The sequence below is a fragment of the Shewanella sp. S1-49-MNA-CIBAN-0167 genome (assembly GCF_040310145.1).
GTDB lineage: Bacteria > Pseudomonadota > Gammaproteobacteria > Enterobacterales > Shewanellaceae > Shewanella > Shewanella psychromarinicola.
In genome coordinates, this window is the sequence record NZ_JBEOPO010000020.1 from 1 (window position 1) to 57671 (window position 57671).

At 41.0% G+C, this 57671-nt stretch carries 47 protein-coding genes and 3 tRNA genes; 23 read left to right on the forward strand and 27 right to left on the reverse strand.

Annotation, left to right across the window (positions count from 1 at the left end):
• From AAEZ00_RS10955 to pspA, 6 genes are all read right to left on the reverse strand, one after another.
• On the reverse strand, nucleotides 1-791 hold a 791-nt coding region (locus AAEZ00_RS10955), incomplete at its 3' end, for a tyrosine-type recombinase/integrase (RefSeq protein WP_351088633.1).
• A 298-nt stretch (nucleotides 792-1089) separates the two neighbouring features.
• Complete coding sequence (locus AAEZ00_RS10960) at nucleotides 1090-2181, reverse strand: TIGR01620 family protein (RefSeq protein ID WP_124013367.1); 1092 nt, start codon at nucleotides 2179-2181, stop codon at nucleotides 1090-1092.
• Nucleotides 2182-2216: 35 nt separating this feature from the next.
• Complete coding sequence (locus tag AAEZ00_RS10965; protein ID WP_101030338.1) at nucleotides 2217-3659, reverse strand: YcjX family GTP-binding protein; 1443 nt, start codon at nucleotides 3657-3659, stop codon at nucleotides 2217-2219.
• 52 nt (nucleotides 3660-3711) lie between these two features.
• Nucleotides 3712-4107, reverse strand: a complete 396-nt coding sequence (gene pspC / locus AAEZ00_RS10970) for an envelope stress response membrane protein PspC (protein ID WP_101030337.1) — start codon at nucleotides 4105-4107, stop codon at nucleotides 3712-3714.
• On the reverse strand, nucleotides 4094-4333 hold the full coding sequence (pspB, locus tag AAEZ00_RS10975) for an envelope stress response membrane protein PspB (protein ID WP_101030336.1): 240 nt from the start codon (nucleotides 4331-4333) through the stop codon (nucleotides 4094-4096). Before pspB ends, pspC begins: the two co-directional genes overlap by 14 nt.
• A gap of 19 nt (nucleotides 4334-4352) precedes the next feature.
• On the reverse strand, nucleotides 4353-5036 hold the full coding sequence (pspA, locus tag AAEZ00_RS10980; protein WP_101030335.1) for a phage shock protein PspA: 684 nt from the start codon (nucleotides 5034-5036) through the stop codon (nucleotides 4353-4355).
• A 191-nt stretch (nucleotides 5037-5227) separates the two neighbouring features.
• On the opposite strand from pspA, the gene pspF reads away from it, so the two are divergent.
• The 7 genes from pspF (at nucleotide 5228) to fabV (ending at nucleotide 13010) form a co-directional block, all read left to right on the forward strand.
• Nucleotides 5228-6307: a phage shock protein operon transcriptional activator gene (gene pspF / locus AAEZ00_RS10985; protein ID WP_101030334.1), complete on the forward strand. Its 1080-nt coding sequence runs from the start codon at nucleotides 5228-5230 to the stop codon at nucleotides 6305-6307.
• An 83-nt stretch (nucleotides 6308-6390) separates the two neighbouring features.
• Entirely contained in the window at nucleotides 6391-8016 is a 1626-nt protein-coding gene (locus AAEZ00_RS10990; RefSeq protein ID WP_124013369.1) for an ABC transporter substrate-binding protein, read from the forward strand.
• On the forward strand, nucleotides 8017-9048 hold the full coding sequence (locus AAEZ00_RS10995; protein WP_101030332.1) for an ABC transporter permease: 1032 nt from the start codon (nucleotides 8017-8019) through the stop codon (nucleotides 9046-9048).
• Nucleotides 9035-9925: an ABC transporter permease subunit gene (locus tag AAEZ00_RS11000; RefSeq protein ID WP_124013370.1), complete on the forward strand. Its 891-nt coding sequence runs from the start codon at nucleotides 9035-9037 to the stop codon at nucleotides 9923-9925. The genes AAEZ00_RS10995 and AAEZ00_RS11000 overlap by 14 nt, the downstream gene beginning before the upstream one ends.
• A gap of 3 nt (nucleotides 9926-9928) precedes the next feature.
• Nucleotides 9929-10936 carry an oligopeptide/dipeptide ABC transporter ATP-binding protein gene (locus tag AAEZ00_RS11005; protein ID WP_124013371.1) on the forward strand — a complete coding sequence of 336 codons (1008 nt, stop codon included), beginning with the start codon at nucleotides 9929-9931 and terminating at the stop codon, nucleotides 10934-10936.
• Nucleotides 10917-11702, forward strand: coding sequence for a peptide ABC transporter ATP-binding protein (locus AAEZ00_RS11010; protein WP_101030329.1), 786 nt, complete (start codon nucleotides 10917-10919; stop codon nucleotides 11700-11702). Before AAEZ00_RS11005 ends, AAEZ00_RS11010 begins: the two co-directional genes overlap by 20 nt.
• Before the next feature lie 105 nt (nucleotides 11703-11807).
• Complete coding sequence (gene fabV / locus AAEZ00_RS11015) at nucleotides 11808-13010, forward strand: enoyl-ACP reductase FabV (RefSeq protein WP_124013372.1); 1203 nt, start codon at nucleotides 11808-11810, stop codon at nucleotides 13008-13010.
• 418 nt (nucleotides 13011-13428) lie between these two features.
• On the opposite strand, the gene AAEZ00_RS11020 is transcribed toward fabV, so the two are convergent.
• The 11 genes from AAEZ00_RS11020 to AAEZ00_RS11070 all read right to left on the reverse strand — a co-directional run bounded on the left by AAEZ00_RS11020 (nucleotide 13429) and on the right by AAEZ00_RS11070 (nucleotide 24442).
• Entirely contained in the window at nucleotides 13429-14343 is a 915-nt protein-coding gene (locus AAEZ00_RS11020; protein ID WP_124013373.1) for an AraC family transcriptional regulator, read from the reverse strand.
• Nucleotides 14344-14491: 148 nt separating this feature from the next.
• A complete protein-coding gene (locus tag AAEZ00_RS11025; protein WP_351074809.1) occupies nucleotides 14492-15115 on the reverse strand; it encodes a pentapeptide repeat-containing protein in 624 nt (207 codons plus the stop codon).
• Between the two features lie 75 nt (nucleotides 15116-15190).
• Nucleotides 15191-17068: a SurA N-terminal domain-containing protein gene (locus AAEZ00_RS11030; RefSeq protein ID WP_351074811.1), complete on the reverse strand. Its 1878-nt coding sequence runs from the start codon at nucleotides 17066-17068 to the stop codon at nucleotides 15191-15193.
• Between the two features lie 220 nt (nucleotides 17069-17288).
• Nucleotides 17289-17561 (reverse strand): nucleoid-associated protein HU-beta, encoded by a 273-nt coding sequence (gene hupB, locus AAEZ00_RS11035; protein ID WP_059745462.1) that lies wholly within the window; start codon nucleotides 17559-17561, stop codon nucleotides 17289-17291.
• Nucleotides 17562-17822: 261 nt separating this feature from the next.
• A complete protein-coding gene (gene lon, locus AAEZ00_RS11040; RefSeq protein WP_351088634.1) occupies nucleotides 17823-20174 on the reverse strand; it encodes an endopeptidase La in 2352 nt (783 codons plus the stop codon).
• A gap of 131 nt (nucleotides 20175-20305) precedes the next feature.
• Complete coding sequence (clpX, locus tag AAEZ00_RS11045; RefSeq protein WP_101030323.1) at nucleotides 20306-21586, reverse strand: ATP-dependent protease ATP-binding subunit ClpX; 1281 nt, start codon at nucleotides 21584-21586, stop codon at nucleotides 20306-20308.
• Nucleotides 21587-21715: 129 nt separating this feature from the next.
• Nucleotides 21716-22327 (reverse strand): ATP-dependent Clp endopeptidase proteolytic subunit ClpP, encoded by a 612-nt coding sequence (gene clpP / locus AAEZ00_RS11050; RefSeq protein ID WP_101030322.1) that lies wholly within the window; start codon nucleotides 22325-22327, stop codon nucleotides 21716-21718.
• 90 nt (nucleotides 22328-22417) lie between these two features.
• Nucleotides 22418-23722 (reverse strand): trigger factor, encoded by a 1305-nt coding sequence (gene tig, locus AAEZ00_RS11055; protein WP_101030321.1) that lies wholly within the window; start codon nucleotides 23720-23722, stop codon nucleotides 22418-22420.
• 396 nt (nucleotides 23723-24118) lie between these two features.
• Nucleotides 24119-24194 (reverse strand) — tRNA-His (locus AAEZ00_RS11060).
• Between the two features lie 8 nt (nucleotides 24195-24202).
• A tRNA-Arg gene (locus tag AAEZ00_RS11065) sits at nucleotides 24203-24279 on the reverse strand.
• An 86-nt stretch (nucleotides 24280-24365) separates the two neighbouring features.
• A tRNA-Pro gene (locus AAEZ00_RS11070) sits at nucleotides 24366-24442 on the reverse strand.
• Nucleotides 24443-24733: 291 nt separating this feature from the next.
• On the opposite strand from AAEZ00_RS11070, the gene folD reads away from it, so the two are divergent.
• A complete protein-coding gene (gene folD, locus AAEZ00_RS11075) occupies nucleotides 24734-25588 on the forward strand; it encodes a bifunctional methylenetetrahydrofolate dehydrogenase/methenyltetrahydrofolate cyclohydrolase FolD (RefSeq protein ID WP_124013378.1) in 855 nt (284 codons plus the stop codon).
• 63 nt (nucleotides 25589-25651) lie between these two features.
• Here folD and AAEZ00_RS11080 read toward each other — a convergent pair whose 3' ends face one another.
• Nucleotides 25652-27115, reverse strand: coding sequence for a sigma-54-dependent transcriptional regulator (locus tag AAEZ00_RS11080; protein WP_124013379.1), 1464 nt, complete (start codon nucleotides 27113-27115; stop codon nucleotides 25652-25654).
• Between the two features lie 29 nt (nucleotides 27116-27144).
• On the reverse strand, nucleotides 27145-30678 hold the full coding sequence (locus AAEZ00_RS11085; protein WP_351074815.1) for a PAS domain S-box protein: 3534 nt from the start codon (nucleotides 30676-30678) through the stop codon (nucleotides 27145-27147).
• Between the two features lie 326 nt (nucleotides 30679-31004).
• Between AAEZ00_RS11085 and AAEZ00_RS11090 the strand changes: the two genes are divergently transcribed.
• The 12 genes from AAEZ00_RS11090 (at nucleotide 31005) to AAEZ00_RS11145 (ending at nucleotide 45475) form a co-directional block, all read left to right on the forward strand.
• Nucleotides 31005-32312: a SpoIIE family protein phosphatase gene (locus AAEZ00_RS11090; RefSeq protein WP_351074817.1), complete on the forward strand. Its 1308-nt coding sequence runs from the start codon at nucleotides 31005-31007 to the stop codon at nucleotides 32310-32312.
• A 10-nt stretch (nucleotides 32313-32322) separates the two neighbouring features.
• On the forward strand, nucleotides 32323-32715 hold the full coding sequence (locus tag AAEZ00_RS11095) for an ATP-binding protein (RefSeq protein ID WP_101030316.1): 393 nt from the start codon (nucleotides 32323-32325) through the stop codon (nucleotides 32713-32715).
• A gap of 344 nt (nucleotides 32716-33059) precedes the next feature.
• Nucleotides 33060-33425, forward strand: coding sequence for an STAS domain-containing protein (locus AAEZ00_RS11100; RefSeq protein WP_101030315.1), 366 nt, complete (start codon nucleotides 33060-33062; stop codon nucleotides 33423-33425).
• Between the two features lie 47 nt (nucleotides 33426-33472).
• A complete protein-coding gene (locus AAEZ00_RS11105; protein ID WP_351088635.1) occupies nucleotides 33473-34756 on the forward strand; it encodes a polysaccharide biosynthesis/export family protein in 1284 nt (427 codons plus the stop codon).
• A gap of 10 nt (nucleotides 34757-34766) precedes the next feature.
• Entirely contained in the window at nucleotides 34767-36290 is a 1524-nt protein-coding gene (locus AAEZ00_RS11110; RefSeq protein WP_232772015.1) for a GumC domain-containing protein, read from the forward strand.
• A complete protein-coding gene (locus AAEZ00_RS11115) occupies nucleotides 36230-37504 on the forward strand; it encodes an O-antigen ligase family protein (RefSeq protein WP_101030313.1) in 1275 nt (424 codons plus the stop codon). Before AAEZ00_RS11110 ends, AAEZ00_RS11115 begins: the two co-directional genes overlap by 61 nt.
• A gap of 314 nt (nucleotides 37505-37818) precedes the next feature.
• Entirely contained in the window at nucleotides 37819-39150 is a 1332-nt protein-coding gene (locus tag AAEZ00_RS11120) for an oligosaccharide flippase family protein (protein ID WP_351088636.1), read from the forward strand.
• The gene (locus tag AAEZ00_RS11125; protein WP_351088637.1) at nucleotides 39147-40187 is read left to right on the forward strand and encodes a glycosyltransferase family 2 protein; all 1041 of its coding nucleotides are present in this window, start codon (nucleotides 39147-39149) and stop codon (nucleotides 40185-40187) included. The genes AAEZ00_RS11120 and AAEZ00_RS11125 overlap by 4 nt, the downstream gene beginning before the upstream one ends.
• 199 nt (nucleotides 40188-40386) lie before the next feature.
• Complete coding sequence (locus AAEZ00_RS11130) at nucleotides 40387-42360, forward strand: WecB/TagA/CpsF family glycosyltransferase (RefSeq protein WP_351074828.1); 1974 nt, start codon at nucleotides 40387-40389, stop codon at nucleotides 42358-42360.
• Between the two features lie 10 nt (nucleotides 42361-42370).
• The gene (locus tag AAEZ00_RS11135) at nucleotides 42371-43744 is read left to right on the forward strand and encodes a nucleotidyltransferase family protein (protein ID WP_351074830.1); all 1374 of its coding nucleotides are present in this window, start codon (nucleotides 42371-42373) and stop codon (nucleotides 43742-43744) included.
• 27 nt (nucleotides 43745-43771) lie between these two features.
• Nucleotides 43772-44206 carry an FAD synthase family protein gene (locus tag AAEZ00_RS11140; protein WP_101030308.1) on the forward strand — a complete coding sequence of 145 codons (435 nt, stop codon included), beginning with the start codon at nucleotides 43772-43774 and terminating at the stop codon, nucleotides 44204-44206.
• 9 nt (nucleotides 44207-44215) lie between these two features.
• The gene (locus tag AAEZ00_RS11145) at nucleotides 44216-45475 is read left to right on the forward strand and encodes a CDP-glycerol glycerophosphotransferase family protein (protein ID WP_351074832.1); all 1260 of its coding nucleotides are present in this window, start codon (nucleotides 44216-44218) and stop codon (nucleotides 45473-45475) included.
• Nucleotides 45476-45507: 32 nt separating this feature from the next.
• On the opposite strand, the gene cysS is transcribed toward AAEZ00_RS11145, so the two are convergent.
• Nucleotides 45508-46887: a cysteine--tRNA ligase gene (gene cysS, locus AAEZ00_RS11150; protein ID WP_351074834.1), complete on the reverse strand. Its 1380-nt coding sequence runs from the start codon at nucleotides 46885-46887 to the stop codon at nucleotides 45508-45510.
• Between the two features lie 143 nt (nucleotides 46888-47030).
• Between cysS and AAEZ00_RS11155 the strand changes: the two genes are divergently transcribed.
• Together AAEZ00_RS11155 and AAEZ00_RS11160 are read left to right on the forward strand one after the other, a co-directional pair.
• On the forward strand, nucleotides 47031-47525 hold the full coding sequence (locus AAEZ00_RS11155; protein ID WP_101030305.1) for a peptidylprolyl isomerase: 495 nt from the start codon (nucleotides 47031-47033) through the stop codon (nucleotides 47523-47525).
• Nucleotides 47526-47527: 2 nt separating this feature from the next.
• Nucleotides 47528-48253, forward strand: a complete 726-nt coding sequence (locus tag AAEZ00_RS11160; protein ID WP_101030304.1) for a UDP-2,3-diacylglucosamine diphosphatase — start codon at nucleotides 47528-47530, stop codon at nucleotides 48251-48253.
• A 65-nt stretch (nucleotides 48254-48318) separates the two neighbouring features.
• Here AAEZ00_RS11160 and miaE read toward each other — a convergent pair whose 3' ends face one another.
• Complete coding sequence (gene miaE / locus AAEZ00_RS11165; protein ID WP_351074837.1) at nucleotides 48319-49086, reverse strand: tRNA isopentenyl-2-thiomethyl-A-37 hydroxylase MiaE; 768 nt, start codon at nucleotides 49084-49086, stop codon at nucleotides 48319-48321.
• A 363-nt stretch (nucleotides 49087-49449) separates the two neighbouring features.
• On the opposite strand from miaE, the gene AAEZ00_RS11170 reads away from it, so the two are divergent.
• Complete coding sequence (locus AAEZ00_RS11170) at nucleotides 49450-50046, forward strand: Yip1 family protein (RefSeq protein WP_101030302.1); 597 nt, start codon at nucleotides 49450-49452, stop codon at nucleotides 50044-50046.
• Between the two features lie 151 nt (nucleotides 50047-50197).
• Here the strand turns inward: AAEZ00_RS11170 and glnS are convergent, their stop codons facing one another.
• The 6 genes from glnS to AAEZ00_RS11200 all read right to left on the reverse strand — a co-directional run bounded on the left by glnS (nucleotide 50198) and on the right by AAEZ00_RS11200 (nucleotide 57580).
• Nucleotides 50198-51868 (reverse strand): glutamine--tRNA ligase, encoded by a 1671-nt coding sequence (gene glnS / locus AAEZ00_RS11175; RefSeq protein ID WP_351088638.1) that lies wholly within the window; start codon nucleotides 51866-51868, stop codon nucleotides 50198-50200.
• 159 nt (nucleotides 51869-52027) lie between these two features.
• Nucleotides 52028-54340, reverse strand: coding sequence for a Fe(2+) transporter permease subunit FeoB (gene feoB, locus AAEZ00_RS11180; RefSeq protein WP_351088639.1), 2313 nt, complete (start codon nucleotides 54338-54340; stop codon nucleotides 52028-52030).
• Nucleotides 54333-54572: a FeoA family protein gene (locus AAEZ00_RS11185; RefSeq protein WP_011638067.1), complete on the reverse strand. Its 240-nt coding sequence runs from the start codon at nucleotides 54570-54572 to the stop codon at nucleotides 54333-54335. The genes feoB and AAEZ00_RS11185 overlap by 8 nt, the downstream gene beginning before the upstream one ends.
• Before the next feature lie 198 nt (nucleotides 54573-54770).
• Nucleotides 54771-55307: a GNAT family N-acetyltransferase gene (locus AAEZ00_RS11190; protein ID WP_101030299.1), complete on the reverse strand. Its 537-nt coding sequence runs from the start codon at nucleotides 55305-55307 to the stop codon at nucleotides 54771-54773.
• A 71-nt stretch (nucleotides 55308-55378) separates the two neighbouring features.
• Nucleotides 55379-55657: a peptidylprolyl isomerase gene (locus AAEZ00_RS11195; protein WP_101030298.1), complete on the reverse strand. Its 279-nt coding sequence runs from the start codon at nucleotides 55655-55657 to the stop codon at nucleotides 55379-55381.
• Between the two features lie 93 nt (nucleotides 55658-55750).
• Entirely contained in the window at nucleotides 55751-57580 is a 1830-nt protein-coding gene (locus AAEZ00_RS11200; RefSeq protein WP_351088640.1) for a DUF885 domain-containing protein, read from the reverse strand.
• Nucleotides 57581-57671 lie beyond the last annotated feature (91 nt).

The following is a 57671-nucleotide window of genomic DNA, read 5'->3' on the forward strand; positions in this document are numbered from 1 at the left end:
GCGGTAGTGTTAAGGCTGTTGTGGCCGAGTAAGTGCTGTACTGAGCGTAAATCTAACCCTTGTTCGAGCAGATGAGTGGCATAGCTGTGGCGTAAATTATGTGGGCTAATGGATTTGTGAATGTTGCAGTCGCTAATCACTTTTTTCATCGCCTTTTGAATGCCACCACGGTCCATTAGTGAGTCAGGTTTACCGTCTTTACCAGGAAATAAAAGCTGAGGATGACGATGAGTTTGCCAGTAATATCGCAGCGCTAACAATGTGCGCTGTGGTAAGGGTATTAGCCTATCCTTGCCACCTTTGGCATCACGGATATGCACCTGCATCAGAGCTGAATCAATATCGCCAACCTGTAATGAAATCGCTTCACCGAGGCGCAATCCCATACTGTACAAGGTTAAAAAGCACACTTGATATCGCAGCTTATGGGTGAGGCTAATGACGATGGATACTTCGGCAGGGGTCAATATATCGGGTAAACGTTTAACCTGCGGAGGCTTCACAATACTCAGCCACTCCCAGTGCTGGTTAAGAACATATCGATAGAAAAACTGTAATCCATTACGGTCGAGTTTTACGGTGCTCCAGGAGTGAGAGGCAATTAAATCAGCGAAGTAGCGTTTTAAATCATCGGTTGAAAGGTTATCAGGGCAACAGTCAAAATAAGCACTAATACGCCTGACAGCGCGGCTATAAGCGTCGATGGTAGCAGGCCGCTTGCCTTGCAGCGTTAAATTGGTAAGATGTTGTTCATAAAGACAATCAAAGCGTTGTTGTTCGTGAGCGTTCATAGTAATACTCCTAGATAGCTGCCAAGGTAGGCAGGGTCTAGTAAGTATTTATGATGGGGCTAAAGATGTGTTTTTATCTTTTCTGCCGCAGAGCGGCTTCGTTCAACAAACAGCATAAACCCATAAATATTGCAGTTAATGTCAATGGTGATTTCATTAGATTCTCCTTTCTGTCCTTAATTTGCTGGTATGCGTCCTTCTCCATTACCAAGCTCGAACGATTCGGAACGCGTAGGGTTTCCGGATCGGAGGCTAACTGTAGTCAATAAACTCACATTGTACAAAAAAAACACATATTTTATTCGTTCTTATCAACAGGCTGAGTTTGTTTCGATTTGTTTTTGGACATCATTGACGAGGTAAACTGCTTTAATTCACCCAATAAATGCTGATGAACGTGGGATAATTTAGGCTTATTGTGTTTATTAAATGCAATAGGGCGACACAAACTCATAGCTTGATAACCGAGTCTTGCGGTAAGTAAACCGCCACCGAGCCCCTGTGCAATTCGGGCAGATAACTTGCCGGTCATTTCCACCGATAATAATTGGGTCCCTAAATCGGTAATCACCTCTGTGCTCCCCGCGTAAATAAGATTAACCACAATGCTACGAATAAGTTTTATCCGACTCCAATAACCTAACTCAATCGCATAAATAGCAGCGACTTCATTGATCATTTTTTGATTACGCCACAAAATAATAGCCATATCCAGCGCGGCGAGCGGACTGGCCGCTAATAATAATGCCGACTCTGCAGCAAAACGATTAACTCGCTTTTTAGCAAGTAGATCACGTTCAGACAACACAATATCTTCAAATAATACAACGATTTCAGCATCATTATGTTCATGGCTACAGGCTTGTAGATATTGTTGCTTTGCCTCGTTATTTGGGTATTTGGCTAATATTGGTGCCAGAAATTGTTTAGCTTCACCCATTTGCATGCTTTGCGACAACCGTTCAGCTTTCGCTTGATGGTCACTCACCTTTTTAAGATTAACTAATTTACGCCATTCTTTAAGGGTCAACACCATCGCCCATACACTAACAATGGATAACACTGTTGCATAAAAACCAAATAACCACGGACTTTGCTGAAGAGAGTCAATTAACCCCATCACGGTTTGAACTATGACGAAGAACACCAAACCAATAATCGATAATCTTGCCAATAGTGACCAACGCTTGGGTGTTGCAGGTTTAATGCTGTCTTCCATTGAGGCTGGTAATTCTATTAAGGATTTCTCACAAATAAAGTCAATGTCTTCAAACGGTTTAGCGGGCTTAATAGGATCCGCTTTGGAATGCGCCTCTTGAGTCACGATTAAGTCTGACTCCGTAAATATTTGCGATTTCTTTATCGGCGAACTATGTGTAGATTCATTCATAACTAAGGCCCAAATTATTGCTCAAAATAAATCCATTAAGACAATTTATCGCCTAATAGGAACTCTAAAAGGTGATCGAGACGAATGTGTTCAAATTGCGGATTGTGATCATGAATATGACTTAAATTAGGCGGCAGAAAAGCACTAAAACTAAATCCTTGTTGTTGCCAAAATTCTGCATCAGGTAATGATGCCGGAACATCGCCAGGATATAAGGTCACTTTCTTACCATCAAGCCCAGTCCCTTTTACCACTTCTTGTTGAACACCATCAATATTGACCATCCCATGTTGAGTGGCCTTAATCGCACTTATCGCCATGGTTTCAACTTCACTGCCTTCAAAATTGGCATAATGCTGGCTTTGTTGTAGCATTGCGGTTAACAAACTGAGCACATGACTCTGTTGATCACGAGTCACTCTGTCTACTTGGCTAGCAGCAAATAAAACTTTATCAATCCGCGGTGAAAACAGACGTTTTATTAAACTCGACTGACCAAATTGAAAGCTCTCCATAATGCTGTTAAGTGCACGGCCCATGTCATTAAATTGCGCCTGACCATGATTAAGCGCATTTAAACAATCAACTAATACCAATTGGCGATCAAATCGAGAAAAGTAGTCACGATAAAAGGGCTTAACGACTTGTGATACGTACTGTTCATAACGCCGTTTAAGTACGTGATAATTTGAATCACTTGAGCTTGCAGATAATTCCGAATGCTGAATTGGACTCAAGGTAATCAATGGAAAGAATGTCAGTAACGGGGTATTTTCATATTCACCCGGTAATAACATACGCCCTGGTTGGGCGTGATAAAACCCCTGTTGCCGAACCAAATCAACCAATAAGGTTTGATACAAATCAGCAATGTGCTTAAGTTGTTGTTCATCCGCTAATAGGCTTAAGTCTAACTGCTCTACTGCCTGATTAAATGCCGCAAATAAAGGTGAATGGCTTAAACATGTCACGGTGGCCTGTTGCGACAAACACCAATGGGTAAAGTCTTGTTTAAGCATAGGTAAATCAAGTAACCACTCACCAGGATAATCAACAATATCGACATACAAGGTTGCGGTATCCGTCAACTTTGCTAACAAGCCTTGTTGTGGCTGATACTTAATCGCCAAGCGTAATTCAGTAATATTTTTGGTTGAAGCGGGCCAATAGGGAGGCGACGAGCTTAATGCATTTATTGCACCTTGATAATCAAAACTGGCAATATCTAAATCAGGTTGCATGGCACGGTTGACGGCAATTAATCGACCTTCGCGCGCCACTTGCCATAATGGTAAAGGATTGTGCTTGGCCCCTTTCCCGGCATGCAATAATTGGTTAACTAATCCGCTGATAAAAGCCGTTTTACCTGCACCTGATAATCCAGTCACAGCTAACCTAACATGACGGTCGGTACTACGATGAACCAAAGATTGCGCGGTTTGAGTGACGTGAAACAAGGAACGATCTAAAAATCTCATGATGGCTGATGGCTCCCCAAAAACACGGGCGGAAAACCGCCCATTAGTAGGATTAAAGACTATTTATTTGGCGTTTAAGATCAAAGTTGTCTGAAGTGACATGTTCTTCGAGTCGTCGTAAACGGACTTCTAATCCATTAAATTGACGATTAACATCAAACAACGCTTGCTTTGCAGGTTCACCCGCTTGCCAAACTTTCTTTTTAACTTCAATATCTTTGTGCTGATCTCTGTGTTGTAAGTTCTGTGGCTTAATATCTAATATCATCCATAAGGCAATATAAATAACAAACACAAACCCTGAGCCACCGAGTAAGAATATCGACACAGCGATGACACGTACTAGCCATGTTTCAAAGTTAAAATAATCAGCGATACCTGAACACACCCCAGCCACTTTACCACTTTTGGGGTTGCGGTATAAAGTACGACCATTAGCTGAGCTCATGTTTTGCTCTCCATTCTGGTGATTCAGTATCTAAAATCGCTTCTAATGTTTCGATGCGACTACTCATTTTCTCAGCTTTAGCAATTAAACCATTAAGCTGATTAAATTCTTCCTCAGTGAGTCCCTGGCTCACTTGTCGCTTACTGCGATAATGAAGAACCAACCAGATAGGTGCCACAATCACCATAAAGATGATAATTGGTGCAATAAGAAGATCCATATCCATAACTCACCTCTGAATAAATTTATGCTTTAGATTTAGGTTGTGCTTTTGCACTCATTTTTGCTTTTAATGCTGCTAATTCGTCATTGACAGAGTCTTCTGCTTCTAATGCTGCAAACTCGTCAGCGAGAACGTTCTTTTTACCTAAATCATATGATTCTACCTGTGCTTCAATCCCTTCAACTCGACGCTCATATTGTTCAAACTTCATCATCGCATCATCGATTTTGCTTGAATCAAGCTGCTTTTTTACTTCTAAACGTGAAGTGGCAGTTTGCTTACGCATAATGATGGTTTTTTGACGAGCACGGGCATCATTCAATTTTTCTTGAAGTTGAGCGATTTCATCTTTTAAACGAGCAACATGTTCTTCAACAACTTGCAGTTCCATTTCAAGAGCTTGCAGTAAACCAACTGTTTTTTGTTTTTCACTCAAAGCAGCTTTGGCTAAGTCTTCACGATCTTTGGATAACGCTAACTCAGCTTTATTCTGCCAATCTTGAACCTGCTCTTGAACACGAGCAATCCGACGAAGTAATTCTTTTTTCTCAGCCAATACTTTCGCTGAGGTTGAACGTACTTCAACAATAGTGTCTTCCATTTCTTGAATGATAAGACGGACCATTTTTTCTGGATCTTCGGCTTTATCAAGTATTGAGCTGATATTTGAATTAACGATATCAGCGAAGCGAGAGAAAATTCCCATAATGTGTTCCTCAAAATTAACGTGGATGTCGCAGTTAGTAATACACATTACGTGCCAATATTTACAAGTTAAATAATATCATACACTTAAACAAATATTTAACTTTTGCTTTCTTTTAACACTCAAGCCATTTATTATGATTTTCACCAATTATTAGTCTAAATCACTAACAATTTTGCGAGTAGCTAACTGTGAGTAAACAATTTCAGCAAAATAATCTCATCGGCCAATCTAATGCATTACTTGAAGTATTAGAACATGTGTCTAAAGTCGCGCCATTATCCAAGCCTGTGCTCATTATTGGTGAGCGCGGCACTGGCAAAGAATTAATTGCAGAACGACTACACTACTTATCTCCTCGTTGGGATCAAAGCTTTATTAAACTTAATTGTTCTTCACTAAGTGAAAATTTACTCGAAACTGAGCTTTTTGGCCATGAGTCTGGTGCATTTACTGGCGCAAAAGGTCGGCACGAAGGTCGTTTTGAACGCGCTGATGGTGGAACACTCTTTTTAGATGAACTCGCAAACACCTCGGGATTAATCCAAGAAAAGTTATTACGTGTCATCGAATATGGTGAATTTGAACGAGTGGGTGGCAGTAAAACAGTTCAATCTGATGTTCGGCTTATTTGTGCCGCCAATGAAGATTTACCGACCTTGGCAGAAAATGGTGAATTTAGAGCTGATTTACTCGACCGTTTAGCCTTTGATGTAATCACCTTACCTCCATTAAGACATAGAACCGAAGATATCATGACATTAGCAGAATATTTTGCTATTGGCATGGCAAGACAATTATCACTGGAATATTTTGGCGGTTTTAGTCCGCTGGCGATAGAACAATTAATGATGCACAGCTGGCCAGGGAACATCCGTGAATTAAAAAATGTCGTCGAGCGAAGTGTTTATCGCGAAGGGACTGATGGCCAAGAAATTGATCATATTATTTTAGACCCTTTTGCATCACCCTACCGTCCAGTAAATAGAGTCAAAACCCGAGAACGTCAAGCTATGCAGATTGAACATGCCACGGCCTCTGTTGCTGAGCCCATTGAGTCCCGTATTAACACCGACACATCAGCCGTATTGAGTAGCATCGAATTTCCAATAGATTTTAAAGAATATACCGAAAACAGTGAAATAGAATTATTGCAACGCGCATTGGCTGAAGGCCTGTATAATCAGAAAAAAACCGCCGATTTATTAGGCTTAAGCTATCATCAACTTCGTGGTATTTTGAAAAAGTACAACTTACTCGATAAGAGCTGAATGAAGCTTGGATATGCTCATTGCCCCAATGCAATGAACACTGTTAAAATAACCACTCAAAATCGATAAAATATGATCACACCATGCCTGTTATAGTAAAACGTTGGTACCAGCTGATGTCTCTATGTCTATCCAGCGTTATGTTGGCTGCATGCGGACAAGCACAATTACCTTCTGGTCTCGTATATTGTAGCGAAGGTAATCCCGAAAGTTTTAACCCCCAGCTTGTCACATCTGGCACCACTATTGATGCCACTTCACATCAGATTTACAGCAGATTGGTGAATTACAGCCAACAAAAAGCCGAGATGACTCCCGGCTTAGCAACATCATGGCAAATCTCCGATGATGGGTTACGTTATCTATTTACCTTGCGTGAGCATGTTAGCTTTCATAAGACGCGGCACTTTGCCCCTACAAGAGATTTTAATGCCGACGACGTGTTATTTTCATTTAACCGTATAATTGACCCCTTGCACCCATATCATTTAGTCAGCAGAACCGGTTATCCATTTTTTCAAAGTATAGGTTTTGCTGATTTAATCGATAAAATTGAAAAAGTAAACGATTACCAAGTTATCTTTCATTTAGTGCGTAAAGATGCTTCTTTTTTATCTAATCTCGCCACTGATTTTGCCGTAGTGTTATCGGCAGAATATGGTTATCAACTTTTAGCCCAGGGCAAGCCTGAAGATATTGATTATTACGCTGTAGGCACAGGACCTTTTCAGCTCAATCAGTATGTTAAAAATGAATATATTCGCTATAAAAAGAATCCAGTCTATTGGGGACCCACGGTTGAGATAGACCAATTGGTGTTTGATATTACCCCAAGAAGCACCGCGCGCATTGCCAAATTAATCACCGGAGACTGCAGTGTTTCAGCATTGCCCAAAGCGGGTGAGCTTGCAGTACTTAACCAACATAAGGATATTATTGTCGATACCAAACCCGGACTGAACGTGGCATTTTGGGCATTTAACACCCAAAAACCGCCATTAGATGATGTTAGGGTAAGGCGAGCGCTTGCACATGCTATCGATAAGAATAATATTTTAGACGTGGTATATAATGATACCGCCGTAGAGGCTACAGGGGTTTTGCCTCCAGCATCATGGGCTTATTCGAAAAACTTATCGCCTAATGAATATAACCCTGAAAAAGCCAAAGCTTTACTGCAACAAGCAGGCGTATCTAATTTATCCATTAATGTGTGGGCCATGCCTGTGGCGCGGATTTATAATCCTAGCGCACTGAAAACAGCGGAGCTTATTCAGGCAGATTTAGCCCGTATTGGGGTAAAACTTAATATCATTAGCTATGATTGGAGCGTGTTCACCCAGAAGTTAGCCAGTTCTAATTATGATTCGGTTCTCATTGGTTGGAATGCTGATAATAGCGACCCCGATAATTTTTTTACCCCGTTATTAAGCTGCGCAGCATTAGCCTCTAACAATAATCGCTCTCGCTGGTGCCAAAAAGACTTTGAACACTTATTAACCCAAGCCCAAAGTGTCTCAACTCAACCAGAACGTAAAGTTTTTTATCAAACCGCCGAAGCGATTATCAGCGATCAAGTTCCTATGGTGACACTTGCTCACGCTAAAAAAGTGGTCTTGAAAAAGAACAATATTACTAGCATGCAAATTAGATCTTATGGCGGCATTTCATTTGCCGGAACAACCAAAACAAAAGAGGAAAACCAATAAATGTGGCGTTACCTCTTTAGGCGCATAACGCTGTTTATGGCCACATCACTGTTAATGATAGCAGTGCTATTTATGGCATCGGGACAATTTCCTGTCAGTAAAACTTACTCGCTGTCGGGGATTCAGTACCCAACGATTGAGCAAAAACAGCAAATTGAACAAGATTATCAATTAAACGATAATCAATTATTGCAGTTTACTGCCTATTTACGCCAGCGTTTGTCGGGTAACTTAGGGATATCCAGTAACTCGCAGCAAGAGGTTTCAGAGGAACTGGCTTCAGTATTGCCTGCTTCATTTGAGCTGTCGTTATTTTCAGGATTTATTGCGGTGTTCTTTGGGGTTCCCATAGGTATTCTGGCTGCCTTAAGCAATAATAAAGCGCTTCAACATAGTATTTTAGCGGTCACTTTAACGGGTTATTCTATCCCGGTATTTTGGCTGGGGTTAACCCTATCTATGTGGTTTGGAGTCAATTTAGGCTGGTTGCCGATTTCAGGCCAAATTAATTTACTTTATGAAATTGAACCTGTCACGGGCTTCATGTTAATAGATACCTTATTATCTGATTCTGCTTATCGCATTCCGGCATTTCATGATGCTTTACTGCACTTGATATTACCCGCAGTCACTTTAGCGGTACTTCCCTTTACATTGGTGGTGAGGATCACTCGACAAGCCATTTTAAATGTAATGAATAAAACCTATATTCGAGCCGCTGAAGCGCGAGGTTTACACACAGCTAAAATACTGTTGCGCCATGCATTACCCAACGCCTTAATTCCAGTGCTAAAAAGTATTGGTTTAATGCTGGGATCGTTTGCTAGCTATGGCATCGTGGTTGAAGTTATCTTTTCGTGGCCAGGTGTAGGCAGCTGGTTAGTTTCGGGCATTTATCAGCGTGATTATACCGTCATTCAAGCAGGCATTTTATCTGTCTCATTATTAATCATTTTCTTGAGCATTTTGATTGATTTGCTTCATACCGCAATCAATCCAATGAGCAGAAAGGAATTGTATGCCTCGAATTAAAATTTACCAAGAAGATCATATTGCCTCACCGCTGTGGCGAATGTGGAAAACGTTTTCGGCTAATCCATTTGCCGTAATCGGTCTATGGGCCGTCATATTTTTATTAATATTAACTATTTTCGCCCCGATCATCGCGCCTTATTCGGCCGAGATGCAAGACCAACAAGTATTACTATTGCCGCCATCATGGGATCCTGCCGGTTCAGTAGAACACTTTCTTGGGACTGACGATCTTGGACGAGATATTTTTAGCCGCATCTTACACGGCGTACAATTAACCTTTGGTATGTCACTACTTATTGTGGCGGCTTCGCTGTTTTTTGGCTTTATTATTGGTTCGCTTTCAGGAATGATGCGCGGTATTAAGTCGAGTATTCTGGGTCACTTATTAGATGCACTCCTCTCTATTCCTTCATTATTAATGGCCATTTTAGTGGTCGCGGTTATGGGGCCAGGACTTAATAATGTGTTTTGGGGCGTGGGGATCGCGATGGTTCCACAATTTGTCCGTGTTATTCATCAAGCCGTTCATGAAGAGCTACAAAAACAATATGTCACTGCAGCAAAACTAGACGGTGCCAACTCATTGCAAGTTTTTTGGTATGTGATTATGCCCAACGTATGGGATGTGGTGATTATTCAGGTCACGATGGCAATCTCTGCGGCGATATTAGATATCGCTGCACTCGGTTTTTTAAACCTCGGAGCTCAGGCACCGAGTCCAGAGTGGGGGGCGATGGTCGCACAAGGGCTTGATAATTTACTGCTCGCACCTTGGACCGTAAGTATCCCTGGTATCGCCATTTTGTTTACCGTGTTATCGGTTAACTTAGTTGGTGATGGTTTACGTTCTGCGCTTGCACCGATAAGAAACTAACTTATGCCTTTACTCGATATTCGTAATCTCACGATTGAACTAGATACCCCCGAGGGCATTGTAAAAGTGCTCGAAAAAGTCAGTTTGACAATCAACCCAGGTGAAATTCATGGGCTGGTTGGCGAATCAGGCTCTGGGCGCAGTTTGTTAGCCAAAGCGATTTTGGGGGTGTTGGGTCCTAATTGGCATATTATTGCCGATCGTATGATGTGGGATGGAAAAAACTTATTGGAAATGAATGCCAAACAACGGCGTTGCCTAATGGGCAGCGAAATGGCGATGATTTTCCAAGATCCTTCAGGCAGTTTAGATCCGGTTAAAACCATTGGTAGTCAATTAATTGAAGCTATGGTGCCCAATAAAAATATTCCTTTTTGGCGACGCAGTCATGCGACCTATTTAAACGCGCAAAAATGGCTCCACAAAGTGGGTATAAAAAAACCCAAAATGCTAATGAAATGCTATCCATGGGAATTGTCTGAAGGCGAATGCCAAAAAGTCATGATTGCAATGGCTGTCGCCAATCATCCCAAACTACTCATTGCCGATGAGCCAACCAACTCTATGGAGCTTAATACTCAAGCGCAGATTTTTAGATTATTATCACAACTCAATCAACTGCAAAATGTGTCCATTTTATTGGTCAGCCATGAGCTCGAAACCATGGTGCATTGGTGTGACAACTTAACCATTCTGTACAGTGGTCAGGTTATGGAATCAGGACCCGTTAACGAAATGGTGGCCATGCCCTATCATCCTTACACGCGGGCATTATTAAAAAACCTACCTGATCATACTAAAAAAATGCGTCACAAAGCTAACTTACCCACACTGCAAGGGTCGGCACCGTCTCTGCAACATTTACCCGCGGGTTGTCGACTCGGCCCACGTTGCCCTGAAGCGCAGCGAACTTGTGTAAAACAGCCTAAACTTGAACATATTAAAGACCGCTATTTTGCCTGCCATTTCCCTTATAAAAGTGAGCAAGAAGATGACGACACCATTGCTTAAAGTGACTGAGTTAAGTAAGCAATACTTAACCGGTTATAAGCGTTTTAAACCTCAATATTATCAGGCATTGTCTCCAGTCTCATTTGAACTCGAGCGCGGTGAAACACTGGCAATTGTGGGAACAGTGGGATCAGGCAAAAGTACCCTTGCCCGAATTTTAGTCGGTGCAGAGCAACGTAGTGGCGGCGAAATATTTTTTGAAGGTGAAACATTAGAAACGCATAATTTAAAGCAGCGATGTCGGTTAATTAGAATGATTTTCCAAGATCCAACCACCTCGCTAAATCCACGTTTATCCATTGGTAACTTGCTTAAAGAACCGTTGCGATTTAATACACAATTAAATTCAACGGAACGTAAAGCCTTGGTCATTGAAACCTTAAGAAAAGTCGGCTTATTGCCCGAGCACGCAGACTTTTATCCGCACATGATTTCAGAAGGCCAAAAGCAGCGTGTCGCCGTTGCGCGGGCATTAATGCTTAATCCCAAAATTATTATTGCAGATGAAGCGCTGACAGCACTGGATTTATCGGTTCGATCTCAAATTATTAATCTGCTATTAAAACTCCAAAAAGAGATGGGTTTATCCTATATTTTCGTTTCACATAATCTCAATATTATCCGTCATGTAAGTGATAAAATTATGGTACTGCAAAATGGTCATATGGTTGAAAAATCCACCACTGAGGCCTTGTTTACCGCACCACAGCATGAATACACCCAGCGACTCATTAAAGAGCAAAGTCAATTTATGCAAAAGCGCTAAACTGCTCCAACCACTATGGTTTTGAGACCTTTTTAGCAAAAATCAGTGCCATTTAGTCGCCGAACTATTTATCCTAGAGCCAATGTTAAAGGAAGAAGCTTAAATATGATTATTAAACCTAAAATTCGTGGCTTTATTTGTACCACGACTCATCCTGTTGGCTGCGAAGCGAACGTAAAAGAACAAATCGAACTAATTAAAGCCAAAGGCAAAATGGCTAATGGGCCAAAAAAAGTACTGGTTGTCGGTTCTTCAAGTGGCTATGGCCTATCTTCTCGTATCGCTTCAGCATTTGGTAGCGACGCCGCCACCATCGGGGTGTTTTTCGAAAAACCAAGTTCTGAAACTAAGCCCGGTACTGCCGGTTGGTACAACACAGCGGCATTTGACAAGTTTGCCAAAGCAGAAGGCCTGTATTCAAAAAGCATTAACTGTGATGCATTCAGCCATCAAGCAAAGCAACAAGTTATTGAGCTTATCAAGCAAGATTTAGGTCAAATCGACATGGTGGTTTACTCACTGGCTTCTCCAGTTCGTAAATTGCCAGACACCGGTGAAGTTATCCGTTCATCACTTAAACCAATTGGCCAAACGTATACTGCCACGGCTGTTGATACCAACAAAAACACCATTATTGATACCTCTGTAGAGCCTGCTACTGAGCAAGAAATTGCTGACACCATCACGGTAATGGGCGGCCAAGATTGGGAATTATGGATGAGTGCGCTAAGCGAAGCTGGCGTATTAGCTGACAATTGCAAAACGGTTGCTTATAGCTACATTGGTACCGAATTGACTTGGCCTATTTATTGGCATGGCGCCTTGGGTAAAGCCAAAATGGATTTAGACCGCGCAGCTCACGCCCTTGACAGCAAATTATCAGTTACGGGTGGCTCAGCTAACGTTGCGGTGTTAAAAAGTGTGGTGACACAAGCGAGCTCAGCAATTCCCGTAATGCCACTTTACATCGCGATGGTATTTAAGAAAATGCGTCAAGAAGGCTTACATGAAGGCTGTATTGAACAAATCTACCGCTTATTCAGTGAACGCCTATACCGTGTTGATGGCCAAACACCAGCTGTTGACAGCGAAAATCGCTTACGCCTTGATGATTGGGAACTTCGCGAAGAAATTCAGCAGCATTGCCGTGATTTATGGCCGCAAGTCACCACTGAAAACTTAAGTGAATTAACTGACTACGATGAATACAAACAAGAGTTTTTAAAACTGTTCGGCTTTGGTATTGATGGTATTGATTATGAAGCCGACGTTGATCCGAGTGTCACGTTTGATGTGATTGAGCTATAGCATAAGTGAACAGGAAGCATAAGTGAACTAGAAGCTCAGTTATAGCACGTTAACGTAAAAAGCCGTAATGCCCTGCATTACGGCTTTTTTATGACTCCAGTCCCGCCCTGAAAGATGTTTACTATTTTTGAGCCGGGCACACACAAAAATGCCCAAATCTCGTCGTTGCCCTCACCTTTAATTGCCATTCACCCATATCTGTCTCTTTTTAGCTTTTTAGGCTATCGTGGCTAGATTACCCTGTCTGGGATGACATGATTCAATAACCTCATGCGGATAGTAGTGATGACTCACAAGTAATAAACGCCCTTTATACCTGCTCTTTGAGGGTTGAAGTCAGCATTAGATCCCTATATTAATAGTGAATAAGTGAATATTTATTGACCATGGTCAGCCCGTGATGGCTTATGGTTTGAGGTTAAACAATCGGTAAATAAATCAGTACTTGTTGTGAGTCTTGCTGTTGTTTTGGCTGAGGGTCACCAAACTCATTATCAGCAATCACGAGTCGCTCTAAAAATAAGGGGAAATCTCTTAGGGTAACATCATTCGCATTAACCCAATCGCGATACAGGTAGCCTATTGCCGCCGTAATACCATTATCATCACCATTGTATTTAACCCTCGCACATCGTCCCTGAGGGATCTCTTTGAGCTTAATCTGACTCGATTCTAACGCTAAAGGGTTCAACCTTGCTTGTGTCTCGGTATTTAACGATACACCAATATCAATTCGATATTGCGTTTTAGCAGATAACTCCGAGCTTGAGTAAAGCAAATTAAAGGTTCTACCGCTTGTAGGAGATAAAGCAAACTGTCGACGCCATTCAATAAATCGCGCAATAGTTTGAGGTAATAAAGCCGGATCACCATGATGTTCCATCACCGCTAATGCTTGCGTATCAAACGATACAATATCAACTGAGGGTTGCTTCTCTTGCTGACTAACATCTGCTTGAAACGATTTAAGCGGTTGTTGCTTAGCAAAAAAGTTGCCCCAATCAGGCGCTTGTTGGAATGATTGAGGGCTTTGACCAATACTGCGAGTAAACGATTCGATAAAGTGCTGTTCGTTACGATAGGCCAATTTAGCCGCGATTGTAGTCAGAGAAACTTGCTTGGCAAAACCTAATAAATGGGCGGCTTCTAGGCTTTTTAGTAATTCTACATAGGCGTCAATGGAGATATGATACAGCGCATAAAATAGCGCTTCAAAATGGCTTTGTGGTATATCGGCAATATCAGCTAACATTCCCAGGTCAAACGGCTCATGTAAATGCTGATCTAAATAAGCTAATGCTCGCTCAAATGCCTGATCAAGTCTATGGCTCATGTCGTCTCCTTTTGGGTGTAAGTCATCACATCCCGATCGCTATCAGAACCTAACTAATGTAAATTAACTTGTTGCTTGTGCGCAGGCAATAATACCTAATCTTTAGCCATTGTTTAGCCAAAGTTTAACCAAAATTGGAATAATGAAATTAATCAACTAATTGAATATCTAAGCCTTCTAACAAACTCAAGGCTTCAAATCGGCTGAATATGGCTTGTTTAACCTCATTACGGGTGATGTCAATGTGATAATTGCTTGCATCGGTAAAATTAGCACCGCTTAAATTAGTATGACTAAATTGGCTTAAAGTAAAATCTGTCCGTCGCAAATCGGCTTTGCTTAAATTGGCTTCTCTAAAATCAACATCGTGGGCACGACAATCTACCAATGTTATCTCGGGTAAATGAAGCGAGTAAAAGTTACTGCCATCGAGTAAACATTGCTCAAATTTAATGCTGGTTTGAGTCATAAATTGCGGCCACTGAGCTTTAGTCCAGTCAATACCTATCGCCTTACAGTCGCGAAAAATAACATCATCAAACTCAGTGGCGACGACAGATAACACGCTTAAATTACATTGACTAAAGACACATTCAATAAACTGGCAGTGACTGAAATCACTCTGACTCAAATCACATTGAATAAACTGACATCGCTCAAATATAACCAGCTTAATCTGCAAGACTCCCTGCTTGATAAGCTCAAACGTCTCATCGCAATAATGCGATAACTCAAATCGCTCAATATCATCTCCGCTGGTTAATGGTTTCATGCCTATATTACCTTTAAAAAAAAGACCTAGGCTAGCCTAGGTCTTTTGTTATTACTTACTATTAAAATGACTTAATTAGTCAGCAACAGGATACTCAATTTCAGCAACCGCTTTTAGTGAGGTGATCACAGCACGGTAATCAGCTTCACTGTATTGAGGCGCGATACGTTGTTTAAGCGTATTGATCAGCTTGTCATTGATGCCTTCTGCTTCATTGACTTTATCAACAACAATAACCGCATAACCAGTAGCTAATGATGCAGTGTCAATAGTGACACTGTTTTCAGCAGGAGCAGCAATCTTAAAGGCTTTGTTGGTAATGGCTTGGTCGATGTCTTGATTGAAACGACCTAATTTAGGCAAGGCGGTTAAGGTTGCACCGGTTAAGGTGTTATTACCCGCTTTTAACTGCGCCATATATTCAGCGGCTTTATCACGCGCACCGTCATTGGCTTTATCTTGCTTCAAACGTTCAACAACACCCGCTTTAACATCAACTAAGCTGATGATGCCTGCTGTTTGATGTGTTTTTATGCGAATCACCACAACATGGTTTGGCGCAAGTTCAATCACATCGCTGTTCATGCCACTGGCTAACACTTGGTCAGAAAACGCCGCTTTGATAAGCTCCGGGGTGTTAAATTTGGCGGGTACGTCGTCACGAGAAAATAACTGAGTTGTTTGTACTTTCGCATTAACAGCTTGCGCGGTTTCAGCTAAAGAATCAGGAATTTCGTAACTGGTATCAGCCAGCTTAGTTTGTAAGCTATAGTATACATCTAGCGCTTTCTTTTGTTGCAGCTGTGCTACTATTTTGGCTTTAACGTCGTCAAACGATGTCGCTTGGCTGGCTTGTAAATCAAGTAGCTTAATAATGTGATAGCCAAACTCACTTTTTACAATTGACGAGACTTGATCTTTTTGTAATCCAAAAAGTGCTTCATCAAATGCAGCATCCATTACACCTTGTTCAAACCAATCTAGCTTACCACCTTGTTGAGCGCTAAGCTGGTCATCAGAATCAGTTTTTGCCACTTCAGCAAAATCTTCACCCGCTATTAACTTGGCTTTAATGGCGTCTGCTTTGGCTTTATCTGCACTGTCGTCATCGGTTGCGGCAACAAAAATATGCGCAGCAAGACGTTTTTCAGCCGTTTTATATTGTGCTTTGTTATCGGCGTAATAAGCTTTTACTTCTTCATCAGAGGTTTCACTGTTTTTAGCCATTTCATCAGCATTCAATTCAACATACTCAAGACTGACTTTTTCAGGGCTCATATATTGCGATAAATTAGCATCGTAATAGCTTTGCACTTCTTCATCAGACACCGACACACTTGATAAAAAAGGTGTTGAGTCGACCACTAAGTAGCGGATGTCACGGGTTTGGCCTTGAACTTGTGCAAGCTGCTTAGCTTCGCCATCCAAAACAAACTCACTGCCCACTAGTGCGGTGAGTAACTGACGACGAGTCATATCAACACGCATCATGTTTCTAAAACTGGTGGTTTGATAACCTAACTGACGCAATACTGCTAGGTAGCGTTCATTGTCAAATTGACCATCAGTTTGAAATGCGGGTTCTTCGATAATCGCTTGTTTGATTTGCTCATCAGATACACGTAAGCCCAATTTATAAGCAGCTTGATCAATGAGTTTATCAGCAATTAAACGATCTAATACACCTTGTTTAATGCCGTTCATGTAAGAGTCATCAGCCGCTAATGCGGTAAACATTTCGCCAAGCTGTTCTTCAATACGAGAGCGTTCATTTTGAAAAGCTTGTTCTAGATCGTTGGCGGCGATTGCGTCACCATTAACAACTGCTGCAGGTACACCTGTGTTTGAGCCTAAATAACTGCTCACACCGGCAAAAGCAAAAGAAAGTATCACAAGGACTAGAATTGTTTTAGCAACAATCCCCTGTGATCCTTCACGAATTTTTTCTAACATCTGAATTCTCGCTTGTTGCGATTAATAAAATAAAAAGGCGCATCACCTTGTGGCTGCGCCTTATTGTAAATTATACGGAGTTATCAGACGCTACCACGGGCAAAACCCAATACTCCCAACATGTATTATGCCACGCATATTACAGGTTGCTTTTCGTAAAAAGCACCGCCTAAGCAGTGCTTACTTTACGAATGCCTTACAAAGGCCACGTTGTTAATAATTAATTAACAGCGTCTTTTAGCGCTTTGCCAGCTTTGAACGCAGGAATGTTCGCAGCAGCAATTTTAATTTCTTTACCCGTTTGTGGGTTACGGCCAGTACGTTCAGCACGTTGACGTACTTCAAAAGTACCAAAACCAACTAGAGAAATCTTATCGCCATCTTTAAGACCTTCAGTTACCGCAGCGATAAAAGAATCCAGTGCGCGGCCAGCAGCAGCTTTAGAAATATCAGCACCAGATGCGATTTTCTCGATTAGTTCAGATTTGTTCATGTCATCCCCTTGAATGTTATTGTCGCGCCGCAACCAAATCTATGATTAGAGCAGTCTGCGGAGGCTTTATTTTATAAGCTTGATAACACACCAAGCTTAGTACGAAAACCAAAAAATGAAATTGGATACAGCTCTACGTCAGATGCCCCAAGGGCTTGGTGCGACTGACTCTCCACCGACCTAGGCTACCACAGGTCAGCGCTTTGTTAAGCCCCTTTTTTCATTTTTTTTATGCTCTATAGCAACTTTTTAACTAACAAGCTATTTTTTGACCACTTCAAAGCCTTCAACTGGTCGTTCAAGCGCCAATTTCAACACTTCATCAATCCAACGCACTGGATGAATGATTAAATCGGCAATCACATTGGCTGGAATTTCTTCCAGATCTCGTTCATTTTCTTGAGGAATTAATACGTGTTTAATTCCGCCGCGATGCGCTGCTAATAGCTTTTCTTTTAAGCCACCAATGGGCAATACTTCACCACGTAAGGTGATTTCACCTGTCATAGCAACATCACTGCGCACTGGGTTACCCGTTAAGCTAGACACTAACGCGGTACACATTGCTGCACCGGCTGAAGGACCGTCTTTTGGTGTCGCGCCTTCTGGTACGTGCACATGAATATCACGTTTTTCATAAAAGTCGTTATTGATGCCTAAATTTTCTGCTCGAGCGCGTACAACCGTCATTGCTGCTTGAATAGACTCTTTCATCACATCGCCCAGCGAACCGGTATAGGTTAATTTACCTTTACCTGCTACTGAGGTGGCTTCGATGGTTAACAAATCGCCGCCGACTTGAGTCCATGCAAGGCCAGTCACTTGACCAATTTGGTTGTTCGATTCTGCTTTGCCAAAATCAAAACGTTGTACACCTAGAAATGACTTTAAATTATCTTGGTTAACGTCAATCACTTTGACCGTTTTATCAAGCAGAATGTGCTTAACTACTTTACGACAAATCTTCGACAATTCACGTTCTAATGAACGCACACCCGCTTCACGAGTGTAATAACGAATAATGCCTAAAATAGCGCTGTCATCGACATTGATTTCTTTTGCTTTAAGGCCGTTACGTTCAATTTGCTTACTCAATAAATGTTTCTTAGCAATATTAAGCTTTTCATCTTCGGTATAACCGGCTAAACGAATAACTTCCATACGGTCAAGCAAAGGGCCTGGAATATCCATTGAGTTTGACGTGGCAACGAACATCACATCAGATAAGTCGTAATCGACTTCGAGGTAATGATCGTTAAACGTTGCATTTTGTTCAGGATCGAGTACTTCTAATAGCGCTGACGATGGATCGCCACGCATATCAGAACTCATTTTGTCGATTTCATCGAGTAAGAACAATGGGTTTTTAACGCCTACTTTGGCCATCTTTTGAATGACTTTACCTGGCATTGAACCAATGTAAGTACGGCGATGACCGCGAATTTCTGCTTCATCACGCACGCCGCCTAATGCAACACGAACATACTTACGACCAGTAGCCCTAGCGATAGATTGACCTAACGAGGTTTTACCCACGCCTGGAGGTCCTACTAAGCACAAAATGGGCCCTTTAAGCTGCCTAACTCGGCTTTGTACTGCTAAATACTCAAGAATACGTTCTTTGACTTTTTCAAGCCCATGATGGTCTGCGTCAAGTACTTCTTGTGCTTTGGCCAAGTCACGCTTAATTTTAGAGCGTTGTTTCCAAGGCACCGCAGTCATCCAGTCAACGTAGCTGCGCACAACAGTGGCTTCAGCTGACATTGGTGACATCATTTTGAGCTTATTCAACTCAGCAATGGCTTTTTCTTTTGCGTCGTTTGGCATGCCAGCGTCTTCAATCTTACGCGCCAACACTTCAAATTCATCATGGCTTTCGTCAATGTCGCCTAACTCTTTTTGAATGGCTTTCATTTGCTCATTCAAATAGTATTCGCGCTGACTTTTTTCCATCTGTTTTTTAACACGGGTACGAATACGTTTTTCAACTTGAAGCAAGTCAATTTCCGATTCCATCATTGCCATCAGGTATTCAAGACGCTCACCGACATTGATCATCTCTAGCACAGATTGCTTGTCTTCAAGCTTCAATGGCATATGTGCAGCCATGGTATCAGCTAAACGAGCGGCTTCATCAATACCTGACAATGACGTTAATACTTCAGGTGGAATTTTTTTATTTAGCTTAATGTAGCCTTCAAATTGGCCAATCGCACTGCGAACTAGCACTTCTTCCTCTTTGTCACTTAACTGTTGTGACTCGAGGTATTCTGCTGTTGCAGTAAAAAATGCCTCTTCTTGGGTGTATTGCTTGATTTTGGCTCGTTGACCACCTTCAACTAATACTTTAACCGTGCCATCTGGTAATTTAAGCAACTGTAAAATAGAGGCTACCGTACCAATATCAAAAATATCGTCTTTGGTCGGTTCGTCAAGATCAGCGTCTCGCTGAGCGACTAATAAAATTTGCTTGTCTTGTTCCATTGCCGATTCAAGGCAACGAATTGATTTTTCCCGTCCTACGAATAGCGGAATTACCATATGTGGGTATACCACCACATCTCGCAGTGGTAATACGGGGAGTTCGATATGCGCTTCACGCTCTTTAGTCATGGCTCGATTCCGTTTAATGAAATAGACTTAATAACAATTATATTGGGGTAATGTTATCAGTTTCAATGGGCAATACGAAAAAAGGAGCCCAATGGACTCCTTATTTATCAACTTACTTGCTATCAGAGCAATTATTGCTCGCCTGAAGCAACCTGTGTCTCTGTATTTTCGTAAATCAAAATAGGAACTGATTCACCTTTCACTACTGATTCATCAATAACCGCTTTGATCACGCCTTCAGTCGATGGAATATCGTACATGGTATCGAGCAAGATGCTTTCAACAATAGAACGTAATCCACGGGCACCGGTTTTACGTGACATGGCTTTATGAGCAATAGCTTGTAATGCATCATCACGAAATTCAAGCTCGACATTTTCCATCTCAAATAATGCACTGTATTGCTTAGTTAATGCATTTTTAGGCTCAGATAGAATCTGTACTAATGCCGCTTCATCTAACTCGGTTAGCGTAGCAACAACAGGTAGACGACCAACAAATTCAGGGATTAACCCAAACTTCACTAAATCACCAGGCTCTACTTTGCTAAGGATCTGTGAAATAGTCGCTTTATCTGCTTCGCCTTTTACTTCTGCACCAAAGCCAATTCCAGTCCCTGTGTGTGCACGTTGCTCAATGACTTTTTCAAGTCCAGCGAATGCACCACCACAGATAAACAGAATTTTAGACGTATCCACTTGCAAGAATTCTTGTTGTGGATGCTTTCGTCCGCCTTGTGGCGGAATTGAAGCAACAGTGCCTTCAATTAACTTAAGCAACGCCTGCTGAACACCCTCACCCGACACATCACGAGTAATTGAAGGGTTGTCTGATTTACGACTGATTTTGTCAATCTCATCAATATAGACGATGCCACGCTCGGCTTTCTCAACGTCGTAATCACACTTTTGCAGTAGCTTCTGAATGATGTTTTCAACATCTTCACCCACATAACCAGCTTCGGTTAATGTGGTTGCATCAGCCATAGCAAAAGGGACATTCAGTGAGCGTGCAAGTGTTTCAGCTAATAATGTTTTACCGCTACCGGTTGGGCCTAATAGTAAAATGTTACTTTTACCAAGTTCAACACCATCTTTCATTGCGCCATTACGTAAACGCTTATAATGATTATATACCGCTACGGCTAACACTTTTTTAGCTTGATCCTGACCTATTACGTAGTCATCAAGATGTTTGCGTAACTCATGGGGTGTCGGCAACTTGTCTTCATCACGCTTAGGAGAAATCTCTTTGATTTCTTCACGGATGATGTCGTTACACAAATCAACACACTCATCACATACATAAACTGATGGACCAGCAATGAGTTTTCTCACTTCATGCTGACTTTTTCCGCAAAAAGAGCAGTACAGCAATTTGCCGCTGTCACCGTTATTTTTGTTATCGACCATTATTCTACCTCTGTTTACAACTTAAGCTAACCTAAGCCCTGCTTGCAGATACTTATCATAACCACATTGATGACCGAACGTCTCTCAATACAGAATACCTTAATGTAACTAAAAAATCAGCTACCCGTTTTAGCCGCGACTTGTTAGTAATGAATCGACAATACCATATTCAACAGCTTGTGTAGCACTCATAAAGTTGTCACGGTCAGTATCACGCTCTAACACTTCTAGCGGCTGGCCAGTATGATCAGCTAATATTTGGTTTAATTTATTCTTGATGCCTAGGATTTCCTTAGCATGAATTGCTATGTCTGATGCCTGACCTTGGAAACCACCTAATGGCTGATGGATCATCACTCGTGAGTTCGGTAAGCAATGACGTTTACCTTTAGCGCCACCGGCTAATAAGAAGGCGCCCATACTCGCAGCTTGGCCAATACATACAGTGCTCACATTAGGCTTAATGAACTGCATAGTGTCATAAATAGCCATGCCTGCCGTTACGGAACCGCCGGGAGAGTTAATGTATAAATAAATATCTTTATCTGGGCTTTCTGACTCAAGGAATAATAGTTGAGCAACAATGAGGTTAGCCATGTGTTCTTCGACTTGGCCAACTAAAAAGATGACTCGCTCTTTTAATAGACGAGAGTATATATCATAAGAACGTTCACCTTTCGCTGTTTGTTCAACAACCATAGGTACAAGCGCATTGAGTACTGATTCTGGTGCTTTATGCATTATTCATTTCCCTAAAATAAAAATGGCCCGCATGAGGAACCTCATACGAGCCATTATAAATGGCGAACGGCTTGTTAAGTCAAGCTTAGCTTACGCTCGTCCGGTAGCCTTGTTCATAAATTCTTCAAAAGCGACGTCTTTAACGGTTACTTTTGCTGATGTTAACAAAGCTTCAACAGCTTGCTCTTCAAGCGCTACATTGCGCATGTTTTGCATAAGTTCTTTATTTGAGTTGTAGTATGACACAACTTCTGACGGATCTTCATACGCTGAAGCCATAGATTCGATCAATGTATTGACACGATCATCTTCAGCTTTTAGCTCATTGGTCTTAATCACTTCGCCTAATAGCAAACCAATCTTAACACGACGCTCAGCTTGTTCAGTGAAAAGTTCAGCCGGAAGTTCTGGCATATTTTCAGTTTGGTCACCAAAACGTTGCATTGCTTGTTGACGAAGTACATTCACTTCACCCTCTACAAGTGCTTTAGGAATGGTAATGTCGTTTGCTGCAAGTAAGCCAGTAATGACCTGCTCTTTCACATTCGCTTTTAACGCTTGCTCTAGTTCGCGAGTCATGTTTTTACGAATTTCAGTCTTAAGTGCGTCTAAGCCACCTTCCGCAATACCAAACAAAGAGGCAAACTCATCATTCACTTCTGGTAGATTAGCCGCTTGAACTTCAGTTAAGGTAATAACGAACTTAGCCGCTTTACCTTTCAAGTTTTCAGCATGGTAATCTTCAGGGAAAGTCACTTCGATTTCGAATTCGTCACCGGTTTTATGGCCGACGATACCGGTTTCAAAACCAGGGATCATACGGTTGCTGCCTAATTGAAGTTCGAAATCATCAGCTTTTCCGCCTTCGAATTCTTCACCATCAATAGTACCAATAAAGTTCATTTTAACTTTATCGTCAGCAACTGCTTCACGTTCAACCGCAGCGAAAGTAGCGTGCTGCTTACGTAACGTTTCAATCATAGTGTCTACGTTTGCATCATTTACTTCAGCTTTAGGCTGTTCAACGGCAATGTTATCTAAGCCAGTTAGTACCACTTCTGGATAAATTTCAAACGTAGCAACGAACTCAAATGTTTCGCCTTCAGTTGTACCAGGAGTAAATACTGGTGCACCCGCTGGGTTCAACTTTTCAGCCACAACCGCTTCAATAAAGTTGCGTTGCATCACTTCACCAGTGATGTCTTGACGAATGGCTTTACCATAACGCTTGTTGATTTCGCCGATAGGTACTTTACCTGGGCGGAAACCTGGAAGACGAGCACGCTTTGCTTCGCGCAATACATTGTCTTTAACCAATTTCTCGATTTGCTCAGCAGGTACAGAAATAGTTAGGCGGCGCTCTAGGCCTTGAGTTGTTTCAACAGAAACTTGCATTGTTTTACCTCGAAATATGTCTAACGTTCTTTGTAATGGTCGACAACTCAACCATTAGATATTCGTTTCTTGACCACGGGTTTAGCTCTGACACCCAGCACAGCGATATTAATGATGCTGAAGACGCTGTTGGTGCAGTTAGCTTATTTTTGATATTTATCAAGACGCGACATTATAGCTACCGTTTTTAACAGAGTCGAGCCTGAAAAGGTCGATTTACGTGATAAAAAAGCCGACTTGTGATCAATTTTGATGTGTTTGCACGTTTAATGTGCGAAATGAGATTGTTGACTTAGGCTGATAATGCTCTGCAGCAAAATAATTATCGTGACCAAAACAAACATAACGACACCCATAAAGGGTCTTTATTCGATAGTTTGAGTTAATCAGAAAAAATGGGGTGACTGATGGGGCTCGAACCCACGACAACCGGAATCACAATCCGGGACTCTACCAACTGAGCTACAATCACCACTGAAATGGTGCACCCGGCAGGATTCGAACCTGCGACCACCCGCTTAGAAGGCGGGTGCTCTATCCAACTGAGCTACGGGCGCATGGTCACAGCTAAACGCTGCATCCTGTCTGGCTGAACAAGTTTACTTGTTCTGTTACTCGCTATGATAGCAAATAACATTTAATTTGGTCGGTGATAGAGGATTCGAACCTCTGACCCTCTCGTCCCAAACGAGATGCGCTACCGGGCTGCGCTAATCACCGAAAATCTAGTTTTGTATTCGAGTTTTATATTATCGATAAACAATAACAAGGTTGTCTCGAGAACGGAGCGCATATTAACGAGTCACCTTGCTATCGTCAACGATTTTTTTACCCCTAAATGCTATATGCCGAATTTAGCAGCAAAAACTATGATTAGTATCATAGCGCGAATAGTTTATTCACTGTATTTTCCTCGTCTAGCAAATGACACTCTTCAATACGCCTGCTAGAATAACCGCCGATCGACAATTGACTTCAACACCCGCGCCACTCAAAGGAAACTCAACAGCCATGACTGCTCAAATTATTGACGGTAAAGCCATTGCACAATCTATCCGCACCACACTAAAACAAAAAGTAGCAGTACGTAGACAAGCTGGATTTCGCGCGCCAGGACTTGCGGTTCTTTTAGTGGGCAGTGATGCCGCATCTCAAGTTTATGTTGGCAGTAAACGCAGAGCTTGTGAGGAAGTCGGTTTTGAATCGCAATCGTTTGACCTCGACATCAACACTACTGAAGCAGAACTATTAGCACTAATCGACCAGTGTAATGCTAATCCAAGCATTGATGGGATCCTTGTACAACTGCCTCTACCTGATCATATTGATGATTCAAAGGTCATTGAACGTATACGTCCAGATAAAGACGTTGATGGCTTCCATCCCTATAATGTCGGCCGTTTAGCACAACGCATTCCAGTGCTACGTTCATGTACCCCTATGGGCATTATGACCTTAATCAAATCAACCGGTGTCGATACTTATGGTCTAGATGCTACCGTGGTGGGTGCATCAAATATTGTCGGTCGTCCAATGACACTGGAATTATTATTAGCCGGTTGTACCACCACAACCTGTCACCGTTTTACTAAAAACTTAGAACAAAAAGTCCGTCAGGCCGATCTGTTGGTTGTTGCGGTGGGTAAACCAGGGTTTATTCCTGGCGAATGGATAAAACCCGGCGCGATTGTTATTGATGTTGGTATCACTCGTTTGGATAATGGCCGCCTAGTGGGTGATGTTGAATTTGATATTGCCGCTGAAAATGCGGCATTTATTACCCCGGTTCCTGGTGGAGTTGGCCCGATGACCATTGCCAGTTTGCTTGAAAATACTTTATACGCTTGCGAGCACTACCATAGTTAACATCGTGCAGCGATATGACAAAAAGCCTGTATTTGCAGGTTTTTTTGTTACACAGCAACACGACTATTTAAGCTCCATATCATCCCAAGATTGCTTCTTTCGATATATCGTAGAGGGGCTGATATCTAACATAGCTGCCGCTTTTGGGATATTGCCTTCGCAAAGTTCAATTGCGGTTTCAATCGTTCGCTTCTCAGTTTTCCATAAGGCTTCAATCACGACCGTATTGATGTCACTTAATGGCGTATTATCAAGAGTGCTGTTTTCAGGTTGTGCAGAACTTGTCGGCGCAGTTTGCATAACGGCAACGGTTTGATTAGCACCATACACACTAGGAGCCTGAACCAGATTTGATAACGGTTTGCTGATTTGCGAGGGTAACATGGCTACTTCGACTTCATCGGCATTGTTCAATACCACAATTTGGCGAACAATATTCTGTAGCTGTCGGACATTGCCAGGCCAAGCATACAGTTGAAGTTGCTTTTGAGCTGCAGCGCTGAAGCCTTTAAAGTTTTTTTGTTCTTCTTTCGCGTATTGTTTTAACAGTTTATTGGCAATTAATAAAATATCTTTACCGCGCTGATTGAGTGGAGGCAACTCAATCGGGATAACATGCAATCGATAATACAGGTCTTCTCTAAACAAGCCTTCTTGCACTTGTTGCCAAGGATCTTTATTGGTGGCGCTGATAAACCTTACATCGACCTTTTCATCTTTACTTCCCCCCACTCGACGAAATACTCCGGTTTGAATAAAGCGCAGTAACTTGCTTTGTAGTTCAAGCTCCATTTCGCAGATTTCATCAAGAAAGAATGTACCACCATCAGCTTGTGTTGCAGCCCCATCTCGCTGACTCACCGCCCCAGTAAAAGCGCCTTTGGTATGACCAAAAATCTGACTCTCGATCAACTCTTTTGGGATAGAAGCACAATTGAGTGCTATGAATGATTTATGCTTGCGATTACCAACATTATGAATAGCTTGTGCACAGACCTCTTTGCCAGTACCGCTTTCACCAAAAATAAACACCGAAGCCTTACTATTAGCGACGCAATCAATCGTTTTATACACGGTTTGCATGGCTAATGACTCACCTATAAACCCTTGATAGTTGGCTTTGGGTAGGCTGTTTTCATACTGTGTAACCAGTTTAACTAATTGCCTTTGCTTCAACGCGTTACGTAACGTTATCGCTAAACGTTTACTGTCAAATGGCTTAACTAAAAAATCAAACGCGCCGGATCGCATGGCATCTACAGCAATATCAATAGTGCCGTGAGCGGTGATCATTATCACTGTAATATCTGGATGGCTTTCATTCACCTGAGCAAGAATATCCATTCCAGACATATCAGGCAGTTTGATGTCTAGAATAAGTATATCTGGCGGTTGACGATGTATTTCTGTTAGCGCATCTTCACCATAATGCACTAAAGTGACATCGGCACCTTCGCTGTATAAGTATTCGGTATAAAGCGCCCCTAAAGATATACTGTCTTCGACTAAAACGACTCGAAATCCCATAATGTTCCTTCAGTTGTTGAAATGAATCTTCAATCATCTAATTGATAAATTTGTTTAATTACATCAACACTTTGATTTGCTATGACAATAGTCTGTTCTAATAATTCTGCTATGGGATCCTTGCCCTCTCTTGAAGCCACTTCTAACGTTTTAGCGGCTTCATACAATGCTGCAGCCCCAAAACTACCAGAACTGCTTTTTAGGGTATGAGCTTCATCTTCAATTCGACTCATGTCACCGTCAGGTCCTAGTCTTTGTAATGTTTCTATTCTCATTTGTACTTCTTGGCAAAAGACCTTTAGCATCTTCTTTAAGGTTTTTTCGCCAATAACATCGACTAAATTAGCTATTACATCAAAATTTAATAGGCCAATGTTCATCTTAGTCTCTTGCAATGTATTGCTTTGGACAGCAGCAATATCATTGTTTGGCGACAGTGATAAAGATAAATTCATGTTAATGTCTTCCTCAGATTGTTCCTCTGAGGGGCAATTAACACTATGCGGTAATTCAAGCGCCATCTTTTGCTGCGAAGTTATTTCGACTTGATCGTCTGGCTCATCGCGTGTTGATGTTTGCGCTTTATTGACCCACTTAGCGACACCGTCGATCAAATCTTTGCTATTGACCGGTTTACCAATAAAATCAAGCATTCCTGCCTGAGTACACGCCTCTAACTCTTCTTTGAATACATTGGCTGTCATCGCCAGAATAATTTGTTTAGGTTTTTGCTGTAAAATAAGGCTTGTCGCCTCTAACCCATCCATTTCTGGCATACGAATATCCATTAAAATGATGTCATAGTCAGTTTTAAGCGCCATATTAACCGCTTCTACACCATTATTAGCATACTCAATATTAGCCCCCTGTTTAGTCAACATCGTTCCTGCAACCATTTGATTTGCAGGACTGTCTTCAGCCAAGAGGATTTTACAGTGTTGAGGAAATGAAAAATTATCTCGCTGTTGCGATTCAAGTTTGGTTTCTTGGGTTGCCCCGCTGATTAGATTTAGCAACATCGCGCGACTAAGGGGTTTGTTAACAACTTGCTCTATGCCCATTTCATTTAATAGTTGCGACACTTGAGTATTCACTCCAGTGCTCAATGCAGCTAAAATACCTTGTGGAAATAAAAAGTCATTATGTAAAATTTTCAATAACTTTCTATCAACCGACATAATGTATGAATCATCGAGTAAAATGAGGTCAAACAGTCCCCGAACTCGCGATAGTTTAAAAATGTTAGCGACATCATTTATATACGTTGTTTTTACACCGTATTGGACATACTGTTTTTTTACCAATTTGCACAATTGCTCATCAGGGTGAATAATCAGCACTCGAGAATGTTCAGGTAATTTTGCATAATGATTTATTGCTTTGGTACTTTTATCTAGCGTCACAAACAAATTGAATCGGCTGCCTTTACCAAGTTCACTTTCCACCGAGATATCACCATCCATCATCCGTACCAATTCGGCACAAATTGCTAACCCTAAACCCGTCCCCTTATAATTAGTGGTATGGGTGTCGTGAACTTGGGAAAATTCAACAAATAGCTTTGTCTGAGCATCCTCACTGATACCAATACCTTGATCTGATATTGAACAACATAGCTCAACGCGTTCTTTATGACTATCAGGTATCCACATTTCTACAGTAATACAGCCTGAGTTTGAAAACTTAATCGCATTGTCAACTAGGTTATGGATCACTTGACGAAGCCGCTGAGGATCACCGACTAAACGCTGTGGAACATTGCGATTAATATAACTGGCAAGATGCACGCCTTTTTCTAATGCTTTATTGGCAAGGATTTGCAGCACCTGAGCTACTAGGTTATCGGGTTCAAACTCATGAGACTCAAGCACCATTTGCCCAGCTTCAATTTTGGAAAAATCTAAAATATCGTTAATGGTATTTAATAGCGCATCGCCCGCTTCTTTAGCCGTTGTAACATAAATTCGTTGCTCTTTTTGAAGCGACGACCCCAAAAGTAATTCAACGCTACCCAGCACGGCATTTAATGGCGAGCGGATTTCATGACTCATGGTGGCTAAAAAGCGTGATTTTGCTTTACTGCCGGCTTCAGCTTGCTCTTTGGCAAGCCGCAACTCTTCTTCTTTTGATTTTTGCTCAGAAATATCCCGTACAAATGCGGTAAATAAAATATCATCTCCCAGCTGAATAGGTATGACCCTTAACTCAATGGGAAACTCTTTACCGTCTTTATTGTGGGCGGGTACCTCAATCCGTTTGTGCAACACAGCCCCTTTGGCCGTTTGCCGATAATGTTCCATACCCTTTCGATGAGCTTGTTGAAATGCCTTAGGAATAATTAAATCCTCTAAGTATTTACCTAACACTTCTTCGCGGGAATAACCAAAAAGCTTAATCGCTGCTGGATTAAATTCTTCTACGCTACCGGTAATATCAATAGTAATTAATGCATCTTGGCTTGCCTCAAGCGTCGCCAGTAAAATTGACTGGCTTCGTTCAGCCGCTTTCTGATTAAGCTTTATTGCAGTAAGATCTTTAATAAATCCCAAAAATAAAATGTTGTTATCAATGACCATTTTAGACACTGACAATTCAATAGGAAATTGATGTCCGTCTTTGTGCTCAGCAATTAACTCTCTACCGGTACCGATTATCTTAGCTTCAGCCCCGTCAAGGTAACGCTTTATATAGTGGCCATGCATTTCTCGATCGGCTATTGGCATCAGTATCGAAACATTTTCACCCACCAGCTCCTCGTTACTATAGCCAAAAAGACGGGTTACAGATTTATTCACTTCAGTAATCAAGCCGTTAACATCAATGATAACAAATCCGTCAGCAGCTGATTCTAAAATAGTATTTAATCTGACGTTTGCTCCCGTTAAGGCATGAGCTCTTGAATCAATATTTTGTACCATTTGATTAAAAGCAGTGGTGGTTTGAGCAATTTCATCTTTACCGACAACCGGTATTTGTACCCCGGTTTTACCTTGCAAAATAAGTTTTGAGGCGATTTGTAATTGCATCAGATTACGAGTCAAATACACAACTAATAACCAAGAAAATAGTGCGGCGAGGAGTATTCCAACAACCGCAATAGATAAAAGTCGGCTAGAAGCTTGGATTAAAAAGGCATCAAATCCAGAGCGATCAAATCCGATTTGAACAGCCCCAATATCAAGCCCATCTTTAATTATTGGCCTGTTTATATCAAAAATATTGTTTTGTTCATCAATTTGGCCTACTTCATCAACGCCCCATATAACATTGCTGGACTCTTTGTGCATTGCGACGATAAGTTGATTATTTTTAAAAATATAAACGTAGCTGACTTCTTGTTTGTGACTAAGCTCTTTGGCTAGCTCTCTTAAGGTGGTTTTATTCAACTCATTTAGCGCATCTTTAGCCGCTACCGAAAATAAGCTCGTGGTTAGGCTCGCTCGTTTCTCAATTTCAGACTGGTTAGATTGTTTGAGGTAATCAATACTGGTGTAGACCAAAATAAATAGCAATATGGCTTCAATCAGTGCCACTCCTATAATCGTTTTTAATCGAAAAGACAAATTCCCTCTCCCTTACGGACCAGCAAATAACGTTGATAAACGTCTTATACAATTACTATGGATGAGGCTGTTGCATTTTGCAATAACGACATTGCAAATTGAAAATTGAAAACAGGTATAGCAAATAAATTTTCACAAGATCATGTTTTAAAAGTTATTTGAAGAATGGAATAGTTATTGCTTGTAGTTATGGGTTAATAGTTATTGCTTGTCGTTATGGGCTAATAGTTATTGATTGTAGTTTTGGGTTAATAGTGGAATTAACACCGAAGACACAGTGTGAAGGTTGATCAGTAAACCTTCAAAGGTCAACATTGGAGTAAAACATGAATCTGGCTAAGTTAACACACACTATCAATATACTGCTCGCAGAAGACTCGACAAGCGAAAGACTGTTTATCGCAAGTCTGTTGGAATTGCTGCAGGTTGAAGATTGCAACATCGTATTGCATCAGTGTATCGACGGGCAACAAGCCTTATCCTTGTGTGAAAATCAACCCATTGATTTACTCATCAGCGACTGGCGTATGCCTAAATTAACTGGGATTGCCGTCTGTGAATTATTGAAACAAACTGATTCACCTCCTTACATACTGTTACTTACCGGTAATAATGCAACCGATGACCTCATTTATGCATTAGAGTCTGGAGCAGATGATTATTTAGCTAAGCCTTTTGAACCCAAAGTGCTAAAGATGCGTGTCATCGCCGCGATTCGTCTGATTAAGGCACAACAGATAATGAAAGCACAAAATAATGCACTTAATCAGGCATTTCATAAAACACAAAAATTACTTGATCAGAAAAAATCTGAATTGAAACAAGCCGCTCAATTGCAACATGCATTATTACCTGACAAACGATTCACCTTAGAAAATTGGCAAGTGAATCATTATTTCGCTGCAGCAAATGAGTTGGCCGGTGACATGTTTCAATGCTTTACTATTGACGGCCAATGGATCGGATTTTTCTTAATCGATGTGTCAGGTCACGGCGCGGGGGCCGCAATGCAAAGTTTCGCCCTGGCACAATCATTAAACCCAAGTCGAGTAGATTGGCATCAATCTCCAGCAATACTAATGGATTACATTAATCAGGTTTTTTCAGACCCCTGCCAGCACGGCCAATTTGCCACGATGATAATAGGAAAAATCAACAGTAAAAGTGGCCAATATGAAATGTGCAATGCCGGTCACCCACAGCCCTTTCTCATCAGCCAACATCGCTGTGAGTCACTCGATATCCCTTCGAGTTTACCCATTGGTATTGATGAACATACTCAATATATCGACTGCCAAGGTCACCTAACTGATGATGAACATCTAATGATTTTTTCTGATGGTATTTATGAAATTAACCATCCGAAGTTGGGTATGTTTGGGCTTGAACGGCTCAAAACATTATGCATGGTCAACCACGCAATTAGTGGTGATGCGATGATCCATCGCATTCGTCATGCATTGTCAATGTGGCAACAAGGTGAAGCACAAGACGACATGTCACTTATGTTGTTTTCCAACAGACTGTGGCACCAGAAAAAGTCTGTTGAACACCAAAAAAGCCATAACCAGCAAAGCCATCAGGCGAACAAAGCGGTTAATTCATCGGGATCCATAAGTGATAAAATGCCATAAGGAGCGCATTATGAATAGTTTACAATTAAACTTAACGCCTCAAATTATTGAGCAGCAGCAATTTTGTATCGAACTAGAACAATTTATGCTGAACAACCAAGTATGTGATAAACAGCGTTTTAAAGTCATTACCTGTACGTTAGAAGGCGTCAATAATATCCTTCAACACACAAGCTGTGATGCTGCCAACATTACCTTATTAATGCACTGTAATACCGATAGCGTCATCGTCGACTTACTTGATAATGCTCTTTATACCGAATTACCCGCTTTGATTGATTGTCCTGATCAAAATGAGGAACATGGTCGGGGTTTATGGATAATGTATAGTTGGATGGATCAGGTGTGGAATCAACCCACAGTATTAGGCAGCCACCTAAGAATGAGTTTATTAAGAAACTAACCCACTTACTGACAGAAATAACGATTACGAACCCTTTATAACAGCAGTAAATTAGTCCAGCTTACTGCTTTTTAAAATCTTCGCTGCACGTCAGAACTGACTTATCACTAAAAATAACCCCCTCCGGCATGCACCAATGCATTGCAATCTGCAAAATCTCACCCTCAATTTGCAATAAACACTCTCTAATACATGCAATCAATTGAAATTAAACAATAAAATAACTGGCACATATACTGCAATATCTTTTAGTAATTAAAGATATTCTCAGCCGATGATATAAAAATCAATGATTGATAATACCAATATTCACTTTGTTACATGATAAATCAGAGGGCGACATTATGAACTTCGAATTAAAAGCACAACAACACGCGAGTGTAGTTCGCTTACCAAGAAAAATGGTAATGGCACAAACGCCAACATATAGAGCCGCTATTTTAGAATACATCAACAAGGGTAATACTCGACTGGTCTTCGACATGAGCCAGCTTGAATACATTGACTCAAGTGGGCTTTCAGTTTTGATTTCTGCACGTAAAAATACCATGCATTATCAAGGGAATATTGTGTTGTTAAATCCAAATTCCAGCGTGAGAGCATTAATTGAGTTAACTCGGTTGCATCATATTATGGATATTTATGAATCTGAAGAGCAAGCGCTTGATGGGCTGCATGAAGATACGCCTTTAAAAGAAATGACCCGCTAGTGTCAATACGGGCAGATTATTGGGCTTTACTTATTAAGGAATTTATCATGACAAACTTATCCCACGTTACGCTCATTGGATTATTTTGCGTAAGTGTTTCAGCTTGCGTCACCCCCAATAGACCAGCAAGCGAAGATATTTGCCAGTTAACGACCTCAAGTGAATGCCACTATTTTGGTCAGCACACGCCTTATGATCGACAGATCAGTGCCCAACGTCCAAATAATCTTAAATTGGGCTTAATTGAAAACGTGCCAATCAATAATCCATACATTAATGCAAACAGCCATTTGCTCACTAAAGAAGGTGTTAAGGCGCAACACCTTGCCCCGGGCTTAATTGACTCGCAATGGCAAAAAGCCCAACTGAAATTGTCGGTGGGTGACAAATTAGATATTAATATTTTAAACGGTGAAGATTTCAGTAAAGCCGTTGAAATTGATGCCGATGGCAATATCTACCTGCCATTCATTCAAAGTGTATCAGCAAAAAACCTCACCTTAATACAATTGAACGATGCCATCAGGCATCAATTGATCATTGAAAAACTGATGCAACCTGCTGCTATCCGTATCAGCATTGTGCCCATCAGTTGGGCCCCGATTAATATCACCACTTCTGGCGCGGTATATGAACCTGGTCAGCACATGATTAATAAAAAACAACCCATTGAAACTAAAGATGACGGAAGTGATTTTTCTGGTGATCAAGCCACTGAGCGAAGCATTGATGCAGCGCTTCGTTCTTCTGGAGGTATTCGTCCAGATGCCGATTTAACGGCGGTGAATGTTATTCGTGATAATCGGATATACCGCATCGAGTTAACAGGTGTTTTAACCGGCGAATCGATTCAAGAGTTTACCTTAATGGCAGGGGACAAAGTGTATGTCCCCTCAACAAACCAATTCAATGACGAATTGGCTAGACCATCGCCGATTACAACACCGGGTATTCGAGTATTTATGTCTAACTTAACCCAACCAGCAAGTTCAAACAGCCAATCAGCAGTAGACAGAGAAGCCACCCGATTCCCTTACGGTACACGCTTACTCCATGGCGCCATTGCAGCCAACTGTGTCGGCGGCGCGCAATCAACCAATGCCAGTCGTTACATATTATTAGTGACTAAAAATCCATTATCGAATCAGATGGATGTAGTCGAACGTTCGATTGATGGGTTAATACAGCAATCTTGGAAAAATAATATGAACCCAGTGTTATTACCGGGTGATGGCATTGCCTGTTATGACTCAAGAATGACCAACTTCCGTGAACTTGCACGTAGCCTAACCGACGTCATTATTCCAAGCAGCTTAATTGGCTGGTTATAAGGAGCATGTCATGGATAATGTTATTGAAGACAAAAACCAGCAAAAAAGGGCACACAATAACAATGAAGCTGATTATCAAATCAATGATGCCAAAGATAATAGCTTAAGCGAATTGGCTTACTTATTTTGGATAAAACGGGCAGCATTGGAAGGCAGTAAACTCACCCCCAAAGCACGTAAGCGTTTATATCTTAAAACGGCAATGATGAGCTTATTAATTATCTGGATCATGACGTCGATATTACTGGTGATTAAACCCACCTCTTACGTGTCAAAGTGGATATTAATCTTACCCGGTAATGGTGCTGGAGCATTAGTTAACCTAGATAGCGTAGGCCAAGCAACCAGCTCATCTAGCTCACCTTATTTGAGTTCGGCAATTGATCCTCGAGAAAATTATAAAGCCATATCTAGCAGTGATATGTTAATGACTCAGGCGGCAAAACAATTAAAAATGTCCGTTGCACAACTCGGTAAGCCAAAGCTTACGTTACCCAGCCAAACGGGTCTAATGGAATTTAGCGTTAAAGGCGGTACAGCTCAAGAAGCGCAAGATAAAGGTTGGGCATTATATCGTTCATTACAACAGCTGCTCAGCGACCTTCGTACCGATGAAGTGAATCTTCGAGATAGTGGCATTAGTCAAGGTTTAGCTGGCTACAATAGCAAAGTAAAAAAGACTCAAGATGCTATTTTAGCCTTTCAGTCAGAACGTGGTTTAGTATCACTTGATCAGTTTAAAGAACTCGCATTAACCATTGAGCGATTACGCCATGGTCGGGTCAATATGCTGTCTACATTAACCGGAATTGAAGCGGAAGAACAAAGTCTACATCAACATTTAGGAACATCATCTGATGAGGCCGCGGCTCTGTTAAAGCTGCATAATGATAAGCTCTTTCAGCAGCTATTAATGGCTTACAATGACACCATGGGCCAACAACATGCCCTATCCGCTCATTATGGAACTAATCATCCACAAATAACCAGTTTACGTGCCGAAGAAACTAAACTACAAACGGCCTTAGAAGCGCGTATAACGTTATTATTAAGACAAAAACAGCGTATACAACAAACCAAGCTACTGAATATACTGATGTTAAAAGACATTGATGGCCGCGCAGAGTTAATGGGGCAACTGATACAACTAAGGGCTAAACATCTTGGCTTAAAGCAACAACTTAGCACATTGGATGAACAAATTGTACACTGGGAAATCCGTTTAGACTTGTCTAATGATGATGCCGCAAAACTAGAAGATTTACATCGAGCTCATCAACTGGCCACCGCGGTAATGACCTCTGCTGTAGCCAAAATGGATGTAGGTAAAGCGGATATTTTTACTGCCTATCCGTTATTGCAATTATTGTCGCCACCTTCATTTGCTTCTAAAGCAGATAATTTGGCGACCATGTTATTACTTGTTGCGGCCTTTTGCGCATCGTTTATGGCAATAATAGGACTGAGTATTTTATGGATCCGCAAACCGTTACTCCGCAAAATGCTGACGAAAGAATCGTCTACAAAGCCATAGTCTACAGCTATTTGTTTTGGCTAGTGGGAGCCCTTTATATTATCGCTCCGGTTATTGCTTGGATTTTATTTTGTCGCTTACTGGTCAAAAAGCTGTCTTATCAACCCGCAAGTACCATCAGCTTAACGCTGTATATTTGGTTATTAGGTATGTGGGTGATGTTAATCGCCCTTATTGTTGGCCATCTTGAACAGGGCTTGGGCATAGCCAAATTAATAAAGTCGAGTATAGGCTGGGCTAAGGGATGGGCTTTATTGGCTATTTTTCCTGTAATTGGTTGTTTAGACATTAGGCCGCAAGTTATTTACCGAGCGTGTTGTCAAGTCTGCAAACATACCGTTATATTGCTGCCGATATTTGTACTGGCATGGCTACTTAAATTACCCAGTACCTTATATGTTTCCCCATTAAGTATTATTGGTGGCCCAGGGCCTGAGTTTTTCTCATTAAGCTTATATGAGATAGATCCTGGCAGTGGGATCCCGCGCTGGCGTTTATTTACACCTTGGGCTCCCGCATTAGGGATGTTGGGCAATTTATATTTTATTTTTGCACTTCAAGAGTCTTCTCGTCGTTGGAAACGTTGGGGGGTTATTGGCAGTTTACTTATGGTGCTAATGTCTCAATCTCGGCTGGCCTTAATTTGCTATATGGCCTTATTTGGCTACTTCTCGATGCTAAAATTTGTCCGTACCCCACTCCTGTACTTTATATTATGCCCTATCATTTTAGCGACTGGATTTGTTGGTGAATCCATTCTGAATAAAATAACCATGACTATTGCTGCGGTGAAAGGAGCCAGAGCAGACTCCACTCGGGTTCGACAGTCCTTAGCTGATATTGCTGTTGAACGATGGTGGAACGAAGCGGTTATGTTTGGTCATGGTATTGTTGAGCGAGGACCGCATATGGTGGAGTTTATGCCAATTGGTTCTCACCATACTTGGTATGGGCTATTATTTGTCAAAGGTTTGGTGGGGGCTATAGCACTGGCTATTCCCATGCTAGTGACATTTGTGGTGTTATTGCTGAGGATTTTTACCCACCCATTGGCAAAAGTAGGCATGGCGATACTGATGCTGTTAATGCTATACACTTTTGGTGAAAACTTAGAAATTCTCGCTTATCTATTTTGGCCTGGGTTGATCATTTTGGGCAAAGCGCTTATTGATCCACCGACCGCGCCATCGCACCTTGTTGACACCAAGCAGTAAATCAATTTCATCAAGGTCATTTACTCATCAAGTCTATCACTTAGCGATATTCGTTAAGTGAACTACTCTGCGACTTTCGCTCCGCTCGGATCACAGGGTTTTCTCGACAGATTCAACAAATAAAGCTTACGCCCTCCAGACTATCGAACGTTGCATTTTGCTTTTGCAATCTGCAACACGACCTTTCACAAATCGCCTTTCTCAATTAAAAAAACAAATAAACCATATAAAACAATGCATTAAAATATGGCACAATTTATGTATCAATCCCTACGAGGCATAGCATCTATGCAGTAAATTACCCTGGGATTAATATGAAAAACTGGCACGTTAATAAGTTATATCAATCAAGCCAACTCATAAATCAAGGCTTTGCGGGGTTGGGGAAAAGTATGATGTGGCTTGGTTCTGCGCAATTTAGTGGCCGGATGATCCGCTTAGTTTCCAGTGTTATTTTAGCGCGTTTATTAATGCCCGAAATTTTTGGCCAAGCAGCAATCGTACTCACCCTATTTGAACTCATTTGCACCGCCACTCGCCGTATTACCTCAGCGGCATTAATTCGCATGGATGATCAAACCTTTTCCGACCACTTTAACAGTGCAAACTGGGTCAATGTCATCGTCTGCATCATTGCCTTTTTGCTTATGGTGGCGATTAGTTTTCCATTAGCGAACTACTACCAATCTCCTCAATTGGTTATGCCTATCGCGCTAATGGCGACGAGCTTTTTATTTCTACCAATGGGTATGCAGTATGCAACATTAAATTTGCGTAGAAATAATATGCGTATTGTGGGCAGAGCTAATTTATGGCAGACCCTAATAGATGCGTTTTTAACGGCCACATTGGCATTATTAGGCTTTGGAATTTGGGCCATTATTTTACCCAAAGTTCTGGTTATTTTTATTTGGATTGCGATCCATCGTTATCAAAATCCTCTTCCTCAAACGCTGTCTACTTCGAACACCTTTAGGGACATCAACTTGGTTAAAATAACCTCGTTGTTAGCTTTTGGTATTCCGGTGAGCTTAAGCGATCTCACCACCACCCTTAGACAAAATATCGATTACTTGCTAATTGGTTTCTTTATGGGAATAGAGACACTCGGAGTGTACTTTTTTGCTTATAACATCAGTTTAGGGATCAGCCTTGGCTTAATACAAAGTTTTGGCACCGCGTTTTACAGTCACCTTTGTCAACGCAGTTCTTTACAACGCGATCTTTGTGCTAAATATCTCAGCAGCATTGCAGCCATTATGGCGATAACCATCCCGATAATTTTATTACAAAGCCTGTTATCACATTGGTATGTGCCCATGGTCTATGGCGATAAATGGCTCGCAACGGATGCTGTGAGTGTATTCCTGTTTTTGTGTCTGAGTGGTTTAGCAAGGCCATTAGGCGAAGCCGCTAGTCAATTATTGCTCGTTAATGGCTTAAGCCAAGTCAATTTGAAAATCAACCTATTACTAACCGCACTATATGCCGTGGTCATCAGTATTGCTTGTCAATATAGCCTCGTTGCCGTAGCTCAAACAGTAATGGTCACCTATCTCATCACGTTACCGCTAGTGAGTATTTATAGCTATCAAAGAGTGTTTAAAAGCACTCTCCAATTAAGCCCTGTAGGAGAATCATCATGAGCCCTAAAATCTCTGTAATCATGCCCGTTTATAATGTGCAGAAATTTGTGAAACAAGCCATTGAATCTGTTTTAAGTCAAACATTGACTGATTTTGAACTTATCATCATTAATGACTGTGCGACGGACAATAGTCTGAGAATTTGTCAGAAAATAATCGATCCTCGTATCCGTATCATTAATCATATTGAAAACAAAGGACTGGCAGCTGCTCGTAATACCGGAATTCGTCATGCTTTAGGTAAATACGTCGCCTTTATTGACTCCGATGACATGTGGCATACAGAAAAACTGCAGCGTCACTGCACCCATTTAGACGAAAACTCTAAGGTGGGGATCAGCTTTTCACGTTCAAGCTTTATGAACTATGAGGGCAAAACGATTGATTTTTACCAAATGCCACAGTTAACTAATATTGATGCTGCACATTTACTTTGCCGTAATCCGGTTGGTAATGGCTCAGCACCCGTTATCCGCCGCGAAACGTTGGATGATATTCGTTTTCAAGCGGTATACAAATATGAGTTGTACTCATGTTATTTTGATGAAAAATTTCGTCAATCTGAAGATATCGAATGTTGGCTGCGTATTGTGGCAACCACTAAGTGGAAAATGGAAGGATTGCCGCAACCGTTAACTTATTATCGACTTAACCATGGCGGATTATCCGCTAACTTACTAAAGCAGCTTGCCTCTTGGGAGCAAATGATCAACAAGGCAAGATATTTTGCTCCTAAACTATTAAAACGTCATGAAAATATTGCACGAGCTTATCAGTTACGTTATTTAGCTCGTCAAGCAATAAGAATGAAAGATGGCAAAATGGCAGCCAAATTAGCCACCCAAGCATTACAAACGTCACCTAAAATTCTAATCGATGAAATGGGCAGGACAATTAGCACTGTGAGTGCCGCTTATTTACAATGGATACTGCCGGCAATTTGCTACCATTGGTGTGAAAGTGTAGGACATAAAATCATTGGTTTAATCCAAAAATACAAGATTATCCGTGACGGCGTGTCATCCGCGTTCTTATAACAAGGTTCATTCAAGCAATATCATCTGATTGCAAGCTGCTTTGCAAACTGCAATCAGGTGAAACAAACCCAAACAAATCAAAATAAACCCATACAAATCAACATTATAAATAGTGGCACGATTTAAGCATTATCTAGATAACTCATTAGGAAACTCACCGAGTTTCCTATCCGTACCACAATGGTTATCGAGGTGGCTTATGCGCACTCACATCAAAAACATTTCATGGTCAGTCAGAATAGTTGAATCAATTATCAGCTTGATATTACTACTCTTGGTCAGTCCGTTGTTATTATTAAAAGCTTGTTACTTGAAATATCAGCACGCTCAAGCGATTGAAGTGGTCTATTTACACAGCGGCAATGAAAAACCTATCGCGTTATTACAATTTATTCAGCCGCAATGGTCCTATTGGTTAGGCCTCATTAATGTGATTAAAGGTGAGCTTGGCTTTGTGGGTTGTCAATATCAATATGAGGTATTGGAATATCAAGACTATATAGTCCGTCCAGGTTTAATGTCCTTTAGCCAAATGCACTCAAGAATGGGTATTGCCTATGACAAGTTTACCATTGACCCGAAATTAAATGCCTCAGTGAGCCGCTATATATTAACAACCCTTCGTTGCTTAATAGGTTATACCTTGTCATCAAAGATGGTTTGCACTAGCCAGACCCATTTTACCTTACTCAAAGTGGCGATTAGTAACGTCACCATGAAACAAGCCATTGATAGCTTATTAACCAGTGGCCGAAGCCGTAACTGTGACGCTTTCGCATTCGTCAATACAGACTGCATGAATATTGCCCATACCAATATTGAGTATCGCCAAGTATTAAATCAAACCAAGCATGTTTTTGCTGACGGCAGTGGTTTGCGCTTAGCCTGTAAATACAACCACATTGTGCTTAAAGATAATGTTAATGGCACCGATATGTTTCCACGCTTATGTGAACAAGCAGCCAAAAATGGCACATCTATTTATTTGTTAGGTGCTAAACCTGGCGTAGCAGAAAAAGCCGCGGCGAACATGACAAAACGTTATCCCCAATTACGCATTGCTGGCATACAAGATGGCTATTTTAAAGCTCATCAAACTGAGGACATCATTAAGCATATTAATCAGTCTGATAGCGGAATTTTATTGGTCGCTATGGGGGCTCCTACTCAAGAGATGTGGATAGCTAATCATCAGCATCAGTTGAATGTGGGAGCAGCCGTTGGTGTCGGAGGGTTATTCGACTTTTATGCTGATGCGGTCACTCGTGCACCTTTGGCACTTCGTCAAATGGGAATGGAATGGACTTGGCGGTTAATGCAAGAGCCTAAGAGAATGTGGCGTCGATATATTATTGGCAACCCATTGTTTGTTCTGCGGGTATTAATTGATTTGATCGCGCAGCGATTACTAGCGCATAAGAGTGCAAACAAAGCCACATTGCAATTTGCATCAACGCCGTCTCAAAATGCAAATCCGTTGGTTGCGACATCGATAAACGTCAACCTTTTAGACGCTACCACACAGCGAAAATCATGGGGTAAACAACGATGGTTTTTCAGCAAAATAAAGTTAAACCAAATCAGCAAAAGGCTATTGGATATTAGTGCGTCGGCTAGCTTATTGCTGATGCTGTCTCCGCTTTTATTACTCACGGCTTGTGCGATACGACTTGAATCAAAAGGCAATGTATTTTTTAGCCAAACCCGTGCAGGACAAGACAATCAACCGTTTACTATGTTTAAGTTTCGTTCAATGTTTACCGATGCAGAAGCTAGATTGGCTAAATTAACTGCACAGAATGATATGCAAGGTGGGGTGCTGTTTAAGATGAAATCTGATCCTAGGATCACTCACATCGGCGCTTGGATCCGTAAGCTATCAATTGACGAATTACCACAACTTTGGAACGTCTTTAAAGGCGATATGTCATTAGTTGGCCCGCGTCCTGCATTACCCAGTGAAGTGAACCAATATCAGTTATCAGATAGACGAAGATTAATGGTTAAACCCGGTATTACCTGTATTTGGCAAGTATCTGGCCGATCTCACATTCCATTCGACAAACAGGTTGAACTTGATGTTGATTATATCTACCAACAATCACTGATAAAAGACATTAAGTTATTATTTAAGACCATTCCGGCAGTTATTTTCGCCCGGGGTGCATACTAGGAGTAAGGATATGCAAGCCATTATTTTTGCCAACCGTTCAGCGACCGAACTGGCACCATTGAATCGTCAATACTGTGCTGCGTTATTACCCGTGGCCAACAAAGCAATAATTGACTATACCCTTGAAGATCTTGCTCAAGCGGGTATTACCCGTGCGAAATTAGTCATCGCCAATAATGCTGCAGAAATTGAATCCCATGTTGCTAACGGTGCTAGATGGAATTTAACTATCGAATATTTTTTAAGCAAACCAGAAGAAGATATTGAATCAGTATTAAAACGGATGAAATTAGACCCTAATCAGTCTCTATTAGTCGTGAGGGGTGATATTGTTCGCACACCTTGTATTAGACGTTTTGTTGAATTTGCCAAGCAGGTTAAACAAGCATTTGTGCTAGCCTCAATGAGCGATCTAAACCCTGGACTATTAATGCTACCCGAAGGCCGCTTACATGGGCACAATTTAAATTGGCCATTAGCCGCTCCCCAAAAAGATAACGATAAAACCATTAATCAAGTCTTACACGGTATGGCTTTCCATCTAGACAGCATCGACAATTTTGTTGCCGCAAACCATTATATTATTAAACATGCCGACACCTTTGACTTAAAAGGCCGTAGAGTTGATTCCGCGCAAAAAAATAACCAACTTAGAATTGAACATCAAACACAGCACCCTAGTTTTGCAAACCAAAAAACTTACGGCAACATTGGAGCCAATACCTATTTAAATAATAAGGTAAAATGTCATGGTGCGATCGTGATCGGCCAGCATTGTTATATCGATAATAGCGAATTAAGCAATAGTATCGTATTACCCAATACATACATTGGTAATAACCTTAATGTTAGCAATCAAATTGTATCTCAAGATTACATTATCGATATTGCCAAAAACACTTGGGTTAAAGTCAACGATCCTAGTCTTGTTTCTACATGTCATCTCAAGGTAAAGAAATTAACCAAGGTGTCATTTATCACCCGATTAGTGGCGGCATTGTTAATTCTATTAACCCTACCGATTATGTTAATCAGTTTACTGGTAGCTTGTATTCAACGGCCTAAACATCCCATTAAACGGATTTGCGTCAGTAATAATCAGCAACAGCTTATCTCTTTGATTGAAATCGCCATCAACGCTCCGGTGCTGGCAAAGTTGCCACAATTGTGGCTCGTCGTTAAAGGTGAGCTATTGCTCTTTGGCGCAAGTTCTCTGGGTCACCAACATGCACGTTATGGTGTATTTGGTCCGGTACAAATCCTACTGAATGATACGACCCCACAGGAAGAAATAGAATTGGTTGAAATGGAGTTTCAACCATTAAGTCAACTAGGTTACCTGCGTCGATTATGGCAAATAACCCACTCAATCAATGCTCGTTAATTCATATATCAAGACTTGAGGTATTCCATGAAAACTATCATTACTTACGGCACGTTTGATTTATTTCATTTTGGACACGTGAGGTTGTTTAAACGCTTAAAAAAGCTTGGTGATAAGCTAATTGTGGGGGTATCCACCGACGAATTTAATGCGCTTAAAGGTAAGGCCGCGTTTTTCAATTTTCAACAACGACAAGAAATTGTCGCAGCCTGTAAATATGTTGATGAGGTGATAGCTGAAAACGATTGGCGCCAGAAAAGGAATGATATTATTCGGCTAAATGCTGACATCTTTGCTATTGGTGATGACTGGAAAGGTAAATTTGATGATTTATCTGATATCTGTAACGTATTTTATCTTGAACGCACGCAACAAATTTCAACGACAGAAATTAAGAATAATCTTGCCAACAGAGTGATTCCAGATCCAATAAATCATCCCGTTAGCGCTAATATTGCATAAGGAATTAACATGTTATTTAGCTATGTTAATCAATGTATTAGATTACTCATCACTCAAACGCTTTATTGTTTGTCAGGTTTGATACCGAAGCAACATAAAGCGGTCATGGGCTGCTATAAAAACAAGTTTGCAGATAATAGCAAATACTTGTTTCTCCATTGGCAAAGACAACAAACCATTACCGCGATTTGGATATCGGGTGATAAAGCACTCATTAAGCAGTTAACACAACAAGGCTATTTAGCTTATTATCGTTGGTCTTTAATGGGCGTTTTTCATGCATTAACGGCTAAATACTATATTTATAATAGTTATATTGGTGATATTAATCAGTACTTTGCTAAGGGTGCTATTAAAATTAATTTATGGCATGGTTCACCATTAAAACAAATCGAATTTGATATCAGTAATGGACCGTTACACTCGGTTTATCATCCATCGACATGGGCGCAAAAATTAAATGCTAAAGCCTTGTATCATCAACAGTACGTCAAACCCGATTTCATGCTTGCTGCCAGTGATACGGTGAAAGGGCTTTTTCGCACTGGCTTTAAAATGACAGACGAGCAGTTTCTCTGTTGTGGTAATCCTCGTACCGATTATCATCGTTATTATCAAATCAATAATCATCAAACACCATTTACTAATCAAGAGGTTAAACACGTTATTCTTTACGCGCCGTCATGGCGTGATTCAAGCTTAACCAATGACAATAATAACATTTATGCTGAGGCCATTAATTTTAAAGCCTTGTCAACACAATTGATCGATCAAAACCAAATACTATTACTGCGATTACATCCAAATGAAGCGCATTTTGCGGCTGAACTGGATCAATACCCTAATATCATCAATATTACCGAATGGGACGACATATACGGTATTATCAACAAAATAGATTTACTGATCACTGACTACTCATCGATTTACATTGATGCATTACAATACAAATGCGATATCGCTTTTTTTCCATTTGATAAGGCGCACTATCACAGCGAATGCAGAAGTGAATATTCTTATGTAGCGAAACTTCCTGCTGCTGGGCCCAGTGTTTATAACTTTGCCGAGTTGCAAAATATGCTCAAACACATGGCCACCAATGCTGAACCCTCATTAAATGTAGCCGACTCATCAAGACAAGCGTTTTGTAGTCCACAAACAAGACAAGTATTAACTAATACATTTTGGCAACATTCAACCAATGCATTAGATTGCTTAGATGAACTGGTAAAACAAGGTCAACACGAAGCAATAAAAAAGCCCGCATAAATGCAGGCTAAAGGATCATTTCAATGTCAGACTTACTTTTTACGCCATGTGGTGCCGCTTGGTCCGTCTTCTAAGATCACACCTAGTTGATTGAGGCGATCGCGGGCGACATCAGCTGCGGGCCAATCTTTTTCGGTGCGGGCGCGGTTACGCTCGACAATAAGCGCTTCAATTTCTGCCACTTCATCATCACTGCCCTCACCTTTAAAGAAAGCATCTGGTGTTTGGCTGATAATTCCCAGCACATCCGCTAATTGCTTCAAACGCACACCTAATGCAGAGGCGGCAGTCATATCGGTTATTTTAAGACGGTTAATTTCACGTACCATCTCAAATAAAACCGAATACGCTTCAGGCGTATTAAAGTCATCATCCATTGCCAACTTGAACTTGGCCACAAACGCTTCAGCAGGAGCTGCGTCGACGGTTAAGTCTAAGTCTTTAATCGCCGTGTATAAACGCTCTAATGCTGAACGAGCTTGCTTTAAATTATCTTCAGAATAATTTAACTGGCTGCGATAATGACCGGATAATAAAAAGTAACGTACCGTTTCAGGATCATAATGCTTAAGCACATCACGAATGGTAAAAAAGTTGTCTAATGATTTAGACATTTTTTCACGGTCAACCATCACCATTCCGGTGTGGATCCAATAATTTACATAAGGCGTATCGTGGGCACAGCAAGACTGAGCAATTTCATTTTCATGATGAGGAAACTGTAAATCAGAGCCGCCACCATGAATATCAAAATGTGAGCCCAAATGTTTACTGTTCATAGCTGAACATTCAATATGCCAACCAGGACGACCAGGTCCCCAAGGTGATTCCCATGTCGGCTCACCGGGTTTTGACATTTTCCATAACACAAAATCCATCGGATTATGTTTGGCATTATCAATTTCAACTCGAGCACCCGCTTGAAGTTGATCAAGGTTTTGACCTGACAACTGGCCATACTCAGGAAACGAGGCAACACTAAATAAGACATCGCCATTACTGGCGACATAGGCATGTTTTCGGTCCAGTAAACGCTCAACCATATCGATAATTTCTTCAATATGTAACGTTGCCCGAGGCTCAAAATCAGGTCGCATCATATTTAATGCGTCAAAATCTTTATGCATTTCGGCAATCAAGCGCTCAGTAAGTGACTCACAAGATTCATTGTTTTCAGCTGCCCGTTTGATGATTTTATCATCAACATCGGTAATATTACGCTGAAAATTCACCTCATAACCTAGGTAACGTAAATAACGTACTATCATGTCAAACGAAACAAAGGTACGCCCATGACCAATATGACATAAATCGTAAATGGTCACGCCACAGACGTACATTCCGATTTTACCTGGATTTATTGGTATAAATTCTTGTTTATCACGGCTAATACTATTGTAAATCTTTAACATCGAATGGTCTCTTTTACACTAATTTATAACGGGAAATATTAATTCAGATTCTACCATGATGTCACCTGTTTTGAACAATGCACTTTAAGCGGCACTTAAGATAAGTTAGAATCGCGCAAATCAATTTTTTCAAGTGAGATAACATGATTACTTTACATACCAATTTCGGCGATATTACTTTGCAACTAAATGCAGAAAAAGCGCCTATCACTGCCGCTAACTTTATGCAGTATGTTGAAGATGGCTTTTTTGACGGTACGATTTTCCACCGTGTTATTGACGGTTTTATGGTCCAAGGTGGTGGTTTCACTGAAGAGATGAGCCAAAAAAGTGTTAAAGCATCAATCAAAAACGAAGCTAACAATGGCTTATCTAACCGTAAAGGCACAGTTGCAATGGCGAGAACGTCTGATCCGCATTCAGCAACGGCACAATTTTTCTTTAACGTAAATGATAATACCTTCCTTGATTTTAAATCAGAAACCTCTCAAGGCTGGGGTTACTGTGTCTTTGGTGAAGTCGTTGAAGGCTTAGATATTATTGAAAAAATCAAGAATGTTGCAACCGGTAACAATGGCATGCATCAAGATGTGCCATTAGAAGCCATTGTGATCAAAAGCGTTAGCGTTAAAGCGTAATTGTGAAAAAAACAATCTTTGTGGGCGATTTGCACTTGAGTGTTGATCGCCCCGATATTACTCAAGCCTTTGTGTATTTTCTAAACCATGGTTTAGACAATACTGAAGCGCTTTATATCATCGGCGATCTATTCGAAGTGTGGATGGGTGATGATATTGCAGAACCCTTTAGTGTTGCCATCGCGGAGGCAATCAAAACGGTATCAGACACCCTACCAGTGTACTTTATTCATGGTAACCGTGATTTTATGGTTGGCAAACAATTTTGCCAACGCGCAGGTATGAAAATATTGCCTGAGGTGTATTGTATCAACTTGTACGGTGTTAACACCGTGATTTTGCATGGTGATAGCCTTTGTACACTTGATATTGCTTATCAGCGATTCAGACGCTTTCGAAGTTTTGGACTTGTTCGCTGGGTTTACGCCCACTTACCTAAAAAGACCCGCTTAAACATTGCCGCTAAAATTCGTCAAACAAGTGTGCAAGACAATCAGCACAAACACCACGAAATTATGGATGTTGAGCCAAGCGCGGTCACAGCACTACTAGCAAGTACTGGCTGCCAACGAATGATCCATGGTCATACACATCGGCCCGCGATTCATCAGCTCACAGCTCAAGAACAACGTGTGGTGGTCGGTGATTGGTATACTCAAGGCAGCGTGCTAAATGTCAGTGATAAAGGTTGTGAGTTAGTAACATTACCCTTTTCCGCAACAAACTAGGCTCACTTGAAGGTATCAGAATTGATATCAACTGTGAGTCTTGGTTTATATAGCGCCATTATTGATTATTGAGGCGGTATTCCACTGTGGAAACGAAACTCTGTATCTACTGACAAAATTAACTGCATTTCTTTTTCTCGAAAATAATTAATTCGTTCACTAATATCTTTACCTGCTACAACCTCAGCAAGAGCTAAATAATCCTGATAATGCCGAGCTTCTGAACGAAGTAATGAAGTGTAAAACTTAGCCAAGTCATCATCTAAGTGCGGCGCAAGCTTGGCAAATCGCTCACACGAACGTGCCTCAATAAACGCACCAATAATCAACTTATCAATCATGGTCTCAGGCTCATGAGTTCGGACATGAGAAATTAATTGTTTGGCATAACGGCCTGCGCGAATATTACGGTAGTCAATACCGCGTGCAGACATAATTTGCAGGACTTGTTCAAAATGATGAAACTCTTCTTTGGTAAGGCGCACCATTTTACTCATTAAGTCAGCACTATTGGTTAAGTCTTTGTTGGCGACTAATTCACTGGTGATATCATTTTTTTTACTATCACGAGCCAAAAATGCTTGCACATTACGGTCTGGTTGATAGATAAAATCCTCATAAGGTTTTGCCCAAGCCTTTAATAGATATGAACTACTTTTATCAATCGCATATTTGCGGATCATTAAAATAGCCGTTTGAGCAGCCTTAAGCTCGCAGTTGCAATGGTCGATCAACAGTGGCGTTAATTGTTCAGGTTGTTTTGCTTGTTCAAGCCAACTGTTTGGGGTCTCACAACCTAGAAAGTCATAAATAGGGACCAGTAATTGCTGCATAAGATGGATAATCCTTTCAAAAAAACTAAGGTTATTTTACCTATATAACGATCTTTTCTGAAGTCAAAAACGTAATACCACTTGACGAAAGTCTATTTATGTTTAATAAATAAGCTAAGCAGCTTATTTTAACGATTTTGTAACAGATGCAATCGATCACCTTAAATGATGACTCTACATTGGGATAGAGTCATAACTTAACAACATAGATGTTGGCAATGGAACCATCTCAGTGTGATGCCAACACAATAACGCCTGTTGATAAGTAGATGTGGACTGATTAAGGCGGTGGGTAAAGAGCTGTAGTCAGTTCGTCGTTGTTTGGCGAACTAGGTCAAAAAATGCTAAACAAGGATAACTATAATGGTATTGAATCACTTAATGGGACTGTACACTCATCCGAAACAAGAGTGGCAAAAAATTGAAAAAAATCATGAAGCGCTAAAAAGCAGTTTGAGCCATATACTGCTTATCGCACTTATCCCGGCAATTTGTGCTTATTTTGCAACGGCACACATTGGTTGGAATCCTGGCGTTGGAGAACCGTTATTTCTTACATCACAAAGCGCACTACTGATGTCAATTGCGATGTATTTTGGTTTAATTATTGGCGTTTTGGCGCTTGCTTATTTAGCCTTTTGGATGGGTAGGACGTTTGATGCAGATCCAACCTATACACAAGCTCTTGAATTAGCGTCCTATACTGCGACGCCCCTGTTTATGGTCGGTCTAGCCGCACTCTACCCTGTACTATGGTTCATTATGGTCATCGGACTAATTGGCTTATCCTATTCGGTTTATCTTCTGTATGCAGGTGTTCCTATTATTATGAATATCCCTGAAGAAAAAGGCTTTATTTACGCAAGCTCAGTAGTGACCGCTGGTCTGGTGTTATTAGTCGCACTGATGGCAAGTAGTGTGATTTTATGGAGTATTGGCTTAGGCCCAATGATGCAATAATTTATTGGTAACTTATATGAGTTATTGATTATTGATTGTTGATTGTTGATTGTTGATTGTTGATTATTGATTATTGATTATTGATTATTGATTATTGAAAAAATGATATAAAAAAGGCGCATTCAGCGCCTTTTTTTACTATTTACCTTGATTACGCAAAAGTATCTCGTAACGGTACGGTTAAGTTAAACACTAAATGTTCAGCGCTAGAATCTTTACTGTCAGCACAGAAATAACCTTCACGTTCAAACTGGTAGGTTTTTTCAGCCGATGCATTGACCAAACTAGGTTCAACCAGTCCCTTGACCACAGTGAGTGAATTGGGGTTAAGGACTTCATCGACCGTTTCAAAAGCCGCAGGATTTACATTGGTAAATAGACGTTCATACAAACGAAACTCAGCAGGTTTCGCTGTTGATGCCTCAACCCAATGAATAACCCCTTTTACTTTACGACCGTCAGCAGGATTTTTGCCTAAAGTATCTGCATCATAGGTACAATAAACCGTTGTGATATTACCATCAGCGTCTTTATCACACCGATCTGCTTTGATAATATAAGCATTACGTAAACGGACTTCTTTACCTAAAACCAGTCGTTTAAAATGCTTATTTGCCTCTTCTTTAAAATCTGCGACGTCAATAAATAGCTCACGCCCAAATGTCAGCTCACGAGTTCCCATGGTTTCATTGTTTGGATGAGCAGCAGCCATAATGGTTTCGGTTTCAGTATTAGAATAGTTTTCAATGACGACTTTTATCGGTCTTAACACTGCCATTGCTCGAGGAGCATGCTCATTAAGCTCTTCACGGATACAGGCATCTAACATGCCTACTTCAACCAAATTATCTTGCTTGGTGACGCCAATACGTGAGCAAAACTCACGAATAGATGCAGCCGTATAACCACGACGACGCAAGCCCGCAATCGTTGGCATTCTTGGGTCATCCCAACCGGTGACGAGTTTACGTACGACTAGATCATTCAACTTACGCTTAGACATCAGAGTATATTCAAGATTCAAACGCGAAAACTCATACTGACGCGTACGATCCGGGATGTTAAAATCGTCTAAATGATCCAAGACCCAATCGTATAAACGACGATTATCTTGAAACTCTAACGTACAAATTGAATGAGTAATATTTTCAATCGCATCTGAAACACAATGGGTAAAATCGTACATAGGATAAATGCACCATTTATCCCCCGTTTGATGATGATGGGCAAAACGTATACGGTAAATAATAGGATCACGCATACACATAAAAGGCGATGCCATATCGATTTTGGCGCGCAGTGCACATTCGCCTTCTTTGAATTCACCTTTGCGCATTTTTTCAAACAGCGTGAGGTTTTCTTCAATACTGGTATCACGATAAGGACTGTTTTTACCCGGTTCTTTTAATGAACCCCGGTATTCTCTTGTTTGCTCACCATTTAAAAAACAAACGTAAGCAAGCCCTTTATTAATTAACTCAACAGCATACTGGTGTAACTGCTCAAAATAATTCGATGAATAACGGATATCGCCAGACCATTCAAAGCCCAACCAGCGCACGTCTTCCTGAATAGAATTAACATAATTGATGTCTTCTTTTTCAGGATTTGTATCATCAAAACGTAAGTTACACTGACCTTGATAATCTTTGGCAATACCAAAATTTAAGCAAATAGATTTAGCATGGCCAATATGTAAATACCCGTTAGGCTCTGGTGGGAAACGAGTATGTACTTGGCTATGCTTACCGCTTTTTAGGTCTTCGTCTATGATATTACGAATGAAGTTACTTGGACGTACTTCGGTGTCCACATGACTCATGGAATTCCTCTTGGCGCACAATGGCAATATGAATAAAAATAGATGATCCTACAGAACTTAAGTAGTTACAACTACTAGGATCGAAAAAGTTAACCTTATAAAGCAAATAAACCCAGCAAAGCTGGGTTTATTGTTTAAATCAAACAGGATTAAGGTTAACTATTCCGTGATAATGCGTATTCCAGGAATAATTTGTTGGGCTTTTCTGCCTTTTTTATTTAACCAGAGATAAAACCCAATCAATGCCACAACAAAGAAACCGATCCAACTGGCAGACTGCAACGGATGTTGAGTAAAGGTCGCGCCTTGGTAAACCACGGTCGCCGAACCATAGGCGAGTGAAAACGTCCAAATTGCAGCAAAACGAGCCCATTTAGCACCAAACTCATGAACCAAGGCCCCCATAGCGGCCACACAAGGCGTATAAAGCAAGATGAATAACAAGTATGAAAATGCCGCTATCTGACTTTTAAAGCCTGTTTGAAGCGCACTGAATGTGGAGGAATCAACAGACAATGCCATCGCAGCTTCATCTAAATCAGTAATACCCGCTATTGCAATTGATAATGGGTCACCTGGCTCTATGCCTAATAAATTTGCCGGAACGGTGGCTAAGCCTATTTTGACGCTATCCCAAATAGACACAAGTTCTACGTCATCACCATCGACGGTGCTGTATAAACTATTTAACGTCCCAACTACAGCTTCTTTAGCAAAAATGCCGGTAATAATACCCACTGTTGCCGCCCAGTTATCTTGCTCAATCCCCATTGGACTAAAAAAGGGTGTGATTTGTTGACTCGCAGCACTGAGTAATGATTCTTTACTATCTTCATGCCCAAAAGAGCCATCAGTACCAATAGCATTAACAAAGTTAAGCAGCGTCACCACAATAATGATGGTTTTACCCGCGCCCATAATAAAGCTTTTAGTTCGCTTAGTTGTGCGAGAGAACACCGCTTTAGATTTAGGCATTTCGTAACTTGGTAGCTCCATAACAACGGCACTGCTTGTACCTGGCAATACCGTTTTACGCAGTAATAAACCAGTACCAATCGCAGCAAAAATACCAATGATGTAAAGTAAAAACACCAAGTTTTGACCCGACTGTGGAAAGAATGCGGCAGCGAATAACGCATAAACAGGCAAGCGAGCACTACAAGACATAAACGGTGCCATCATACCTGTCACGATCCGCTCACGCTCACTGCCTAAGGTTCTCGTTGCCATAATGGCAGGAACGGAACAGCCAAAACCAACAATCATCGGCACAAAGGCTTTGCCCGGCAAACCAATACGGCGCATTAAACCATCAACGACAAAAGCTGCACGAGCCATGTAACCAGAGCCTTCAAGTACCGAGAGGGCTAAAAATAACGCTGCAATAACCGGTATAAACGTCGCGACCGTTTGAATACCTTGGCCAACACCGCCAGCTAAAATCGTCACTAGCCAATCAGGTGAGCCCATTGACGACAGCAAAGCCCCAAAATGATCAACAAAAATGGCACCCGCGGTAATATCAAACAAGTCAATAAATGCATTACCCACGTTAATACTGAATAAAAACATCAGATACATAACAAACAAGAAGATTGGGATGCCCAAAACGGGGTGCAACACCACCTTGTCGAGTCTATCAGTGGCACTAACGTGTGTACCTTGACTGACTGAAGCTTCAAACACCTGTTGCACAAAATCGTAACGTGTCGTCGCGATCATAATATCAATATCTTCACCAGCTTGCTCTACCCGCTGGGTACATTGTTGTACCGTGTCGTGTAATTGCGTTTCACTGGTACCACAGCCATTTCCATGACTGTTGGCTAAAATAGCAAGGGCTTGTCCGCGGCTTAACTCAACAAGACCTTGGCTGTCATTTTGCTTCTGTAAAGCTGTGACACTTGCCTCGATATCAGCATGGTACTGCAATAATAACGATGATGTTGTGTCGCCTTTTTTCAATAATGCCAATAACTCAGTCTGTAGCTGTTCAACATCGGCTTGCTTACGTGAGCAAATTGCGACGACTGGACAACCAAGTCGTGCCGACATGTCATCTGCATTAATATTGATCCCCAGCTTTTTAGCTGCGTCAATTTTGTTAATGACAACAATAACCGGAATACCTAACTCACGTAATTGGGTGGTTAAATACAGATGACGCTCAACGTTTGTGGCATCAACTAAGTTGATAATGGCGTCCACTTGTTGATTTGAAAGATAGGCCTGGGCGATTTGTTCATCTAATGAACAATCGCAGCTATTACCTGCGGGTAATAAATCATATATGCCCGGTAAATCGGTAAGAAAAACATCAGTACCAGAGTAACTAAGCTTACCGGTTTTCTTTTCTACGGTTACACCCGACCAATTGCCAACCTGCTGGCTTGCACCTGTAAGTGCATTAAAAAGAGTCGATTTACCTGCATTGGGGTTACCCACGGTGACACAGTGAAATTGTTTAGTCATTTTTTAGAACTACCTCGATAATATCGGCTAAATCACAACGCATACATAATTTACTGCCACGTAAATCTAACTCAACACCCGAGCCCATAGGGGCTCGACGTATAAAATGAAAACGAGTGTTGGGTGTAATGCCCATAGATAACAATTTACGTTTGACAGTTTGCGGTAACGTTAATTGACCGATTTCAGAGATAATCGCCTGATCACCAGGCTTAAGTTCACTCAGCTTCATGTAACACTACCTTCAACTACATTAATAACGTTAAAATTTTATATGAACTGAAACAGTTAAACTCAAATCTAGATCAAAGTTTCACTTGTTAACGAGAATTGTTTTCAGTTGTATTACGCATTATGTGACAAATGCCCGTTAGAATATAGTACAACGAAGATTTTATTTTAACTTGCAAGCCAGAATGAGAAAAAAGGGCTACTCTCTTTGTGCTGTCAGTAATCCCATGCAGCAGTCATCTGACCATATTCCATCAATGCAGCTATTCTGTCTTAATGTTCCCTCAAGAATAAAACCAACCTTCTCTAATACCTTACGTGATGCGGTATTTTCTTGAGCACAAATACCAATGTATTTATGCATACTAAATTGTAACGCCCCCCAATCCGTTAAGGCTTGCAGGCTTTCACTTGCAAACCCTAAACCTTGCTGTTCTGGTGCTACAAGGTAGCCTACTTCGGCGCGTCTTAATTCTGCATCGTCGCATCTAAAACCAATAAGTCCCACAAATTCATTGGTGTCGATCCGTTCAATAACGAGAGATAACCAGTCTCCAGATCCAAATTGCCATATCGCTTTGCGCTGCTCAAATTTAGCAACAATTTCCGATTCAGATTCAATACTTCGGATATGTTGATTGATACCCTTATCACGATGTAAGCGTAAAAAATGCTCCCAATCTTTACTTTGTAAATGTCGCAATTTCAAGCGCTCACTATAAAGATTTATTTGCATACATCCTCTCTTAGTTCATTAATAAAAATGGCAGCCTAGGCTGCCATTCGATATCACATAATCACTACGCGCTAGCTGCGGCTAGTGACTTCAAGTAAATGAAAACCAAATTGAGTTTTTACCGGACCTTGAACCGTATTTAATGGCGCGCTAAACACCACTTCATCAAATTCTTTAACCATCATTCCAGGACCAAAAGAACCTAAATCACCACCTTGCGCCCCAGATGGACAAGAAGAGTTTGCCTTAGCAATCTCGGCAAAGTCTGCACCAGCTTCGATCTGTTGCTTGAGTGATTCGCATTGATCTTGGGTGCTTACGAGTAGGTGTCTAGCCGTTGCTTGTACCATAATATCGCTCCTAAAAATGTAATATTAAATAAAAATAACACTAACATAACGACAAGGTGATGACATAATTAAGTCACCACATCTGTTCGTCATTTATTTTGCTGATTCAGCTTTAATCCAATCGGCAATTTTGTTTTCCATCACGGCCATCGGTAATGATCCTGATGTTAACAATTGGTCATGAAAACCTTTAAGATCAAATTTGTCACCAAGGGCTTTTTCTGCATCGGCACGTAATCTTAAAATAGTCAGTTGGCCCACTTTATATGACAAAGCTTGACCAGGAATAGCCATGTAACGCTCCACTTCAGCAATGATATCCGACTCCGCCATAGGCGAATTGTCCTTCATATATTGAATTGCTTGCTCACGACTCCAACCTTTTGCATGAAGCCCCGTATCAACCACTAATCGCATTGCCCGTAACATTTCATCTGATAATTTACCAAAGTACTGATATGGATCGCTAAATACGCCCATCTCAACACCTAAGTATTCTGCATACAGTGCCCAGCCTTCTTCAAATGCGGTATAACCCTGGAAACGTTGAAATTGTGGAACGTCGGTTAACTCTTGCTTAATCGAAATCTGAAAATGATGACCAGGTGCTGCTTCATGCAAAGAAAGGGTTGTCATACCCCATTTAGGTTGTGCTTTTAAGTTGTAGGTATTGATATAAAAAGTCCCCGGGCGAGAGCCATCCACTGCAGGTGATTCATATGATGCACCAGCGGCAGATTTTTCGCGGAAACTTTCCACAGGTTTTACAATATAATCCGCTTTGGGCATCACATTGAAATACTGTGGTAAAACCTGATTAATATGATCTTTAATCGTCATATAACCATCAATAAGATCTTGTTTATCACTAAAAAAATACTTTTGTTCTGACGATAAAGAAGCAAAAAAAGCACTTAAATCGCCATTAAAACCAACTTGCTCTCTTACTTTGTCCATTTCAGTTAAAATACGAGCCACTTCAGACAAACCTATTTGGTGGATCTCATCCACGGATAGGGTTGTTGTGGTGTGGCTATTGGCTAAATGTTGATACCAGTCTTTACCATTTGGCAATCCCCACCAACCATCTGAAGCACGAGATTTCGGCAAATAGACATTCTTCACATAATCACGTAACTGAGTCAATGCAGGTAATAACTCAGTATTGATAAGTTGTGTATATTCGATAGTTAATGCTGATTTTTGTGCGTTTGTAAAATCGTCAGGTAGCAACGTTATTGGCGAATAAAAAAAGCTACTTTCTGCATCTGCAACAAGTTGGGCATCTAACTGAGGAATAATACGTTCGACAAGCACTCGAGGTAGTACCACTTTACTGGCAATACCTTCATCCATCCGCTGCTGTGCAAGCTTAGTCCAGTTAATAAAACCCCGTAATCGTAATAACCAATTCTGGTAATCTTTAACAGTCTTAAATGGTTGAGCACTCTCACCGCTTCCCAGCTGCACCATGGTAAATACTGTGCTAGAAAACTGATTAATAGGTAAGAAATACTCTGGATAGGTTTCGCCTATAAGCGCCATGTTACGATCATAAATGAACATGTCGTAACTCAATTTAAGTGAAGCAGGAAGCTTCTCAACATCAATGGTTTTAGCTTGGCTAAAGTAATGACTATTCAAGTCATGACGGGCCGCTAAGTACTCTTCAGTTAATGCACCACCAAATTGGTCATTATAATCGTTAACCCCAACAAAGGTGGCATAAATGGGTTCAAGCTTTAACTGAGCATTAAAAAAATCATCAACCATCGCTAAATACTGCTCTGAAGCAGATTGAGGCATAACGGCGGCGCTAGACTCTGAGGTCTTTTCAGACGTAGAAGAAACCGTCGAGCCTTCTGAACAACCTTGAGTGGCCAATAGTAAGGACACCGTTAACGCCAACAATGTTTTATTCATTATTATTATTCCTTAACACAAATTAACTCACGCCTTGTTACCCTAATAGAGTCAAAGGCTTAATATTAGTGGTCTGATTTATCCCATTGCA

What these genes read in the sequence shown, in the direction of transcription:
- clpX (WP_101030323.1), bottom strand. Translation starts at nt 21,586, where the DNA reads ATGGTCGATAACAAAAATAACGGTGACAGCGGCAAATTGCTGTACTGC.
- AAEZ00_RS10995 (WP_101030332.1), top strand. Translation starts at nt 8,017, where the DNA reads ATGTGGCGTTACCTCTTTAGGCGCATAACGCTGTTTATGGCCACATCA.
- AAEZ00_RS11120 (WP_351088636.1), top strand. Translation starts at nt 37,819, where the DNA reads ATGAAAAACTGGCACGTTAATAAGTTATATCAATCAAGCCAACTCATA.
- hupB (WP_059745462.1), bottom strand. Translation starts at nt 17,561, where the DNA reads ATGAACAAATCTGAACTAATCGAGAAAATCGCATCTGGTGCTGATATT.
- pspB (WP_101030336.1), bottom strand. Translation starts at nt 4,333, where the DNA reads ATGGATATGGATCTTCTTATTGCACCAATTATCATCTTTATGGTGATT.
- miaE (WP_351074837.1), bottom strand. Translation starts at nt 49,086, where the DNA reads ATGCAGCAATTACTGGTCCCTATTTATGACTTTCTAGGTTGTGAGACC.
- AAEZ00_RS11125 (WP_351088637.1), top strand. Translation starts at nt 39,147, where the DNA reads ATGAGCCCTAAAATCTCTGTAATCATGCCCGTTTATAATGTGCAGAAA.
- AAEZ00_RS11130 (WP_351074828.1), top strand. Translation starts at nt 40,387, where the DNA reads ATGCGCACTCACATCAAAAACATTTCATGGTCAGTCAGAATAGTTGAA.
- AAEZ00_RS11005 (WP_124013371.1), top strand. Translation starts at nt 9,929, where the DNA reads ATGCCTTTACTCGATATTCGTAATCTCACGATTGAACTAGATACCCCC.
- tig (WP_101030321.1), bottom strand. Translation starts at nt 23,722, where the DNA reads ATGCAAGTTTCTGTTGAAACAACTCAAGGCCTAGAGCGCCGCCTAACT.
- AAEZ00_RS11110 (WP_232772015.1), top strand. Translation starts at nt 34,767, where the DNA reads ATGGATAATGTTATTGAAGACAAAAACCAGCAAAAAAGGGCACACAAT.
- AAEZ00_RS11010 (WP_101030329.1), top strand. Translation starts at nt 10,917, where the DNA reads ATGACGACACCATTGCTTAAAGTGACTGAGTTAAGTAAGCAATACTTA.
- AAEZ00_RS11185 (WP_011638067.1), bottom strand. Translation starts at nt 54,572, where the DNA reads ATGAAGCTGAGTGAACTTAAGCCTGGTGATCAGGCGATTATCTCTGAA.
- AAEZ00_RS11105 (WP_351088635.1), top strand. Translation starts at nt 33,473, where the DNA reads ATGACAAACTTATCCCACGTTACGCTCATTGGATTATTTTGCGTAAGT.
- feoB (WP_351088639.1), bottom strand. Translation starts at nt 54,340, where the DNA reads ATGACTAAACAATTTCACTGTGTCACCGTGGGTAACCCCAATGCAGGT.
- AAEZ00_RS11140 (WP_101030308.1), top strand. Translation starts at nt 43,772, where the DNA reads ATGAAAACTATCATTACTTACGGCACGTTTGATTTATTTCATTTTGGA.
- AAEZ00_RS10965 (WP_101030338.1), bottom strand. Translation starts at nt 3,659, where the DNA reads ATGAGATTTTTAGATCGTTCCTTGTTTCACGTCACTCAAACCGCGCAA.
- clpP (WP_101030322.1), bottom strand. Translation starts at nt 22,327, where the DNA reads ATGCATAAAGCACCAGAATCAGTACTCAATGCGCTTGTACCTATGGTT.
- lon (WP_351088634.1), bottom strand. Translation starts at nt 20,174, where the DNA reads ATGACTAAAGAGCGTGAAGCGCATATCGAACTCCCCGTATTACCACTG.
- AAEZ00_RS11155 (WP_101030305.1), top strand. Translation starts at nt 47,031, where the DNA reads ATGATTACTTTACATACCAATTTCGGCGATATTACTTTGCAACTAAAT.
- AAEZ00_RS11090 (WP_351074817.1), top strand. Translation starts at nt 31,005, where the DNA reads ATGAATCTGGCTAAGTTAACACACACTATCAATATACTGCTCGCAGAA.
- AAEZ00_RS11095 (WP_101030316.1), top strand. Translation starts at nt 32,323, where the DNA reads ATGAATAGTTTACAATTAAACTTAACGCCTCAAATTATTGAGCAGCAG.
- fabV (WP_124013372.1), top strand. Translation starts at nt 11,808, where the DNA reads ATGATTATTAAACCTAAAATTCGTGGCTTTATTTGTACCACGACTCAT.
- pspA (WP_101030335.1), bottom strand. Translation starts at nt 5,036, where the DNA reads ATGGGAATTTTCTCTCGCTTCGCTGATATCGTTAATTCAAATATCAGC.
- AAEZ00_RS11100 (WP_101030315.1), top strand. Translation starts at nt 33,060, where the DNA reads ATGAACTTCGAATTAAAAGCACAACAACACGCGAGTGTAGTTCGCTTA.
- AAEZ00_RS11080 (WP_124013379.1), bottom strand. Translation starts at nt 27,115, where the DNA reads ATGGGATTTCGAGTCGTTTTAGTCGAAGACAGTATATCTTTAGGGGCG.
- AAEZ00_RS11170 (WP_101030302.1), top strand. Translation starts at nt 49,450, where the DNA reads ATGGTATTGAATCACTTAATGGGACTGTACACTCATCCGAAACAAGAG.
- cysS (WP_351074834.1), bottom strand. Translation starts at nt 46,887, where the DNA reads ATGTTAAAGATTTACAATAGTATTAGCCGTGATAAACAAGAATTTATA.
- AAEZ00_RS11190 (WP_101030299.1), bottom strand. Translation starts at nt 55,307, where the DNA reads ATGCAAATAAATCTTTATAGTGAGCGCTTGAAATTGCGACATTTACAA.
- AAEZ00_RS11115 (WP_101030313.1), top strand. Translation starts at nt 36,230, where the DNA reads ATGGATCCGCAAACCGTTACTCCGCAAAATGCTGACGAAAGAATCGTC.
- AAEZ00_RS11145 (WP_351074832.1), top strand. Translation starts at nt 44,216, where the DNA reads ATGTTATTTAGCTATGTTAATCAATGTATTAGATTACTCATCACTCAA.
- AAEZ00_RS11195 (WP_101030298.1), bottom strand. Translation starts at nt 55,657, where the DNA reads ATGGTACAAGCAACGGCTAGACACCTACTCGTAAGCACCCAAGATCAA.
- AAEZ00_RS11000 (WP_124013370.1), top strand. Translation starts at nt 9,035, where the DNA reads ATGCCTCGAATTAAAATTTACCAAGAAGATCATATTGCCTCACCGCTG.
- pspC (WP_101030337.1), bottom strand. Translation starts at nt 4,107, where the DNA reads ATGAGCTCAGCTAATGGTCGTACTTTATACCGCAACCCCAAAAGTGGT.
- AAEZ00_RS11200 (WP_351088640.1), bottom strand. Translation starts at nt 57,580, where the DNA reads ATGAATAAAACATTGTTGGCGTTAACGGTGTCCTTACTATTGGCCACT.
- AAEZ00_RS11020 (WP_124013373.1), bottom strand. Translation starts at nt 14,343, where the DNA reads ATGAGCCATAGACTTGATCAGGCATTTGAGCGAGCATTAGCTTATTTA.
- AAEZ00_RS10960 (WP_124013367.1), bottom strand. Translation starts at nt 2,181, where the DNA reads ATGAATGAATCTACACATAGTTCGCCGATAAAGAAATCGCAAATATTT.
- glnS (WP_351088638.1), bottom strand. Translation starts at nt 51,868, where the DNA reads ATGAGTCATGTGGACACCGAAGTACGTCCAAGTAACTTCATTCGTAAT.
- AAEZ00_RS10990 (WP_124013369.1), top strand. Translation starts at nt 6,391, where the DNA reads ATGCCTGTTATAGTAAAACGTTGGTACCAGCTGATGTCTCTATGTCTA.
- folD (WP_124013378.1), top strand. Translation starts at nt 24,734, where the DNA reads ATGACTGCTCAAATTATTGACGGTAAAGCCATTGCACAATCTATCCGC.
- AAEZ00_RS11030 (WP_351074811.1), bottom strand. Translation starts at nt 17,068, where the DNA reads ATGTTAGAAAAAATTCGTGAAGGATCACAGGGGATTGTTGCTAAAACA.
- AAEZ00_RS11135 (WP_351074830.1), top strand. Translation starts at nt 42,371, where the DNA reads ATGCAAGCCATTATTTTTGCCAACCGTTCAGCGACCGAACTGGCACCA.
- AAEZ00_RS11025 (WP_351074809.1), bottom strand. Translation starts at nt 15,115, where the DNA reads ATGAAACCATTAACCAGCGGAGATGATATTGAGCGATTTGAGTTATCG.